The organism is Desulforhopalus glucosivorans, from assembly GCF_054397165.1.
The window spans coordinates 5,389,043-5,446,713 of record NZ_AP044854.1; the positions used below are offsets into that span (position 1 = coordinate 5,389,043).

Consider the following 57,671-nt stretch of genomic DNA (forward strand, 5'->3'; position numbering starts at 1 on the left):
GTGACACTTGTTCCGGTTTCAGGCTCGATGGCAACGCATGATTGCCGGTCTGTCGGTATAAGTGCTACTGGTGCTCCCCCATCCTCAAGGAAAGCAACCATGGGGACATTGTTTTCCGTCCACCAGTGATCACTGGACAGTGTTACTTTTCGAACCCGGTAATTGGAGTTTTCGGCAATGAGCCGTACTCTGTCAATATTGGTTGTTTTCTGTCCGCTGTCATCAGTGCTATCCTTAAAAGCACCTGGCGCGCCAAGTTTTTTCAAAACAAGTCTGCAGGCATTCGTTACACTGTCGGCAAAAGGGTCAATGGTTGCAAAGGTAGTGCCCAGAATGGTACTTTCCATCCTGGCCAATGAGTTGTGCAAGATATCATTTTTAGTCTTTCGCCGGCGCAGAAGCCTATCTTGCCAATTTTTATTACTTTCCTTCATAGATGTTCCCATTCTCAGGTATTGATGAGCTCGTAATAGGTTCCTTTCAGAGCCATCAACTCTTCGTGGCTGCCTTGTTCAGCGACGACTCCTTTATCGAGAACGATGATGGTCTTGCAGTCCCGGATTGTGCTGAGTCTGTGAGCTACAATCAATGTAGAGCAACCGCGCCTACGGACTGCCTTGTCGATTTCGACTTCTGTTGTTGGATCTAGCGCACTGGTAGCCTCATCAAGGATAAGAAAAGAGGGGTTGATCGCCAATGCTCTTGCTATCTCCAGGCGCTGGGCCTGACCACCACTGAAGTTTGCTCCATTTTCATCCACACGGCTGTAATAACTTCCGGCTCTCTTGACAATTTCACTGTGAATCTGTGCATCTGCACCTGCATCTAATACGTGTTGCTGTGGAATAGTAGTATCCCACATGGTAATGTTGTCCATTACAGAGCCCTGGAAAAGGAAAACGTCCTGGTCCACCATAGCCATGGAACTGGCCAGCGTGAGAGGGTCGATTTCCCACCTTGTCTTGCCATCGAAAAGGATATCGCCACTCCAGGGTTGGTAGGCCCCTGAAATAAGCTTTGCAATGGTTGATTTACCAGATCCCGAACCACCCACCAGAGCCACTCTATCTCCTGGGGCGAGGATCAGGTTGAAGTCTTTTATTATGGGGTCGAGTACCTTACTGTAGCCAAAAGTAAGGTTTTTTAATTCAACTTGTCCCGTTAGTCGCTCAAGATGCAGCTGTTGTCCTGCTAACTGTTTATCGCTGTCACCAGTGGTGTAATTAAACACATCATCCAGCCGTTCCAAATCCGCTTCAACTTCCTGTAATTGAGAACCAAAATTGACAATAGAGCTAAAAGGGCTGGCAAAAAGTGTAGCCAAGGTCTGGTAAGCCATCAGCATTCCGATGGTCAGATCTCCAGCGAGGATCCTCATTCCTCCTACAATAAGGATCGCGGTACTGTTCAGTGAGTTCAAAAAGGTGGGTACTGTGGTCACGAATGCTGAAGAAACGTCCAAACGCTGCTGGGAATTAACCAATTTAGCCTGATAACCCGCCCATGATGCAAAAAAGTCGTTTTCTGAGCCACTCGCTTTCAGGGTTTCGATCAGTTGAAGTCCAGCCATACTGGTGCCAATCAATTTGCCGTTTTCCTGTTTGATGGTCATGTTTAGAACCACCCTTCGTCGACTTACCAATCTGAGCATGACAAGGTTGGTTATCATGATTGAAAGGGAAAGAAAAGTGAGAGGCACATCATAGACGAACATCACAAAGAGATACAGGAAAACTGTCGCTGCACTGATGAGATTGGTGGCAAGCTGGTTTGAAAGGAGGTCCGCGACTTTGTCGTTGAGGGTCACCCTGTTTGCGATTTCTCCGGGATATCGTTGGGTGAAAAACTCGATAGGCAGGTTCAGAACATGGAGAAGGAATTTACCTGAAGATGAAACGGCAAAAAAGAGGTTTGTTTTAAGTAGAGCAAATTGTTGGAACAGGCCGAGACTCACTTGTAAGCTCAGTGCAATCGTCATAAGAATGAGGAGTGGGGAAAGCCATTGGCTCATGTTGTTGCCAAGAATTTGATCGAGAAAGGCCTGTTGAAATCCACTGGTCATTAAGCCGGGAATCAAAAGTAAAAAGCCGGAAAGAAAAGCAAAAAGCAGTGAAGATGTTGCCCCTTTTAACCTCGTTTTAAGGCCGTTGACGGTACTTTTGGGTGCCCCCTGTTTAATAAAGTCATCCTTTGGTGTGAACGTGAGGGTTATACCGGTGAAGGAAGCCTCAAATTCATCTCTTGTAACGGTTGTTTCTCCAGAAGCAGGATCATTGATGTAAAAGGTATCCCCACTCCTTCCACAATAGACGATAAAATGGTTAAAATTCCAAAATATTATAGAAGGTTTCGGATGTTTCTCAAGATCATCAACCTCGTTAATACGAAAGGCTCTACACTGCAGGCCATATTGTTCCGCTGCCAGCATCAGATACTTAGCATTGGATCCATCCCGTGAAACACCGCACTGGATGCGCATTTTTTCAAGAGGTTCATATCGACCATGGTAGGCGAGTACCATGGCTAGCGCAGCCGCACCACATTCAACGGCCTCCATTTGAATGATGACCGGGACTCGCTTTCGGGTTTCAGAAAAAAACATATATCCGCATGAGTTAAATTTGCTGGGTAATCTCAAATTCACGTTGGCCGATGCCAAGAAAATATCTTCGGAAAATTTCCACAACCAGATTTATGGGCTTTTCTGTCCTGGTAATCACTGAGCCTGTAATCAAGGTACCCTGTTTGATTTTCAAAGGAGGCCCCTTGGAAGAGGTCCATTTGTAACCGCTATATGTGTTTGAGCTTGTGAGGAGCGACACTTCAACTTTATATGGAGAACCACCGGTCGAGTTTATGACAACGGTACTGAGAGAGGCGTTGAGCAGAGTCTGGTCAATCTCTGCCTGAGAGACAGGGTAGGGGCTGCTGGTCATCACCAATCCTTTAATAGATCCATAATCTTCAGCCTTTAAAAAAGTTGGAGTTACCTGGGCATCCATCCCGTACTGGACGCCTTTTCCTTCAATGGTTGAAAAGTAGAGAACAGCTTTTAATCCTTTTTCTGTGCTCTCGGATAATGTGATAACGGCTTGGTTTGCGCTGACGAGATCGCCCTGGTAGGCGAGGATTTCCTGAACGTATCCTTGGCTGTAACTTGTAATAAAACTTTGTGACATCAGGTCTTTAATCTGGGTACCTGTGTGGTAAATCTGTTCTTTGATGTTCTCCATCCTGGAAAAGTGATCTTTGCGCTGGGTAAAGACGGTGTCTTGCTTTTGTGCGTCATAGTTGAGTTGGTTATTGCGCATATTACTTAGATTATTCAATAGATTCGTATAATCTTGTCGTTGTTGCTGAAGGCTGTAATCGGAAATGATCCCCATATTTTTGACACCTTCAGCATTACTCAGAAAGCCTTCATACCATGTGAAGATCTGTTCGAGTTCACCGACCTGTTCTTTGCTGCTTGAGATTTGAGCATCATAGTAACCCTTTATAACGTCGAGGTATTTTTCATCCATTGCCTTAATCTCTTCGTATTCTTTGTGGAGCAAAATTATTTTGTTTTTTATCTCGACAATGTCATTTATCTGTTCCGGAAGGTCAATTCTCCCGATAATCTGTCCATATTGCACATAGTCTCCAACTTCGACCGCCATGGCGTTAACAATACCTGTTCCCGTGCTGTACACACTATGAACTCGATCACCACTGACGATGACTCCTATACCGCTTTGGGGGTATTTCAAAGAACCTAAAAAGCCCCAAAGGACAATGACGAGTGTGAAAAGTCCCAATGCAAGAAGGCTTAACCATCCCGCCGAGGGAATGAGTTTTACTGTTGTGTCCAGTTGTTCTGGCGAGGACAGTTTCTGGAGTGCTTTTTTACGGAAAAGTTTGTCTGAACTCATAATAGTATTGTAGATATGGCATTGGTTACTTAGCGCATCTTGAATGGGGAACGTGTAGCATTCAGCATGCCTAAATCATTTAATAATTGCAGTGTTGCCTTGGAAATACAGGCCACTTGGTATAGGGGGTATAATACCGGTGCAATCGAAAATGGCGTGGACGAGTTTAAAAATCTTTTCTTTTTATCATTGTATTTTATTTAATATATAAAATACAATGATAAAAAAAGAATTACTTAGTCCAATAAATGGTTAGCTCAATTGAATGTGAAAAAGGTGTAAATGCTGAACTATTAGTAAAATACTTAAGGTTAATGGGCGCCAACTTATGTCTAAAAAAACTCTATCTGTTGTTATCGGTTGTACTTCTTTGCTTGTTGCTTGTTCGCCCTATTCGGTTCCTCCTAAGGAAGATTTCAGAAGCTCACCTGTTTCTATTTCTATAGCGCATCAAAAGAGTGCAGCCTACAGTAGGCTACTTGAGGATTGTTCTCGGGAAATTGAAATCCAGTTGATGGATTATGGTTCTGTTTATACGCAAGGCGAAGGTTTAGTAACATCTGAGAGTGTTAAGAGACAGGCGATGCGCGAAATCTTGAGAGCGTCAGATAACTTTCAGGGATTCAAACCAGACAACAGTGAAGCATTCTATGAAAGTGCACAAAAATCATTTAACAGAGTACAACTCGATACACACCATCCGTTTGTTCTAATGGATGCGGTGGCTCTCGCGATACAGTTTAACCGTGATATTCAGAAGAGCTACATGCAGTATCAGCAGTCACTTGGAAATCTTGATGTTACAAGTGGTGCATTTGACCCGAGCATTACTGCAGAATACAGCTATACCCCATCATATTTATCTTCTGATGGTGAATCTGTTAGTGAAACGGAAGCGTCCTTTTATACTGTCGGGGTGGAAAAACTGTCCAGGTTTGGTTTACAAACCAACGCGTTCTTTTCACTAAACGGTAATCAATCTGACAATTTGAGTAATGATTCTGAAGTGGGTAAGGGGCAGCTCGGTCTCACCTTTACTATGCCTGTATTGAAGCAGTCTGGTGTTGTCTCTGTCGGTGCTGAGGAACAGGCAAATATTCTTTTGGTTGAGGCGTCAGTGGCCAGTATTGTAAATCAGATCAACTCAACATTGAATACTGTAGCTGGAGATTACTGGAACTATGTTGCTGCTTTTCAACAACTTCTTCTTAGCATCGATGCGGAATTGCGAAGTGGACGGATTCTTCGTGATACCAAGGTCCTTGTGGAAAACTCCTTTCAGGCCAATTCAGACTTAAGCTCCCTCAGGGCGAATTTGGCCAATCAACTTTCGGCGCGCAGAGTTAATGAACAAAAACTCATTGAAGCTCGCAATCAAGTGGCTATCTCAATAGGATTCCCGGTCAAAATGGCAAAAATGCTGCCCGCTCCAACTTCTCGTTTTGCTGGCCTCGATATTCAAACGGCATGCAGTATAAGAGAAAATGAGAAGAAAATTCTCGATATAGCTTTCGAAAACAGACAGGATTTGAAGGCGGCAGATTTATCTGTGCAACAGTCACAAATCCTCCAAAAAAAATACAAACAGGATTTGTTACCAGGACTTAACCTCATTGCTGGTGCGACGCAAACAGGCTTTACACCAAATGATACCTTTGGGGATATGTTTGATTCTCCCAGTGATGGCGAATTTGCGGTTAATGCTGGTATTCAAATGGCTTTTCCTGTGTATAACCAAGTGGCACTTGGGCAATTCAGAAGTCAAATCGGTAAGACGAGAGAGCAGCAACTTGAATATATTGCAGTCAAAGAAACTATTACCAGTGATATTAATAATGCTGTGGCGGCATTATTTAACGCTGTTGATGTTTTGCAGCTATCAATATATGGGGAAGGGCAATATATGAAGGCAACAGACGATGAAATAAAAAAATATAAACTCGGTATGAGCTCTATTATCGATGTTTTGAATACTACTGATCAGCTAAACGCCATTCGACAAAACACTGTTACGGCAAAATTCAGTTTGGCTACAGCCATTGCCAGTCTGAGATTTGGGAGTGCCACCTTTTTTGATGATGCCGTAGGGGGATCGACTGTGAGTGAAGCTGAATTAATGACCCCGTTTCCTGCTGTTTATTTGGATAATTTCACTGCAACAGAAAAATGTGAACCGGCGATGAGTGATTGAGTGGAATTCTAAAATTGAATGAAGAAGAAGTGTCAGATTTAATGAGTTCCCGTTATACAAAGGCAGTTATACTGCCTGACAGTCACCTTGGGCAATGGAAAAGGGTTTACGGGATATTCGTGTATCCAAGGTAACTGGAGTGAAAAACCATGGCAAATACATTGTACGTAGAGGGAACTGAACCCCGGAGTGGTAAATCGGCTATCATCCTTGGTCTGATGGAGCTTCTCACAAGAAATATCAAGAAAGTGGCTTTTTAAAAGCCATTAATTGAAGTGGAGCATTCCAGAGCGGGTAAAATCAGGCGGGACAACACGATCAATCTTGTCAAGCATCAATATTATCTATGTGTTTATTATCATGAGATTTTTGCCTACACTACCGACGAAGCAAGTCAACTAACTCATTGCCCTGGGTAAGAATGCTGAGCTGTATGATGGGATAAATACTGTTGCGATGACAGCGATACAGGCGTATGCCGAAAATGAACAGCAATAAAGCGTGATTTAATTCGGAACCAACTGAGAGTGCGCTAAATCCAGCTTGTGTCAGTGGTCAATAAGGTGGACAAAGTTTTCTTGATCTAACAACCACAAATTCAAGAACTGTAGTTGTTAGATCAAATATGAACTACCTTACTTCTTCAAACTCGGCGTCTACTACATCTTCCTCTTCTTTCTTCTGTTTTGCTCCAGTTCCATCGCCCTCAGTAGCGGTGGCGTTAGCATTGGACGCCTGAGCTTTATTCAGCAACTTCGTTAGCTTATGAGATGCCTGCGTTAAAGCCTCAACTGCCGATTTAATAGCCTCAAGATCATCACCATCTTTTACCTTCCTAACATTTTCGATCTCAATTATTACATTACTCTTCACTGTATCATCAATGCCTTCTTCCAGGTCTTTGAGACTTTTTTCAGCAATATGAACAAGGTTATCTGCAGAATTTCGTGTTTCGATTAACTCTCTGCGTCTTTTATCTTCTTCGGCATGGAGTTCCGCATCATTGGTCATCCTCTCTATCTCTTCCTTGGTCAAGCCAGAAGAGGCTGTGATCTTGATTGATTGTTCTTTACCAGTCCCCATATCTTTAGCAGCAACACTGAGAATTCCATTGGCGTCCAGGTCAAAGGTCACCTCAATTTGAGGTGTTCCACGAGGAGCAGGGTGAATGTCGGTCAACTCAAAACGGCCAATGGTTTTGTTATCCTGGGCTATTTCACGTTCACCTTGTAACACATGAATGGATACAGCCGGCTGATTGTCTGCTGCAGTCGAGAAAATTTGACTTTTCTTGGTTGGTACTGTCGTGTTCTTTTCAATCAATTTTGTAGTTACTCCACCAAGTGTCTCAATACCAAGACTAAGTGGCGTAACATCAAGTAACAGAACATCTTTCACATCACCCTGGAGTACACCAGCTTGAATCGCAGCACCAATTGCAACAACTTCATCGGGGTTAACCCCCTTGTGAGGTTCTTTGCCAAAAATTTCTTTTACCTTTTCCTGCACCTTCGGCATACGGCTCATACCACCGACCAATATGACCTCATCAATATCAGAAGGAGAAAGGTTGGCATCTTTAAGGGCAGTCTTGCAGGGCCCTACAGTGCGCTCAATCAAGTCTTCCACCAGACTTTCCAGCTTGGCACGGCTCAATTTAAGATTGAGGTGTTTGGGGCCGGTTGCGTCCGCTGTTATAAACGGTAGATTGATGTCTGTTTCCTTGGTGGAGGATAACTCCATTTTGGCTTTTTCCGCTTCTTCTTTTAATCTTTGAAGAGCCATCTTGTCTGACCTGAGATCAATACCCTGCAACCGTTTGAATTCTTCGGCCAGCCAATTAACAATTCGCATGTCAAAGTCTTCACCACCGAGAAATGTATCGCCGTTGGTTGATTTCACTTCAAAAACACCATCTCCGATTTCCAGGATGGAAACATCAAAGGTACCTCCACCAAGATCAAAGACAGCAATTTTTTCCTCACCCTGCTTGTCGAGTCCATAAGCAAGTGATGCGGCTGTTGGTTCGTTAATGATTCGCAAGATGTTAAGTCCTGCAATCTTACCTGCATCTTTTGTAGCTTGCCGCTGGGAGTCGTTGAAATATGCAGGAACAGTGACAATAGCATCTGTAACTTCCTCTCCTAAGTACTCTTCAACAGTCTGCTTCATCTTTGTTAAAATCATTGCCGAAATTTCTGCGGGGCGATACACTTTGCCATCAACATCCACAGATACGCTACCGTTTGTACCTTCGACAATTTTAAACGGACTGACCTCGATTGAACGTTTTACCTCTGCGTCGGTAAACTTTCGCCCGATGAGTCGTTTTATCGCATAGAGTGTGCGTGTTGGGTTGGTTACGGCCTGCCGCTTGGCTACCTGGCCAACGAGTCTCTCTTCATTATCAGTAAAGGCAACAATTGATGGGGTCGTTCTGTTTCCTTCTACGTTAGTTACTACTTTTGGTTCGCCCCCCTCCATAATCGCCACACATGAGTTTGTGGTACCTAGGTCTATTCCGATAATTTTACTCATTACTTTTCTCCTCAAACGTTATGTTGGTTACTCAAACTATGGTGCTGGTAACCTCTGCTTAATGCCTGTTTTCCCCTGATTTGTGAAAAGATTGATACCGTTGTAAAAACATCCCCTCCCAATGTACTTAACGACATACTGGGAGATTGTACTTATGAGGGAAAGCTTTGCATTTTATTTTTGCCCCATTGGCTTATCTCTTGTTAAAATAGGCATTCAATATAACATGTCAAATAAATAAATTACTAAAAATAAAAAACCATAATAGTAATATTAAGGATAGTGGAGAAGCTATGTAGATAGATCGGAATGTGTTATTTATGTATTTTAAATATATGAAAACGTATACTTAAAGTCTCGTTATGTGGGTGTGAGTGATGCGTTGCTCACAGTATGAAAAAATACTGAAATATTATAAGATGCACGCTATGAAATCCTTGAAGTATTGTTGTCCTCTGTGAAATTACATTTGTTGTGGTGTGGCCTAAAGTAACTTTTAATGTTGTTTGATAACTCACGAAGGTTCTCTCTAATGGAAACGAAAAAGGTACATTTACTGGAGCATCAGAAGATCGACTCGGTCGTTATGAGATGGCATAAGGAGGTACACTATCCATCGATATTCAGGTCAAACTTCTCCGAGCCATTCAGGAGCGTGCAATCGAACGGGTAGGAAGTTCAAAAATCATCGCGACCGATGTACATATCATTGCCGCTACAAAATAGGATCTTTATGGCCTGATCAAAAATAATTTATTCAGAGATGACCTCTACTACCGCTTGAAAGTATTTCAACTCAGCCTTCTACTATTGCGCGAACGGCAGACTGACATCCTGCACTTGGCTGACAGTCTCATTGAGAAGTTCAACAAGCTGCATAGTTGTTATATGTACGTAGTCTCTTGGTGTATTGTGCCTGTGGAGATATGGAGAACAGAATCAAAGAACAGCAATTTTTCCTTCTTCTCTCCAGTATTGCTTATGAGATTTTAGAAAGCATGCGTCGCCTCTGTTTAAGGTCCACAGAATTTGCTCGTAGCCCTCTCATGAAATATGCAGGCTAACCTGTTCGTTTTAATACCCTATTGCCATCCTCTTAAGTGAGGCAGTTTTGATAGCAACACTTTCCACGAAAACACCTCAAATTTAAATAACCAATACATGAAGGTTAATTGAGTTCAAAAAACGGTGTACCATCATACAATTATCTTGAGTCTTCTTTTTCAACCATATCTCTAACTAACTATTGCAGAATCTGGAATATTCCACTACATTTGGTGTGATAATAAACCGTTGATAAACCATTAGTTAACTTGGTTTCACCACTCACTATCACTAATCCTATGAAAATTTTATCCTGGTATTTCAAGGTAAGTCTTCTGTATAGAATACTGGCAGGACTTATCCTCGGTGCTGCTGTTGGTCTGGCCTTTGGTCAGGAGGTCGCCATTATAAGCCCTGTAGGTGATATTTTTGTAAAATTGCTCAAAATGATTGTTATGCCTGTGGTTATCTCAACCCTTATTGTAGGGGCCGGCTCAATCCATCCTGCGCAACTCGGACGTGTTGGCCTTAAAGCGCTGGGCATCTACATAATAACCACAGCTTTTGCAGTGGGTATCGGTTTATTCGTTGGTAATCTTTTCAGACCAGGACGAGGAATGGAGCTGAAGGAATCAGCTTCAGAGGCAATAAACCAGCCAGCTATGGAGCCGTTGTCCTTAGTGGACACACTCGTAAACATGGTTCCTGTAAATCCTTTTAATGCTATCACGACCGGACAGATTCTCCCAACCATCTTCTTCTGTCTTTTGTTCGGAATAGGGATAGCTTACCTGAAGCAAAGTGAGAATGAGCGAATAAACAATGCAGGGCATGTTATTTACGGCTTTTTTGAAGGTTTTGCCGAAGTGATGTACCTGATGGTTAACTGGATTCTTCAGTATGCTCCTATTGGGGTTTTTGCGCTTATTGCAGTTGTTTTCGGAAACCAGGGAGCTGAGGCATTTGGACCTCTTGGAATGACAACGCTGGCTGTTTACTTCGCCTTCTTCCTCCATATCATACTGGTTTATGGTGGCATGTTGTTGATCGTCAAATTGAGCCCTGTGAAATTCTTCAAAAAAGCAAAAGAAGCAATGCTTACAGCCTTTGTTACCAGATCCAGTAGCGGTACTCTGCCCGTAAGTATGGATATTGCGGAAAACGAAATGGGTGTAGACAAAGGGGTTTACTCTTTCTCACTGCCTTTAGGTGCAACTATTAATATGGACGGGACGGCTATCTATCAAGGAGTCTGCGCTATCTTTGTCGGTTTTGCCATAGACTCTCCACTGGCTTTTAATCAGCAGATGACAATTATTGCGACTGCTGTCCTTGCTTCAATTGGAACAGCTGGAGTTCCGGGTGCCGGTGCAATTATGCTGATGATGGTTCTCAACTCTGTAGGATTGAGTGTTGAACCTGGTACCAAGGTAGCAATGGCATATGCGATGATATTTGGGATTGATGCGTTGCTCGATATGGGTAGAACCATAACGAATGTTACTGGAGATCTTACCGTTACATGTCTTGTGGCAAAAAGTGAGAACCAGATAGACATGTCCAAGTGGGATTGAATTATAATTAGTGGGCAGCCCAGGGATTGTCTCAGCAGTATTTTCATAATTTAGATACTACGATTCCAGTGCAAACTTGCAGAACATTATCCATGTAAGAACTTACAAAAATATCTCTAGACAAAGGAAGGGACGCTATGGGGAGAAAAGATATAGTATTGCTCGTATTTACTGTTTGTGCCAACCTGTTTTTTATTATTCCAGGCAGTGTGGTTAGCTCTGGGAAAAGTGCTGAGTCAGGGAGATTTACCGGTACCTGGGTAGCCAATGGCTCAAAAGATGTTTTGTCCTTTGATGAAAGCCGGGAGACAGCAATCTTCAAATTATCCGGACATGTTAATTTGAAAAACCAAGTTGGAAAAGAATCCGACTATTGGTCAGAATGTATAGGACTTGCCGACACAGCGACAGGTAGTGAACTACGCTGTGTCTGGAGAAGTCTGAATGGGCAGGAAATTTATCTCACACTTGAGGGTGATCAGCTCTCCGAAGGAAATAATGTGACAGGGACGATTGTTGGTGGGAATAAAGCGGCAAAAGGAATAAGTGGATCCGTTATGTTCCAATGGTCCTCAATGTCTGCTCACTCTATTAACAATAAAAATAATATAGGCGGTTATGCTAATGAACTGAGTGGCAGTTATCAACTGCCATAAAGAATTTTAGTTTAGTGTTTTACCCCTTAAAAGCTGTAATAAAAAACATGAAATCAGGAAATGGATTCGAAATCGTACTCTTATAGCTAGCACCAGATAGCGACCGTAGTGAGACCTTCGAAGCATTTGTCCGGTCTTTCTTACCATTTATGGGTGAGCAATTTAATAAAAGGAGATGAGCAATGTGGATCGTGGAATTGCTGGTTGTATTGTTTTTTATCTGGCTTGGTGCGAGGCTGGGAAGCATAGGAATTGGTTTTGCTGGAGGGTTTGGTGTACTGGTACTTGGTTTTGTTTTTGGCCTGGAGCCTGGTTCCATTCCGACAGATGTCATCCTAATCATAATGGGAGTTATTGCAGCAATAGCAGCGATGCAAGAAGCAGGAGGGCTCGACTACCTGGTACAAATTGCGGAAAAAATATTAAAAAGTAATCCAAAATACATTACCTTCCTTGCACCTGTTGTTACCTATTTCATGACCCTGTTTGCAGGTACCGGCCATACAGCATTTTCTACCCTGCCGGTGATCGCAGAAGTGGCAAAACGTGAAGGTGTTCGCCCTTCAAGACCTCTTTCCATTGCAACCGTTGCATCGCAGATAGCAATTACAGCCTCACCAATATCAGCAGCAGTAGTCTTTTTCTCAGGGGAGTTGGAGAAGGTTGGTGTTGATTATGTTCAACTGCTTATGATTACCATACCCAGCAGTTTTCTTGCGGTGATGGTTGGTGCAGTTGTTGCCAATTTTATGGGTAAAGATCTTAAAGATGATCCAATTTATCAGGATCGTTTGAGCAAGGGGTTGGTTTCTTTAGCTCCGGAAGAAAAGGGAGAACATCAGTTACCACCCGAAGCAAAGCGATCAGTTATGATTTTTGCCGTGGCAATTGTCTGTGTCGTTTTTTATGCCACTGCCATCAGTGATACAGTTGGCCTTATCAAGGAGCCGGTCCTTGCTCGGGATCATGCAATTATTTCATTTATGCTAGCTGCAGCGACCTTGATCACATTCTTTTGTAAAGTTGAGTCGAAAAACATTCTCAATGCACCGACGTTCAAATCCGGAATGAGTGCATGTATCTGTGTGCTTGGTGTTGCCTGGCTGGGTACTACATTTGTGACTGCACATCTTGAAGAAATCAATGTTTTTGCCGGTAACCTGCTGACGTCAAAACCTTGGATGTTGGCAGTTATTTTGTTCTTTGCCTCGATGCTGCTCTACTCGCAAGCGGCAACGGCAAAAGCACTCATGCCTGCAGCTCTTGCTCTCGGAGTTAGTCCGACGGCAGCAATAGCAGCCTTTGCTGCAGTGAGTGCCCTGTTTGTTCTGCCGACATATCCATCCTTACTGGCTGCAGTTGAATTTGATGACACAGGATCGACTCGTATTGGAAAATATGTATTTGATCATCCCTTTCTGATTCCAGGTACGGTGACTATAGCAGCCGCAGTCATATTTGGTTTTGTATTTGGGGCGCTCATTCTTTAAATCGAACCCATAGAGGTAATGTTATGAAAATTGAACAAAGTATAATAAATAAAGCAGCAAAAGCGTCCGGAATTGACGCTGATGATCTCTCAGCCTTTTTAGCAGAAGGTGAACAGTGCACCTATAAACCGAACGAGTGGCTTTTTCAGGAATCAACTCCTCGGAAGTGGGCAGGCATCATTTTAGAAGGTGATGTGGAGTTAGTCCGTGGATTGCACGGGGCATCACGGCATGTCGGTACAATGATTGCCGGTGCTCTGATTAGTGAAGGTGCCTTTCTTGAAGGCGATTCTCACAGTAATGGTGGGTACACCAGAAATGGTGCAACTATCTGGCAAATTTCTGCAGAAAAAATTGAGTTATATCGCGAGAGCCATCCTGAATTATTTTACCGCATAGTGTCACGAGTTGCGGTCGGTATTAATAGACGATTGCGGGTACTCTCCAAGGAGTTGTACCGCAGTCGTACCAATTCAAATGTTACCGTAAGCGGTTTTCGTCTTGAGCACGATTCTCTTGGACAGAGAGAACTCTCGGATCATGTATATTATGGGGTCCAAACCCAGCGAGCCATGGAGAACTTCCCGATATCAGGTGTTTATATTAGTAATTTTGATCATTTGATTGAAGGGCTTGCTATGGTAAAGAAAGCAGCAGCCCTGACAAACAATGAACTGGGTACTCTTGATGATGGTAAAAGTGATGCAATATGCAAAGCCTGTGACGAACTCCTTGAGGGAAAACTACACGACCACTTCACTGTAGATATGTTCCAGGGCGGTGCTGGAACCTCTACGAACATGAATGCCAACGAGGTTATTGCGAACCGCGGTCTTGAATTGATGGGCTTTAACAAAGGAGAGTACGAACATCTTCATCCAAACGATCATGTTAACTGTTCCCAGTCAACCAATGACGCCTACCCCACAGCAATCAAGCTGTCTGTTCTCTTGTCGAACCGAAATCTTGTGCGGGCGATGGAAGAGTTGAAAGAGGCTCTTGAGAAAAAGGCTGATGAGTTCTCTGATGTTTTAAAAATGGGCCGTACGGAAAATCAGGATGCTGTACCAATGACACTCGGACAGGAATTCAGTGCTTACTCAGTAATGATCGATAGTGCAATAAAAGCACTGGAGAGGGCTACGTATGAGTTTCTTGACATAAATATGGGAGCTACTGCGATTGGAACAGGTATAAACAGTCCTGGAGGTTATGCGAATCTGGTAACGAAGAAGCTTTCTGAAGTTTCTGGGTTCGAGCTACGGAGGGCCAAGAACCTTGTGGAGGCTACTCAAAATGCTGGTATCTTTGTGGGGATGTCCACAACGCTTAAAAGAGCTGCTGTTCAGATTTCAAAAATATGCAATGATTTAAGGTGGATGTCTTCGGGTCCTCGATGTGGACTCAACGAAATTAATTTGCCGGCAATGCAGCCTGGTTCATCGATTATGCCTGGTAAAGTTAACCCTGTTATTCCTGAGCTTGTAAATCAGGTCTGCTATCAGGTAATGGGATACGATGCAGTTGTATCCATGGCAGCTGAGGCAAGCGAATTTGAGTTGTGCATGGCAGAACCAATCATTGCATATGACCTCTTGCACGGGATGATGATTCTTAAAAATGCCTGTGTTACGTTGGCATCCCGCTGCATTGTTGACATCCAGGCCAATCGAGATGTTTGTCGTAGTTATGTGGAAAACAGTATTGGTCTTGTCACAGCGCTTGTCCCAATTATCGGTTATGAGCAATCAGCATTAATAGCTAAGGAAGCTCTCAAAACCGGCGGTGGTGTCTACGAGTTGGTACTTCAAAAAGGGCTTCTATCCAAAGATGATCTTGATGAAATACTGAAGCCTGAGAACATGACTGACCCAAGAGAAATACCAGCTAAATAGCCTTGGCACTAATGGTCCTTTTCTCAGAGGAGAAGGACCATTCCAATCTTCCGATACTGCCTATCCTATGAGTTCAAAATGGATCCTGTATTACTGCTCACCTTTCTTTTATCCTCTGCAAAGTCCGAGTAATACAGGTCTTTTGGCAACAGCAAACATCTGAGAAGATGTGTAGCTCATTTGGGCAACGATTTTTGTTCCCTTTGCATGCACTGCAGATGTTAGTTCTGTCAACTATTGAATGGAATGCTCGGCATCTAATAAAACCATGTAACCTTGATGATGATCGCTGGCGGAAAACCATCTCTGCCCATGTATTCAAGTGTGTCGGAACGTACCTTTCTACTCTTCACTTCAATGATTTTAGATATCCATGTGAAAGCAGGCTGAAAAAATATTACTGTCTTCCTCTCTTCTATAACTGCAATGATCAGCCATTTGAATAACCAGAAAGATTCCAAGACCTCCTATGGGACGAGACTCCACATCCTCTTCAAGCGCAGGTGAATCGTTTGCCAAGGGGTTGAAGGGCGCACCCCAGTCTTGCACACAAATGCAGAGCATCTCATCAGCTGCTTCTCCAACACTTTGCTTTGAGCAGCTGATATTAACAGATGTCTTAGGCGCTGGGCGGGAGTGATTGACAATGTTGAGGAAAATCTCTTCCACCACCAGCTCAAGTTTTGCCAAGAGCAACTCAGGTGCCATGAGATCCTTAGCCTGACGGTGGACAAAGGATTTCACAGGTGCGAGGTTATCAAAGTCCGCATTAATACTGAGGTGCCCATCGGTTTCTTGCATTAGGCTCCGAAAGCCTCTTCAGCTGTGGCGGTTACGGTGAACATGGTGCCCAGACCTGATACTTGAAAGACCTCCTGTACCATGCCACTTAGACCACAAAACTGCATGGTGCAGCCTGCCTTTTTAGCTTTTTTAGCTGAGGAGAGAATACTTCGGAGCCCTGCGGAGCTGATGTATTCAAGCTCGGCAAGATCTACCACAACCATTTTTTCACCACCTTCTATAACCTGTATAAAGTCCTTTTCAAAGGCAGGAGCAGTTACGGCATCCATGCGGCCGTTTACCTGTAACAGGGTTCCAGTTCCTTTTTTCTGGCACAGAATATTCATTTTTATTTCCTTATGATTTATTGTTGTTGCCAAGGTATTGCATGGCAAGCATAGTTATGTCGTCTGATTGTTCGGCTCCACCTGTAAACTCTTTTAGAGCATCTTCAACAGTAGCGATGATCTGTTTGGCAGATTTTCCCTTACACCCGTTCATTACCTCCACTAATCGTTCTTCGGAATAGAGTTCCTGGTTACTGTCCATAGCCTCGGTGACTCCGTCTGTATAGATGAACAGGGTGTCTCCTGGCGATATTGTCATGGATTTTGTGGTGTAGCTGGTGTCTTCCATTACGCCCGCAACCAGTTCATTCAGCGGTGGAATCCACTCAGCATCTTTGCCCTTGGCCATGAGCAGAGGCGGGTTGTGCCCAGCACTGGCATAACGAACCTCTCCAGTGGTGATATCCATAACCGCCAGAAAGAGTGTTACAAACATACAGGATTCATTATCCTCAGCAAGATCATTGTTCACCTTGGCTAAGACCTCGCCAGGATCGAGAGTTCGTTCAGCCACCACCTTGAGCAATGTTTTGGTCACAGCCATAAAAAAAGCAGCAGGTACACCTTTGCCTGAAACGTCGCCTACGAGAAAACAAAAGTTCTTTTCATCTACAAAGAAAAAATCATACAGGTCACCTCCAACTTCTTTTGCGGGTTCGATAGATGCGTGGATATCGAATTCTTTACGCTCTGGGAAGGCTGGAAAGAGTTTTGGCAGGATACCCATTTGTATATCATGGGCAATGCGCAACTCCGACTCAATGCGCTCCTTGGCGGCAGTGGTCTCTGTAAGATTGGAGATGTAGCTGTTGATACTGTCTCGCATGGTTTGGAAGGCATTGGTGAGTTCACCCACTTCATCCTTTGAGGTGGTTTCGGGTAGCTCAGCTTCAAGGTTGCCAGATGCCATATCGTTGGCAGATTCAGTGAGTTTCCGAAGAGGATGGGTTATTCGGGTTGCGAGATAGGTGATGAGCAGTACCAGTACAATAAAGCCGAGAAGTCCCAGCGTTGCCACCTCTCTGTTTAGCCGCGAGACGTCGGCCATGATCTCCTTTTTGGGAAAGACTACGCCGATGGACCATTGCTGCTCCGAGAGCGGGGAGAAGTAGAGGAAACTGTCCCCTGTAAGTGGCATATCTTGCAACTCCACTACACCGGATTCTCCTGCCACCATCCTGCGGCCAACTTCACGTAACTGCTGACGCTCCAAGCTTTCAGCCGCAGTAAAGATTGTCTCATTCATGACAAGGTTGGTATTTGGGTGAGCGATGAAGGTGCCATAACGGGAAAGCATGAAAACGTAGCCGGATTCCTGACTGCTGAGGCCTGCGATGAGCTCCTGCACCCAGCTAAGCGAAATATCTGCAGTCACGACACCCTTAAGCGCCTTATGTACCTTATGCTCCTCCTGTATCCGGTAGAAAGGAACAGCATAGGTGGTCATCAGTTCATAGTCTCCGGCATTGTCGTAATATGGTTCAGTCCAGATCGGATGCTGAAGTTCGCTTGGAAGTTGGTACCAGTCCATGAAAAAATACTGATAATCTTCTCCGCCTAGCCGGGAAAAAATGATGTCGTTGCCGGAACGGTAATGATACGGCGCATAGTATTTACTGTCACTTTGAAACCCATATGGTTCAAAGGCAATTGCTGACCCATAAATCTCGGGATTGTCGATTAACACTCGGTGGCCCAGCTCGTTGACCTGTCTTGTTGTCAATCCTCCGTCTTCCAGGGAAAAAGAGATGGTATTCATCACTTTCTGTACAGCTTTGAAAACGCCGGAAATGTTCTGGGCCGTCGAAGCTGCAAGCAGTGTACCCCGTTCTTCGGCTAACGAGACGATCATCTCCCGCGAGACCGAGTAATTGTATCCGACGATGGCCGTCAGGATCAATGTGGCAGCGAGTAGTGTCAGGGATGCCAGTCGAAAACCTATGCCGTTGAGTACCTTGCCATTGAATCTCTGTAATAAATAACCAGAAAATAGGGAATTCTTTTTGATATTATATGGCTGCATAGAGCACCAGGTAGTAATAGGTCTTCGAGATTCTTATCCATGGGTATTGTTTTGTGTGCGAGGGGCGTCTCATTGTCTGGGCTCTTTGTAGAAATCGTTATAGGGAATATTGGTAGTTATGACACCGGTACGTAAGAGTTCAATTTTGGTGCTGTCAAAGTCAACAGGGTTTAGAACTGTTGTCAGTTGGGACTGTTTTCCGACCTGGATGATGTCTTGCATACGTGCCAGCATCCAGGTCTGGTGGGCTTTGTTTGCCCGGACTCTTTGCTCTTTCATAATGTTAAGGAGGGTCTCGACTGTCTCCTTAGGGTGATCGAAGGCGTATTCCCACCCTCGAACAGATGCGCGAACCAGAGCTGCAGCGGTATCAGGTGAATTTTTCAGGGTGGATTCAAGGCAGTAAATACCGTCTTCGGGTTGATTAAGATTCAGGTCACTGAATAGGAAGGTTGTCATCTCCTCCGGGTTTAAGCCATAGGCGATGAGTTGATGATATTCGTTGTACCACATGGCAAGGGTCGCATCGAGTCCGCCGCGCATGAAAAGTTCAAAAGACGGGGATTGGCGAACAAAGGTTACATGCAAGTTTTCCCTGAGGAAAAGGGATTCGGGTTGCAGCTGGAAGGTAGTACCCCAGGTGCCAATCCTGGCTCCTTCCAAATCACTGATGGTTTTTATGCCGGAATCTTTACGTGCCACGAGCATAAGGGCGGAACGGTGCACGATTTGAGCTATATTGACGAGTGGCGCACCTTTTGACCACCGCTCCATAGCTGTGGAGAGAAAGGTGGTACCAAATTCCGCTTGACCTGAGATTACCCTATCGATAGAGTCGCTGTCGGCATCACCGTGGAGAATTTCCACATTGAGACCATTATCAGTATAAAAGCCTTTTTCCTTTGCCATGTAATATCCAGCGAACTGGGTTTGTGGATACCATTGCAGGGCCAGTCGGACAGTTTTAACCTCAACGGCGCTGGCATCACTGGCAAAGAAGAAGGACAGCAGTAGTAGCAGAAAGGATAATGTTCTGGCAGAGCTGTGTTTTTGTATAGTTGGGTGATGTGTGTTCATATGTTTGTTTATGGCTAAACGTCCAGTTATCCAGGGAAATCTTTAATGTAGGCCTTCATCTTCTTGCCCCTGACAGCCCTTCGAGGCTCCTCTTCTTCGATGGAGAAGGTCACGTTCATAAGGCCGTGATTGACTAACTGTTTCTGGACCTCCTGGATAATCTGACGATTAACAGCATCCGGATTGACGTCTTTTAAATATTGTACCCGCATAACCAGTGTCTCCGGATTGGGCTGGATGAATTGGAAGATAGAGACACCTTCGATATCACAAACTGCATTGAGAAAGACGATGGGAGAAAGGCGGACTCTTCCTTTTTCGCCGTTAAACGACGGCATGTCGTCGGTTCTGCCTAGAATATCTACGTAAGGGAAGGGTAATCCACAGTCGCACGGGGTGTCATGGAGGATGACGCAGTCATCCACATGATAGCGGATTATTGGTTGCACCGCGTTCATCAGATTGGTGACGAGGATGGCATCGGACATGGTGCCGGTTGGTACAGGATTACCATTACTGTCAATGGGTTCTACGATGATCCAGTCGGAATTAAGGTGCATGTGCCCGTGGTCGCAGAGGATGGAAACCTCACCGCCCTCGGTGCTGCAGAAGACGTTGCCCACCGGGCAGGAAAATCGGTCTTCGATTAAGAGTCGCGTCTCATCTGTGAGCTGTTCCGCGCTACACAGGATGATCTTTGGTGCAATATTCAGTCTGCCTTCCTGCTGTTCACCAGCAAGGACTCGCAGGAATGAGGGATAGCCGGTGATGACTTCAGGCTGGAAGTCGTTGAGGCGTGCCACCATATCTTCAACCGGTTGACCGATGGACAGCAACAGCATGGTTCCGGTTATGCCTTCTTTCTCCAGTGCTGTCCTGCGTTTTTCAAAAGCGGTGAAGGCGGCGTGGTGGCCGCCTGTTGCCAATACGCTTGCAAATTTTACCTTGTTATCCAGTATTTCCGGAAAATTCTTAAGCAAGGGGCTCTTGTAGAGGCGGTCCATGAGGAGTGCGCCATTGATATTGACATGGCGACTGTCACGCAGCATCCGCAGCGGTTCGCCGGTGGTGCCTGATGTTGTGGATACACTGTATTTGTCCATAAACAGGTGACCCAATGTTCCCATATCGCGGATAAAGCTCACTAATGCCTCTTCGGAAAAATCGGGATCAGTGACCCAATCCTGCATCCGAGCGGTTAACTCCTGCTTGCTGACGGGCGGTAACTCGGAAAGAGAAGGGTTGTCTCTAAGGTGTGCGTATTTTTCCTGATAGAAAGCGGAATGTTTACGGGCATGATCCACGATGGCGGCTAAGCGTTCCTTTTGGAGTGCACCAATGGCTTCTCGAGAAAGAGAGTTGGCATCATGTACTAAGCTGAGTGCTTCCTGGGGGGTGATAGTTTTCATCTATATCCTCATCTGTATCTATCTGTATAGTTTTGTTTGCAGTGATGGTTACAATAGTTGCTATTCTTACGTAATATCAAACGTGAGTGTATAGTTGTTAAAGCCAATGGCTTGGGAGTGCTGTATCTCGCAGGTTTTTCCAAGCAACCTGGTAAGTTCTGCATTACCTGTGAGGGTGGAATGTTTGCCCTTATCACGCATGGTTAGGATGATGTTGTCTTCAAATACAGCCAGCGTTATATCCACGTAGCCGATCTCCTCTTGGCCGAATAGGTGTTTAAGGCAGACAGCCGTGGTCTCCCCAATTGTCTTTTGAACGGTAACTGGAATTCCGTACTTATTTTCAAGGGAGCCCAGAAACTCATCCAGCATCTGGAGTGTCTCTTCGAAGTTATCTCCTCGAGAGGTCGTTTCCATGCCTGGTCCCTTTGGAAGTTGCTCCTTGTCGAGCAGGAGTGGAGATGTATATTTCTGCGGGTTCTTTTGTGTTAAAAACAGGTAAGAAACTACGATCATGAGAATCGTCACTATTTCTGCCAGAGAAAATGCGATCCAGACACCGGAAATGTTCATAACCGATGATAAGACAAGGGCGATGGGGACCACCGCCGCTCCCTGCACTATGGCAATAGCTGTGGATAGTTTGGTACGACCAATGGTCATGTAATAGTACATGGAAAGAAATGTGGTACTGGTCCCGATGAGGCTAAGGGAAAAAATACGGATGGCGGGGATGCCGAGAGCGATGTCCGCCGTGTCACGGACGCCAAAGATCTCCAGAATCTGGGCGGGGAAAATTTCTAACAACAGTGTTGCCGCGATGCTGGCAATCATAAGGGTGATGAAGGCACGCCTGACAATGAAACGAACCCCTGTGTAATCTTTTTCTCCATAGAGCACACCGACGATGGGTGTCATCGCCTGGGCCGCACCGGATATGAACATGGAGACAAAGGAGAGGCAGGATATACAGACAGAAAAGGCCACCATCCCGGATTTGTCTGCCACAGCCAAAACGATATGGTTGATGGAGAGTATTTTGAATGTGATCAGGATGGAACCCATGGCGGCAGGAAAACCGGTTTTTACGATGGTACCGAGTTGACTCAGTAATTCGGACATGTGGGTGAGGGCGCCTGGGACAAAATGCAAGGTTCTTGTTTTGCTAAAAACATATGGCAACAGGCAGAGCGCGCCGATGAAGTATCCGGATACTGTTGCAAGAGATGAGCCGGCAATCCCCATATTGAATGGTCCCATGTAAACAAGATCAAGGGCTAAGTTAACAAGGTTTGCGACAATCAAAACAGTGGAGGCGAGTTTTACCTGTCCATCCACGCGGAGGCAGTAGGCCAGTCCAGGTACAATGACGATAAGTGGCGTGCCATACATGAGGACGTGCACGTAGGATTTCACCAGAGGGCGTAGGGATGGTTCCCGGGTTAATAGCTGGTTTATCTGGTCGATGAATGTCACCTGGCAGGCCAGGAGCAATAGGCTGATAAGGGCCAGAAAAAACAATACGGTGGTAAAGACGCTGTTTGCATAGTCTGGATCCCGCCTGCCCTTGGCGATGGAAATAAGAGTTGCTGCGCCCAGACCTAGACAGACCGCCACTGTGTTGTAGGACATTATCAGGGGCATGACGAGGTTGACGGCGGCCAGCGCGTCGGCGCCAAGCATATTGCCGACGATGATGCTGTCCACCACAATAGACATGGTGAGGGTCATGGCCATGAGGATGGTAGGAACAAAGAATTCCCAGTATTTACTGTCAAGCAGGGCGCTGTTTCGTGTTGCTGTTGTATTGGTGTCGTTCATATCAGTATCTTTCAGTCTAACCCCGATGAGAGGGATGAGTACCTTGCTGGTAAAATTAGCGTTACGATTTAAATTTCATTTCCTGAGTAAGGTACTAATCCCGGAGAATAGAAAATAAGCCGGGATAAGTACTTTCACCAAATTCATGTAAAAAAAACCAACATGAATTTCTAAAGTACTAAACAGCAACAAAGAGACGTTCCGCCTGGTCCGTTTTCATGTTTGCCAGTTGAAGCAGAGCCAGGCCCAGCTGTGGGTGACGCATGGTCAGCGATCGTACGTCTTCCAGGGTCAACTGGTATGCGTAACTGTCGTCCAAAGATTCAACCGAATTGATGGCATTCCCATCTTGAAGGACTGCTTCCTCACCCATACAGGAACCAGGCCCACCCACACGGACGGTCCCTACCCAGCCGTTGATATTGTGTCGATAGGTTTCGACCATTCCCTCCAAGACAACACGTATGCCATCCACGGGATTTTTTTCCTGTTGGAGCAAGGTGCCTTCAGCGAAATATTCTGGTCGTATGCGGGATGCTATGTCGAGAAGTGCCTTGTCGCTCAGGCTTGCAAAACCGGGGATACTGCTCAGCTTTTCGGTACGATCCTGCAGGGCGTGGTTTACAAAGAGACGCAGATCTTCCGGCTGGGGTTTCTTCCAGGTAAAACCACATCTGGCAAGCAGTTCAGCTGATCTCTCCACCCGGGTGATGGTGCCGGTTTGGGAGGGCGCAGACAACCAGTCCTGCCAGCCAAGGTGGAGCAAGATGCGTTCAATATACTCGTCAAATCCTGGACAGCCTGCATGACCTGCAAAAAACTCAATGAAATCATTAAAATCCATACGTTCCACACGCAGGCCAACAAGCGGATCTGAAAGTGCCTCCGAAAGAGATAGCAATTGAGGGTTATGAATGTGGAAGGTCTGACCCAAAAGTCCGGGACGGCTCATCAGGGTGATGATAGCCTGTGCCGACTGGTCCACATAGGAGAGATTGCGTACATCCATAAAATCCGGAGCAGCGCCAAGATTAACGTAGGCGCGGATCTGCTGGTAGAAGGCATTATCTTCCACGTTGCGCTGGAAGATACCGGTTTCTGAGTCACAGGCGATGTTGCCCGCGCGGTAGACGTTAACCGGAAAGCCTTCGCTGCGCAGTTTTTCCAAAATAACTTCTGCCTGCAATTTAGAGCGTATGTAGTTATTGCCCGACTGTTGCCCCATATCCACATCAAATTCAGTGAACAGGGCTCGGGTTCGACCTTCAATCAGGCCTGCCCCAATGGAGGTGGTGGAGATGTGATGCATGGTTTTGGGCATGCCCTTTCTGGCGAAGTCCGCCAAATTTTCCACACTGGTGATGTTGGCGTTTACAAATGTGTCCCAGTCACCATAATGGCTGGTGAGCGCTGCTGAGTGCAGGATGGTGTCAACTTCAGCTTCAAGTTTGTCATAGACCGCTTTATCCATGGCAAAACCCGGAACCGAGAGATCGCCTGTCAAAACTTCGATACGGCCAGCACCGTCGAGGCCAAGATCAGTCCCGAAACGATCAAGGTAGTGGTCTGCGAGTCGCATGTAGGCAGCCTCATTATCCTTGGCGCGGACAATGGCGGTTAACTTGGCTTCGGTGTTTTTCAGTAGTTCTCGGACAAGATAGATGCCGAGGGTTCCGGTACCGCCTGTGAGCAGCACGTGGTTAATCTTTTGGGTGGTATCGGTATCAAGGGCGATATCCATGGCACAGGCCCTGTCGTAACCTTCCAGTTGCGCGGCAAAGGCATCATCTTCACCGGGGGGTGTTGCCAACTCTTTGAGGCGGAGGAGGCGGGCAGAACGGCCTATCTCCGCTTCCTGGAAATGGCTTGCCTGGTCCGCAATGGTGGTGTGGGCAAAGAGGTCAGAGGCTGAAATGTCGAAGGTCTCGCTCAGATCGGCAAGCAGAGAGATGGCACTCAGGGAGTCACCGCCGATATCGTAGAAGGAGTCGAACAGACCAAATCCTCTGTGACCGAGAACGTTTTCCCATGCCTGCACTATACGGGCTTCCTTTGGGGTTCGAGGTTCCAGGGGACCAGCTGAGGATGTTGTGATCTCAGGACGCGGCAGTTTTCCGCGATCGGTCTTGCCATTTGGATTAAGTGGCATCTTGTCGAGCTGGACGAAGTGGGCGGGAACCATGTAGTCCGGTAGGCTCTTTTTGAGGGACGTCTTAATTGTGTCCATTTTAAGTTCGGTAGTGGCCGTACAATATGCTGCCAGTACCTTGTTGCCGCTGGGCTCTTCCAAGGGGATGATGACACAGTCGAGTACGTCGTCCATCTCCTTGATCCGAGATTCAATCTCGCCCGGTTCAACCCGGTAGCCACGGATTTTTACCTGGAAGTCCATGCGTCCGATGAAGTCGACTGTGCCGTCATCGAGCCACTTTCCCTTGTCCCCCGTACGGAACATACGCTCGCCTGGTCGGAAGGGATCTTCCACAAAGTGTTTATCTGTCAGCTCCTGGCGATTGAGGTAACCGCGACCCACCTGGGTGCCGGATACGCAGATTTCGCCGGGAACACCGATGGGGCAGAGCCGCCCCCTGGAGTCTAGGATGTAAATATTCGTATTTGCAACGGGAAAACCCACCGGGGGTTTGGGCATGAGGTCTTGCACATCGTAGCTGAGACAGGCCATGGTGGTTTCACTGGGCCCGTATTCGTTGGTGAGGCGAAAATCCCCTAGACGATATGACTTGAGGCGGTCGCCACCAACAACGAGATATTTAAGAGAGGACATGTCACACATCTGCATGAACTGCTCGGCAAACTGGGTCGGAAAATGGGCGTTGGTGATACAGTTTTCCACAAAATATGCATCAAGATCCTTTGGAGAGAGACGCATGTCTTCTGCGATGACGTAGAGGGTCGATCCTGAGGTTAGCGGTGCAAAAACCTGGGCTACGGAGACGTCGAAGCTAAAGGCGGCGAAGGCAGCACAACCCGATTCAGGTGTCATCCTGTGATGGCTGGCGTACCAGTCAATGAAGTTAACCATGGAGTGGTGTTCGATGAGAACACCCTTAGGCTTGCCAGTTGAACCTGAAGTGAAAATACAGTAGGCGAGGGAGTCGCCACCTATGGCAAGACCCGGGTCACTGTCATCTAAAGGCAGATCTCCGTTGATGGTGATACCAGTACAATCAAAATCGATACCATCCAGTTGTGCTTTGGTTCCGACAACACAGGGCGCACCCGTGTCTCCAAGGATAAATGCCACCCTGTCAGCTGGATAATGGGTGTCTAGTCCTACGTAGGCAGCACCTGCTTTTAAGGCGGCCAGCATGCCCACCACAGGCCATGTGGATCGATCTGCCACTACGGCGACAATGCTATCTTTTGTGGCTCCGGCCTGAGAGATAGCACGGGCGGTGCGGTTTGCAAGTCTCACCAGTTCAGCGTAGGTCAGACTGCCGTTCTCAGCGGTTACCGCGATATGGTTCGGTCGTTCTTTTGCATGTGCGTCAATGGCCTGACACACCGTTGGCCACTGCGGTGGAGGAGTCGGGCTCGGATTAAACTGTTGGAGCAGGGCTATACGTTCTTCAGTGCCAAGCACCTTGATGGCATCAATGGCAACATCTGGGTCGCCTGCAACGGTTGCAAGGATGGAACAGAGATGACCGGTCAGGCGGGCAATGGTCTCGCGCCGATAGAGAGAGGTGCGGTAGTCAAGCTCGAGGACGAGACCATTGTCGTCTTCTTCCACGGCAATGGAGATGTCGAATTTGGCGGTGCCTGAACCCAGGGTGCCGATTTCAGCGTTGAGGTCGCCCAGGTCAAAACGGTTGCTTGCGCCAATGTTGCGCATGACGAAGTTGATGTCAAAGAGAGGATGTCGCCCCGGCCCACGATTGGCACCGAGATGTTCGTATAGGCTCGATATTGGATACTCCCCATGTTCGTGGATTGCCAGTAGCTGCTTCCTCGTTTCTTCAAGCAAGCTGGCAAAACTTTTAGTACCTTCGGGGCGGATACGCGTTGGCAGGGTGCGCACAAACATACCTATGATTCCGGCGGTACCTGCACGGTCGCGTCCGCTCATGCTGGTACCGATACAAATATCTTCACTGTCCGACCAGCGTCCGGCCAGGATGCCGATGGCCGCCATGAAAATCTGGTGCAGGGTGGTTCCATGGGCTCTTGCAAGCTGTCGTAGTGCAACTGTGGTCTCGGTGCCAAGCTGGTGGCGGTAGTGAGCGCCTGCAAAATCCTGATGTCCTGGCCGGATGAAATCTGTTGGCAGTTCTGATTCCGGTGGGGCCTCAAATAGCTGGTGCCAGAAGGGCTGGTGCCGCGCAGTGATCTCTTCAACCCGGTCTGCTTCCCATGTCGCCACGTCTTTTTGCTGGATGGGTAGCGGTTCGAGGGTTTCTCCACTATAGAGGGCGAATAACTCCCGCAGGTATATACCGGTGGACACGCCGTCAAAGACAATGTGATGGAAGTCAAGGAGCAGCCAGTGGCGACCATCCGTATGGGCCACCAGTTTGGCATGCATCAGGGGTGCTCTCTCGAGGTCAAAGGGCCTTGAAAAGCCTGCTGCAAACTCGGCCGGATCGTCACTGTCCGTCTGACTAAAATCGAGTTTAAGATGGGAGCTTTCGTTGATATACTGCATACATCTGCCGTCCTTAATGGCAAAAGATGTACGTAGCGCTTCGTTTCGATCAAGGAGTGTCAGCAAGGCGCTGGAGAGACGCTTGTGATCAAGTGGTCCATTAAAGGCGATGCATAGCGGTATATTGTATGCTGTGCCGATGCCCTTCATTCGACTGAGAAGATACAACTGTTGCTGGGATACTGTTGCTGGATAAGCTTCTGCCGGTTCAGCGGGGAGAATTGTTTCTCCAGAGATCTTACCGCTTTTAAATCGGGCAGCCATCAGCCGTGGCGTTGGGCATTCGAAAATAGTGGCAAGCTCAATCTTGTAATCCAGCTTTTTTTCCACAGTGACTTGCAGCGCCACCGCCTGGAGAGAATCACCACCACTGGTGAAAAAGTTTGCCTCTACACTGATCTTGTCCTGGCCAAGAACCCTGGCCCAGGCATCGCACAAATCCTGTTCGATACTTGTGTCAGGAGCGACGTATTCCTCTGTTTTTTCCAAAGTCGCCTTGGGTTCAGGCAACTTCTTCCGATCGATCTTGCCGCTGGGATTGATGGGCATGGCATCGAGATGGATCATGTGTGCTGGAATCATAAACGGTGGCACCTTGCCGTCGAGTCCAGCTGTTACAGCTTCCGGTTCGATATCGCCGCAGATGTAGCCGCATAAGTAGACGTGGCCGGCCTTGTCTTTGAAATCGCTCACAGCGGCCTCTGTGACGCCTTGAATTGAGAGTATCGCGTTCTCAATTTCTCCAAGTTCAATACGAAAGCCACGCAGCTTCACCTGTCTGTCCATGCGACCCAAATGAAGGATGTTGCCCTCGGGTGTCCAGCAGGCAAGGTCGCCGGTTCTGTACATGGTCTCGCCGGGGGTAAAAGGATCGGCCACGAAGCACTCCGCAGTTTTCTCCTCAAGATTATGGTATCCCCGCGCCACGCCAGGCCCCCCGATACAAAGCTCCCCGCCATAGCCCGGAGGCTGGGGGTGACCGTGCTTGTCTACAATGTACATACGGAAATTGGGAAGAGGCCTGCCGATGGGAATGTTGTCCGTAAGTCCTGTGACCGTGTGCTGGGTTGCATAGATAGCGCATTCGGTGGGACCGTACGCATTGAGGAGCCGGTAGTTTCTTCGGGTGAAGATACGCATCTTCTCTCCCCCGATAACGAGGGTGTGCAGGGATTTGTTATCCATGAAATCCATGAACTGTTCGCCGAGTTGGGTGGTTAAAAACGACCAGCTCATACCATGTTGCTCGTAGTAATCATTGAGGTGACTGAGAGAAAGGCGGATTTCTTCCGGGATGATGTGCAGCTCTGCACCGCTCATGAGGGCGATGAAAACTTCGAGCAGGCTGGCGTCAAAGGAAAAGCTTGCGTGCTTGGAAATCTTATCATCCGGGGTTATTCCATGATCTCTAATACTTGCGTTAATAGTGTTACAGATGGCCCGGTGTTCTTGCAATACACCCTTGGGATTACCGGTGGAGCCGGAGGTGTAGATAGCGACACACAAGTCGCTTGGAACATTACGGTTTTCAATCGGAGAGTCATCAGAATCATAGATGGCGGGATCATCGAGGTTAACCACAAGGGCATTACCAAAATCCTTCTCCGCAATAAAGCGTGATTGGGTGAGAATGAGCGGGGCGGCGATGTCGCCGAGCATAAATTGGATACGGGAGTCCGGATATTCGGCATCGATAGGCATGAAGGCGCTACCGCTCTTAAGGATGGCGAGTTGGGCGACTATGATGTCGATGGACCTGTCTGCCAACAGGCCAACCACCTTACCCGGTCCCGATCCGTGATTCATAAGTGTTCGCGCCATACTGTTGGAGCGTTTATCAAGTTCTGCGTAGGAGAGTTTTTCTCCTCGGTGGACAACTGCAATGTGGCCTGGGAATCGGCGTGTTACATCAGCTATAGACTGGTGCAGGGTGGTCTCCACCTCCCAGTTTGCATCGGTTTCGTTAAAATCTTGGATTAGTTTCTGACGTTCGGCTATGGATAAGAAATCGATTTCACTGACCTTGGCCTCAGGAGAGGCTATCCCCTCCATTATTGCCTGTTCGAGGTGCTCGACGAGCTCCTCAATTCGCCACTTTTCGTACATTTCCGTGTTATAAACGACAAGGAGATCAATGGTGGTATCGTTTACCTGGGATCGGTGTGGATAGGTCAGGTATCCTGCAAGGGAAATCAGAGATTCACTAAGATGGTGGACGGCGGCTTCGGTGTTATCGTTATAGGGCGAACGAACCATTTCGACGAGTGTCATGGAGACGAGATCGGGCGCTTCGCCAAACTGTTGGCGAAGATCACTCATCAGTTTATCGTATGGATACCGCTGATGAGTCAAGGTGTCACGCACGCACTGGCTGGCATTGTTCACTAATTCGTTAAAGGTGGCCTCCGGGTCTACCTGGAGCCGCATGGGGGCGGTGCTTACGAACATACCCACAGATTTATACAATTTTCTAGGGGAGCGATTAGCGGTGCCCGTACCTATCACAATATCTTCACGTTGCAGGGTTCGGGCCAGGACGAGGTACATTCCGGCGAGGACAACGCGAAAAACGGACACCTTCTTATCCGTGCAAAACTGAAGAATAGTTTTTGCGTTTTTGATACTGAAACGGTGGTTGTGGCTGGTTGTGGCTATTGACTCGGGAACGGGCTTACCTGAGAGATCGAGCGGGTCGGGTAACGTTTTGAATACATTCTCCCAGTAGCTCTTGTCTTCTTTATACTGGGGTGATGAGAAATATTTTTGTTCGGAATCATAGGCTGTCTGAAGGGGGGGGGCTTCTGGGAACTCGATGGTTTCACCATTTTCAAGCGCTCCGTATGCTTCAACAATTCGGCGGAAAATCATATCACTGGAGGTGCCGTCAGCCAGAATATGATGATACACACTAAACACATAGGCTGTTTGGTCACCAACATCGGCTATCCCTATTCGGTATGGGAGGGTATCGAGCATTGGGACTGAAGTTTCTGCTTGTTTCTGTGCCCAGGTGAGATATCCCTGTTCACCGTCCCGCGAGAAATCAAGTATTTCAATTTCAGGCTGAAGGTTTTCGTCAATGCGTTTGAACACTTCACCATTTTCTTCGGAGAAGACAACATGCAGTCCAACCGTTTGTTCAATTACCAGCTGTAGTGCTTTTTGTAATCTCTTGATATCAACCAGTGTGATTCGAAGAGATATAGGAACGTTCCACATGGAAGAGGTGGGGTGCAGCTGTTGGGTGAGATATATCCGTCTTTCCGCGTGAGTGAGAGGAATGCTTTTATTTTGTGTCATTCTATAACCTTGATAGTGTGAAAGTAGTCATCGCCTGGTCAACCCAGTACATATACTATCAAAGAACAAACCCTAAAGTAAAATGTATCCTTTGTTTAATAATTGTAATAACGATATATTAGTGACTTGGGTCTGAAGAAAAACCTGCATGGCCTCAGTCTGTCTGTGTGATAATGGAATCATCTTGGTTTGTTTCAGGATGCAGTCAGGTAAGGGGGAAGGATATGGAGTACAACAAGTCGAAATGAATCGGGATAAGTGCCTCGAAGGTCTCACTACGTTCACTATCTGGCGGTAAGACTAAACGTACGATTTCAACATCAATTCCTGGGTTTCTTACTTTGTGTGATTGGATTTTAGGAGTAAGGCACTAACCCCGATGAACGGGATAAGTGCCTTGGTGGCAACAATCAACTTCACGATTTTAAATATTGTTCCTGAGTTTCTTGTTTTTTAAACAGAAGTTCAGGAGTAAGGCACTAATCAACCTCGTATGCGTGGAGGGATTCATCAAGGAGGCGGCCCCATTTTTTGTTGTATGGGTGGACGACTGTCACATCCTGTTCCCCACGTTTGAGAGGGTAACCTTTATTTGCCCACTCAAAGATTGAACCGCGCAGGTTTAATACAGCGGTGTAACCTTCCTTTTGCAGATCTTTGGCAAAACCTGCAGAGCGAAGTCCAACAGAGCAATAGACAACGATTGTGCTGTCTCTTGGTACGTTGATGTTTTTTATATCGGTTATGTTGATGGCTCCTGGAAGATGACTTATCCTATACTCTTCTTTCGGCCGAACGTCGATTATGGAAATCTCTTGTTCGATTTTCAACTGATTGTAGAGGGAATCGGTTGTAATTGAGTCAATGGATGGATATAGCTTATCTATCTGGCTGTTAATGGATGTCCAATCGTATTTTTGCCAGAAGAAACCACAAAGTAAAAGAATCAGCAGCAGAAAAAGTATATTTTTAAAGAATGTAGCCATGGTGAGTGCCTGTTTGAAGTATTTCCAGAGTGTTCATGCATTACCTACATTGTAGAGGGTGTATGCAAAATTACAATAGAGAGGTTATCTCGATGATTCAGGTACTAGGGGCTGGTCGTAATTGTCTGTTGACTGTAGGCATTGTTGTCTTGTTGCTCTTGATGTCGGGTTGTGCCATGAAGAATCAACGTGTCGGCCAAGACAAAAGAGTTACCCTTGCAGGGAAGACAACCGCCGCTGAAACCTATAAAAATGGTCCATTAACGGTGAATTATGAGTATAAGCGAGTAGGAGATACACTGACTATCTCCGGGAGTGTAGGGTTTCCCCGGAGTGTTGATTCCCTGGATGTTCGAATATTCTTCCTGGATGCTGAAGGATTGGTCATCGGCAAATCACTGGTTTACAGCTCCGGGTATCGCTCACTTGCAGGAAGAGGATCAGCTAGAACCTTCAGACGAAATGTTGATATTCCTGATGGAACCGTGAGTTTTTCTTTTGATGAGACGAGTAGAGACCGGACAAGTCGGCGTTAAGTATTACTCTTGTGCGCCGTTATTTCATACTCTCGTGCTCGAAGAATCTCTTTGTTTGTTCTGGTTCCGCTGGGATCTCTATATGGTACGCCGCGACTTGTTGTCATCAGAAAAAGATCTCTGTCAGGGATAGCTCGTGATACAAGGGACCCATCTTGCAGGGCAATGGTTCCTCCACGCTCTCTACCAAATGGGTCTGTTTCTCCAATGTAAAAGCCCGCCTCTGTAAATCCTGAGCGTACCGGAATAGCGGCACAGTATGTAAGCAACGCTCCATCATCTCTGAGAAGTGGTTTGAGTTTCTTGAAAAAATCAACTGTCCACAGTTCACTGTTTCTCTGGGTTGAAAAGGCATCCAGCCAGATCAGATCAAATTGCGCATCAAGTTGTTGCACCGTGTGTCTGGCGTCACCCCAGTTAAGTTGAATGGAACAGCCGTTTTCCTGCCAGTATCCTATTGTAACAAGAGTTTCCAGGCAATTATTCCAGTCGAAATATTCGTTTTCTTCCCGCAGTTCTAAGGCAGCCTTGGCTACCACCGTGCTATCCATCTCCAGAGCTGTGATATGGAGCTCTTTGCCAAGTTTCATGGCCTCATCACATGAAAGTAGACTGTTGTATCCCAGACCAAAGCAGATATCGAGTAAATGGACAGGTCCCTGTTGCAGTCGTTGCCACAGATTACCTGGACGCAAATATTTTTTTTCTGCTTCCGAGCGAGCACCGGCAAGGGTGTGATAGTGCTCTTTGATTGTGTTGTTATAAAAGGTGACTGAACCATCGTCAGTTGTAACGGTCATCTCGGAAGTTTCATTTAAATGCGCGGCTCGCACTGGGCTTGAAGCATCCCGAAGGGCACTGCCCTGGGTTATTCCCCTGGCCCTCATCTGTTTGGCGAGATGCTTTCGAAACTGGCCCTTTGACATGGTCCAATGGGGAGCGAGGAGCATGTCAGCCACTGTGTCAGTCGTAAGACGAATAAGGGGGATGTGCGCTGGGATATGGGGAAGGATCTCTATGAGAAGATCACTATACTCATGTTCCAGATAGAGTGGGAACGGCTCCTTTGCGTATTGTCGTGCAAGTTCGGTATTTTTTATAATATGGAGATTATGCAGCTTGATGGCATCAATGGGAAGTTTGCAGACTGTTTGTATGGTCTCTTTCATGTCCCTTGCTGTTTCACCGGGCAGACCAAGAATGAGATGAACTGCAACAGAAAGACCAATTTTATGAAGCTCTATTATGGCATCATGACTGCTTTGCCAGTTATGTCCACGATTGACCCTTTCCAGGCTATGGTCGTGACAGGTCTGGACACCAAGTTCCACCCAGACATCGACCTTTTTGTTGAGTGTTTGAAAGTAGTCAAGAACATCTGGTCGTAAACAGTCAGGTCGGGTGCCAAAAGCGATGGCTCGTACTCCCTCGGTTTCAAGGATGAGCTCAACCTGCTCTTGAATAGTGGTAAGTGAGGCAAAGGTGCTGGTGTAGGTCTGCAGGTAGGCCATGAAAGCAGAGCCCTTATATCTCCGCCTGGCAAATCGAACACCCTTATATAGCTGTTCTTGAATATCATCACTTCTGCCAAGTTGCACTGCACGGACCCCATCTTCGGGGCAAAAGGTGCAGCCCCCGGACCCGTCAGCCTGTCTGTGCGGACATTTTCCACCAGTGTCTATGGGCACCCGATATAGAATTTCTTCGTATCGTTGTTTCAGGTAATCGCGGTACTCATAGATATCTAGTTTGGAGCTCATGGTTATATCGGGTGGAGTGAGAATGACGTGGTTGTGTTGATATATAGATGTGGGGATAGTAATCCTCTACTGAGACAATGTAAAGGCAGGATTGGGGTTTATAGCCCCTCTTGATTTAGTCCCTGATTTTGTGAGTGAACTGCAGAAATTTTTGTGGAATAGTTGACATCTTCTTTTGGATAGGGCAAATTTATCTATAGGTGGAGCTGTACTGATAGGGTTTGCCTATCGACTTTTCATAAACATCCACAAAGGGAGGCATTATGAAAAAAGAAGTAAAAAAAATACTGGCTAGCTTGGGGGTTGCTGGTTTGATCAGTGCGGGCGGAGTGACATTGCCAGGACATGCCGCGGGAAGTGGCTGAGGCGCAAAACCCAGCGCAGGTAGCGCTGACACGAACAAATCTGCCGGGGCCAGTGGCTGAGGAGCGAAAAAATCCGACGCCGTGAGCGCAGGTCAGGAGCAAGCAGAAAAAGCAGGTGAGGCAGTAGAAGACGCAAAGAAGACCGTAGAGGAAACAAAGAGCAAGGCCGAAGAAGTGTTGCCAAAGAAAAAGGCGGCTAAGAGCGGCTGAGGCGGTTGATTTGAGCGTGCAGTTTGCACGCTATAACGGTTACAGGCCGGAACTCTTTAATGGGGGTTCCGGTACTGTTGTGTTCTTCATGACGAAACCTTGTCCCCAGGCATATTTTGACAAACGAGTTGCAAACCATATATCCCTTGAGTTTTCCTTTACTTCCTAAAGGGTTACCCTGTGTCGATCCAGAACAACTTCCCACATATCTAAAGAGAAATCCTCAGTTGTGGCTTGATCACCCGTATCTGCACGATCTCGCAAGCATAGAGCTTGCTGTAAACGTCGCTTGCCAGGGTGAAGCTCGCCTGCCGCAAAATATTAGTGAAAGAATGGTGCATCCGGGGCTTGATTTACTTGAGGTTTCCTGGCTCGGCTTGGTGGGTCATATCAGTGGACTTTCTGAGAAAATTGTTCCGGGTAAGGATTTTGTGATCGTCGTACCGGGTAAGGATAACTCTGGGGTGCAGGTACGTAGTGCGAGTAATTATGAACTATTGGCACTAAAAATTGTTTCAGAAAATATTGATAGTAAGGCAGCAGCTCAAGAGGCGCAGGTCAGTCTTGGCTTAATAGATAATATTCTTTACGCTGCCTCCGAAAAAGGTCTGATACTTTGCCCCCCATCAAAAATAGTTCGAGCACAAGATTTTTGCGAGAGAGATATTGCTACAAAAGAACTCTGCTCCAGTCCTTCATTCACACTGCAGTGGCATGTTACTCAAGCCTGTGATCTTCATTGCAGGCACTGTTATGATCGAAGCGATCGCGTTACCATGTCAGTGGAGCAGGGACTGCATGTTCTTGACGATCTATATAATTTTTGCACCAACCATAATGTTTACGGTCAAGTAACCTTTACAGGGGGGAATCCTCTACTCTATCCTCATTTTCTGGTCCTTTACAAAGAGGCGGTTGAACGTGGCTTTCTCACCGGTGTACTTGGTAACCCCATGGAGAGATCCTATATCGAGGAGATGGTGGCGATACAAAAGCCCGAATTTTATCAGGTCAGTTTGGAGGGACTGCAGGAACATAATGATTATATGCGCGGGGCAGGTCACTATGCAAAAGTGCTGGGCTTTCTAGAGTTACTAAAAGAGCTGGATGTCTTTAGTATGGTTATGTTGACACTCACGAAAGCTAATATAGAACAGGTGCTGCCGCTAGCGGACATATTGAAGAATAAAACTGATCTTTTTACCTACAATCGTCTTGCAATGGTGGGTGAGGGGGCAGCACTGGCTTCAGTGGCACCCGATCAATACCGGGATTTTCTTGCAGCGTATAGTGATGCAGCAAAGGATAATAACGTTCTGCACTTAAAAGATAATTTGTGTAATTTACAGCTCTTTAATGAGGGGATGCCTGTACAGGGAGGTTGTGCCGGGGTTGGTTGTGGGGCAGCGTTTAATTTTGTATCTCTTCTTCCCGATGGGGAGGTTCATGCGTGTCGAAAACTACCCTCTCTTTTAGGAAATATATATGAAGAGTGCCTGGATGATATTTACCAGTCTTCTCTTTCAGAAAAATATAGAATGGGAAGTTCTGCCTGTTCAGAGTGTGAGATACGCCCAGCTTGTGGCGGTTGTCCCGCCGTCAGTAACGGTTTTGGTCTGGATATCTTTAGCGATCTTGATCCATATTGTTTTAAAAACAATTTGTCATAAAAGTGGGGGGAGGAAGGTCAATCAGGAGAAGGGTACAATACCTATCTCCTGATATGTAAGAGGGGTTATTTGTAGTTTTTATAGAGTGCCTGGGTTCCCAGGTTTTCCCCGCCGGCTTCAGCTACCTGGTCGTAGAGAGATTTTGCAAGGGCCAACCCTTTAGTAGAAAGGCCGATCTCTTTACTCGAGTCAAGCGCAATGGTCATGTCTTTGATGAAATGTTTTACATAGAAACCGGGATCAAAGTCATCGTTAATCATTCTCGGAGCAAGGTTTGAAAGTGACCAGCTACCAGCAGCTCCCGACTCAATGGATTGAAGTACTGTGGCAGGATCAAGCCCCGCCTTCTCAGCATAGCGGATGGACTCACACACTCCCATCATGGTGGAGGCAATGGCGATCTGGTTAGCCATTTTGCAATGTTGTCCACTTCCTGCAGGCCCTTGATACACAATGTTTTGTCCCATAAGAGAAAATAGTGGCATAACAGCGTCAAAGGTCTCTTTATCACCACCTACCATTATGGATAATGTTCCGTTTTTAGCGCCAATGTCGCCGCCGGAAACCGGCGCATCAAGAGATGAAACACCTCTTTTCTGTGCTTGTTCATAGACCTGGGCTGCAAGTTGTGGGCTTGAGGTGGTCATGTCGATGACGATGTTACCAGGGCTGCAGTTGGCAAGAATTCCATTTTCACTTAAGTATACTTCTTCGACGTCGTGGGGGTAGCCAACGATAGTGATAGTGATATCTGCTGCTGCGGCTATCTTGCCGGGAGTCTCTTCCCAGATGGCACCTTTTTCAAGAAGTGGCTCTGCTGTTGCTTTGGTTCTTGTGTAAATATGGGCCTTATAGCCTGCTTCCATCAAATGGGAGACCATGCTTTTTCCCATTACTCCAATGCCGATAAAACCGATTACTGTCTGCTGCGTATCTGTTGCCATAGCGTTGTGTCCCGTGGTTATTGTTGTGGTAATCGTGTTATAAAAGTAACTTTTCTCTGAGCCACTTGCAAAAGTGTCTTTGCCCCCAATATCTTCGTTTTGTTCAAAATGTTATCCTCGGAATATTGACTATATGCCTGTGGTAAAATTTTTCACAGGCCTTGATCTTGGACGAAAATCCTATTTTTGTAAAAGGCTCGTCTGAATGTACAAAAGTAGATTGGGAATTGCGATGATAATTGAAGGATAGCACCATCAATATATTTATTTCTGGTGTAATAGGTGAGGGTAGAGAGGAGGTTTTCAAAAGAGATATAGTCGATCTTGCTACTGTAAGAGGTGGTAACAAGATCGACTTGTTTGACTACCCACCAAGGTAGGCTTTTTTTACATCGGGATTTCCTAAAAGCTCTTCAGAGCTTCCTTCAGCAACAATCTTTCCTGTATCAAGGACGTAGCCCCGGTGAGCAAGTTGCAAGGCAAGGTTTGCATTCTGTTCGATAAGCAGAATGGTTAAACCTTCTTCATTTAATCTCTTTAAGGTTCTGAACATTTCGTATTTGAGAACAGGTGCAAGGCCCATTGAGGGTTCGTCTAAAAGGAGGAAGGTGCAGCCGGTCATCAGAGCCCTGCCCACGGCAAGCATCTGTTGCTCTCCTCCGGATAGAGATTCACTCCGCTGGGATTGTCTTTCTTTAAGGCGTGGGAAAAGGGTGAAAATTCGCTCAAATTCGGGGACGAAATCAATGTTCTTATCCCTTGAATAAGTGGCTAGTACCAGGTTTTCCATAACAGTAAGGTTTCCAAAAATATGCCTTCCTTCCGGGACAAGGGCACATTTCAGATCAGACACAAGACTTGACGCAGGGGTGTCCAGGATCGACTTTCCATTAATTTTTATATCACCGGAAATAACCTTTGGGGCTTCAGGAGGAGGAAGTCTGGTAACCGAGTAGAGGCTTGTTGTTTTCCCGGCCCCGTTTGCGCCGATGAGTGTGACAATTTCACCTTCCTCAACATGAAAACTGATGCCATGGAGGGCCTGAATATTACCGTATTTAACTATGAGATTTTCAACTGAAAGCAACATTATATGTTTTCATCCCCCAAGTAGGCTGTAATTACTGCTGGATTTTTTTGGACGTCCGCTGCTGGTCCCTCTGCGATGGTTTGCCCAAAATCAATAACCTTGAGTTCATCACATAGCTCCATCATCACATCCATATGATGCTCAATGATCCAGATGGTGACATCAAAGCTGTCATAGATCCAGCGGATCAGCCGAATCAGTTCAAGCATATCCACCGTGTTAAGCCCCGCTGCAGGTTCATCTAAGAGAAGCAGGCTGGGTTTTTCAGAAAGGGCGCGAACAATTTCGAGTTTTCTCTGGAGACCGTAGGGAAGGTTGGTTGGCACCTCATCGACAAATTTGTCAAGCTCAAACACTTCAAGCAGTTCCCGGGCGTCACGGTCAATGCGGTCCTCGTTTTCCAGATAGGTTTTGGTACGCATCAGGGCATGGAAAAATCCATATCCAAGGCTGCCATGCTGGGCCACCTTAATATTGTCGAGCACAGTCATCTGGTTCCACAGCCTGATGTTTTGAAAGGTACGGGCAACACCCAGCGCTGTAACTTTATGGGGTTTAAGGCCTGCTGTAGGATGGCCGTTGATAAAGATCTCCCCTTCTGTCGGCTGATAAAAACCACTCACAAGGTTAAAAATAGTGGTCTTACCAGCACCGTTTGGGCCAATGAGTCCTGCCATTTGATTATTGCCAAGGGAGACGTTGAAATCTGAAATGGCTGTGAGGCCACCAAACCTCTGGGTAAGATTTCGAATCTCAAGTATTGGGGCTGTTGTAGAGTTATCTTTTTGCATAATTACTTAAACCTATAAAAACGCCTGAGTTTTGGGAATATATCAGAAAGTTCACGGTTACCCATTATTCCCTCAGGCCGGAACTGCATCAAAATGATCAGCAGTAGTGGAATGACAATCCATTTAATGATTTGCAAGGGGCGGAGTAATTCCAGAAGAATAGTAAAAAGAATGGCAGAGAGTACAGCTCCGGAAAGTGATGCCATACCGCCGAGATAGACCATGACGAGAACCTCGGTTGACTTGAGAATATTAAAACTTCCGGGGTTAACGTAGCCGATGATGTAGGCAAAGAGTCCGCCTGCAACACCTGCAAGCCCCGATGAGAGCATAAAAGTTATGGTCTTTACCTTGTTGGTGTTAACACTCATGATTTCAGCAGCAACTTCATCCTGGCAGATTGCAGAAACACCTTTGCCAAAGGTAGATGAGTTATAACGTCTGAGTGCCCAGACAGTTCCGACGGTAAAGATAAAAACCCAAATAACCATCCAGGGAAGATCGACGGTATCGTTCATGGCATTGACAACCTTCTTCATCCCCATAAAGCCACGGGAGCCACCAATGACACCCAGGTTTTCTATGAGTGAAATAATAATATAGTTTGCTGCAATGGTAATAATAGCCAGATAATCCCCCCGGGTTTTATAAGATGGCAGGGCGACGAGAAGACCTGCAATCGCAGCTGCAACTCCCCCTGCGATAATGATGAGAGGGAAGAAATATAGAGCAAGATCCGGGTTTAAAAGAGGTGCGCCGAAGACCTTGTCTTTTGAAAAAAGTAATACTCCAAGTATTGAGGAAACATATGCTCCTACACACATGAATCCTGCATGACCACAGGAGAACTCTCCCATGTTGCCATTCACAAGATTGAGGCTGGTGGAAAGGATTATATTAACACCCATAAACATCAGCACAGACAGGGTGTAGAGCCCAATGGCTTCATCGTAGGCGAGGTAGGTGATGAGGCCGCCAAGAGCGATCAAAAAGAGCTGAACAGAGTAACGTCTAAGTAGTGATTTCATTGCGTCTGTTCTCCCTTAGATCTTAGTGGTCTTGGCAATTCCAAACAGACCTGTGGGTTTGATGGAAAGGATGACCAGAAGAACGGTAAATGCAATGAGATCCCTATAGGTGGAAGGAAACACGGCCACCACAAGAATTTCTACAGCCCCTAAGAGAAAGCCGCCGAGAAAGGCTCCCCGTATATCTCCAATTCCCCCAACGACGGCAGCGATAAAGGCCTTCCAGCCGATGAGCGCTCCCATATATGGTTCAAGAATCGGGTAACTCATGGCAAAGAGCAAGCCTGCAAGACCTGCAAAAGCGGAACCCAGGGCAAAGGTGATCACAATGATGCCGTCAATTGGGATCCCCATAAGGGGAACGGCAAATTTGTCATAGGAGATGGCCCGCATGGCCATGCCCACCTTGGTCCTCGTCACGATCCACTGAAGGATGAAAAAGGAGAGAAAAGCGGTAACAATGACGGCTACTTTAAGGTTGGTAAATGTCACTCCGCCAATATTGTACACGTGTGTTGTAATAAGTTCGGGAAATGCTTTTCTGCTCGCCCCTAGAATTGCAAGATTTGCATGTTCTAAAATAAGGCCACACATAAGGGCAGTAATCACAACATAGAGCCTGTGGGCACCTTTTCTCCTGAGAGGCCGGTAGGCAATACGCTCAAGGGATAGCCCCACAAGGGACGTGAGCATCATGGTGATTGGAATGGTAAGAGCAAGGACTACCCAGCCCGGTAAACCAAAAAAGGAGAGTAGAATGGTTGCGGTGAAAAAGGAGAGGTATGCCCCAACCATAAAAACATCGCCATGGGCAAAGTTTATAAGGGTAAGCACTCCGTACACCATGGTGTAACCGAGGGCAATGAGCGCATAAAAACTTCCCCATTGCAGAGCATTTATAATATTTTGAATGATAATTTCTAACATGAAACGCCTCTGGTCAGTCGTTTTACCTGGTGAGAGTAGAGTCCGGTGCTGGCTCGGTAGTCGGTTTACATTAACCGGACCAGCTGATCAGCTGTATTGTATGGCCCAATACCCCAGATAAGTGCCCGGAGTATTGGGGTAAGATCTTGGTAATGCCTTTATTCAGGACATACCGATTCAGTGAATTCGAAGGTGCCTTCATCGCTGATTTTAACAACAACAGCACATTTAACCGGGTCACCCTGTTCGTCAAACTTCATGGATCCCGTGATACCTGCAAATGAAGGGATTTCAGACATTGCTTCCCGTACAGCCTTACGATCTTTCCTGAGTTTTCCTTTTAGACCGCCGGTGTTCTGGATAGCTTCTAAAACGATACGTGTTGCATCCCAGGTGAGAGCCGCGACGTCATCCGGGGTTTCACCATATTTCTCGGTATACCGGTCAATGAACTCCTTGGTTGATCCGGTGGCACCAGCTGCCGCATAGTGGGTAGAGAAATAGAGGCCCTTACAATCATCACCGCAAAGGGTCATCAGCTCAGAAGAGCCCCAGGCATCTGAACCCATAAACTGACCTTGGTAGTCAAGCTGACGAGCCTGCTTCACGATGAGTGCAACCTGGTTGTAATTGTCTGGCAGGAAGATGAAATCCGGTTCCGCTCTGATGATTTTTGTGAGCTGGGCAGAAAAATCCTGATCTTTTGTTCCATGACTTTCAAATGCGACAACGGTACCTGCGCCCATTTTCTTTTCGAACTCTTCCCTGAAGATCTCTCCAAGTCCTTTGGAGTAATCGTTTGAGAGGTCATAGAGAACAGCTGCAGTTTTTGCTTCAAAGGTCTTAACAGCAAAGTTTACAGCTACAGGGCCCTGAAAGGGATCGAGGAAGGCTGCGCGGAAGACCCATGGACGGTCAAGGGTGGTGTCGGGATTTGTTGACCATGGCGAGACCATAACGGTTCCATTGTCATCTGCTACCTGTCCTGCTGGCACGGCCTGCTTACTGGAGTTTGGCCCGATCATGGCAAGGACCTCATCTTTTTCGATGAGCTTGAGTGCTGTGGTAACGGCAGATTCAGCTTTAGCTTCGTTGTCTTCATAGACAAATTCGAGCATATATTTTTTGCCACCTACTTCAAGGCCGCCTGCACCATTAATATCTTCTTTAAGCATTTCCGCAGAAAGCTTTGATGATTCCCCAACTTTAGGGATATCTCCAGTCATTGGAATGTTAAAACCAATTTTAACAGTATCTGCTGCAAGCGCGCTGGTCGCCAAAAGGGTGGAGCAGGACAGCAGTGTGGCTAATACATGTTTTTTCATTTCATCCTCCGTTGAATTAAGGCCTTTTCAGGCCCTTCGTTTCTACCCGTACCGGGAATCTGGTGACCACATTCCGATGGTACGCATCTTTGTCCTGGCCTCCGTTTTTCGGGGGGCCATAGTGTGTGAACGGAGTTGTATGAGCAAGCTGTATGCCATGGCACACATATAATCAGAGGTGTTAGGACTTCTGTGGGGTGTTGCCTTGGAGGGGATGGTAAGAGAAAGACGCGGGGCCAGTGGGTTACATTGTCACTTGCGTGGGCTCTGGTGTGTTGTGATTACATGTGGCAACTTAAATGGAGCGATATTTGGAGGACTTATAGGCGAGGGGGGATGAAGAGGTGTCACAAAAATGTGAAGACCTTGTCTCTAGTCTGCAATTATGTAGCGAAATGACACAAAAGTGCAATTTAGCAGCAACCCCCGGACGGTTTTTTACCTGTGAATTTCTGGTACCAGCTATTTATTATGTATGCAGCACAACCACAACCATCATCAGGGTTTACAAAGATAGCTCCCACAGGGCAGTTTGTTGAACATGCACCACATTCCATGCAGCCGTTGTGATCGTTGATGACGGCTTTTCCTTCCTCAAATGTAAACACTCTATGCGGGCACACCTGAACGCAGTTGCCGCAACCGATACATTGATCAACATCGAGGCGAAGAATCGCGGTGTTGTCGAGATAGCGTAAATTTTTCATGATAGTTGCCTGTTAGGTAAATGGACTGATGATCCAGATGATCAGGGCTAAGGCTGTCGCTGCAACTTGAAATACAAGTCCGCTGCGCATTTCTTTTTCAACCCCTGAAAGTGAGGTGAATACGGTTGACCCCGTAAAATTCATAGCAAGGTAGGAAGAGCAGCCTAGTATCCAGAGAATAATTGCAAGGCTGTCAAACATCGATGGAGTGGTAAAGAGCGCGCCAGTAAATAAAACTCCTGCTATACCACCTGTGATTACGCCTTTTATCCAGAACTGTCTTGCGGGGATCCAGGGTAGAAAAAGCGGAGCTGCAACGGCTCCGGAAAGGATTGCAACAAGCGTTGCAAGGGTTAATCCTGTGCCTCGTGTTAATGCCTGGTCAATGGTATAGAAGTCACTCGAAATTCCGGAAATTATAAAGCAGAAAAGAGTTATGTATGAGAGTTGTTTCCACAAGATACAAATTTCAAGGGGAATAAGCACTGCGCGTTCAGCTATAGTAAAGGTGGCAGCTCGCATCTCTTCTGTGGCTTTACCAGATTCTAGAAATTTCTTGATGTCTGTGGCTCTTATGGGGCCAAATTCACCTCTGAAACCACAGAGCTTTTTGAGCTTGTGCAGTGCCACTCCGTTTGCTGAGAGTTGCGGGAGGATCAGTTTTTTGTGTGTGACAATAGATTCGAGTTGTGCCTGTTGTACCTGGAAAGCGACCTCTTCTGCTGAAAATGTACCCTTACCCCCGGCGCACCAGACGTTGATGCCTCTGGTATCGACGACTAAAATCCAGCAGTTTAAACCAGGGAGTTCTTTTCTGAGAGCATCAAAGCTGAGTTTGTAATTAGCGGTAACCAATACTGGCGAGTTGTTGTCCGGTGCTCCAACGCAATAGAGACCGGGAGTTACCTTGTAATTGTTCCGGTAAAACCCGGTTCTGGCACCCACGGTACCAAGAACATCTTTTACATCAAGAGTTGTGGCAACCCTTGGAACAGGACCTGCCGGAGTTTCAATAAAATCAGCGACAAAGTCGAGTATTCGGTATCCAGACTTCTCATATCCACCAGACCGTGGATCTGTCTTTGGTCCTCAGCAGGCGCCCTCTGTCACCTCTGGCGGTGGAGCAAGAGAGGTGACTGGGGAGAGTTCAGGCTCATCAGAGGGCGGAAACGGTGTGATAGTCTGTTGCGGTAGTGGCTTCAATGTATTCTCAGTTGTGGTTTAAAAGACTATACAAAGGATCTCACAATCGATCTTATAGTTGTAATTTGGAAAGTCCAGTTTCCAGATCAGTTAACAGGTCGTTGCAATCCTCAAGACCTATGTTGAGGCGAACAATGGGTTTGCCATCGTATCTACATGGAGTCGACCTTGTGATCTTGCCAGCTGTAATGAGACTTTTATATCCTCCCCAGCTAAAGCCTAGATGAAACAGTTTCAGGGAGTCAATAAAAGTACCAAGCTGTTCTTCACTATAATCACCTTTGAACGTAAAGCTGAAAAGTCCAGATGACCCTTTGAAATCTCTTTTCCAAATGTGATGCTCGGGGTGACTGGCGAGTGCCGGATGCATAACGTGGTCAACCACGCTTTGTGTTTCCAGCCATTTGGCTATTGTTAGAGCCGATTGTTCATGTTGGCGGAGTCGAGGTCCAAGGGAGTGAAGACCACGCAGGGAGAGATAGCAATCTTCCGCGGGGGTGTATATCTCCATGACCTTGTAGAAGGTGTTAAAGAGGGCTGCATATGTATCACACACGGTAACCGCGCCCGCCAGGACATCAGAGTAACCTGAAATATATTTGGTTACAGAGTGAAGGGAGATATCTACGCCAAGCTCAAGGGGCTTGAGGAATAACGGCGTTGCCCAGGTGTTATCCAGAACCGTTGCAATGTTTTTCTGCCGTGCTATCTCAGTTATGGCTGGTATGTCCTGTAGTTCAAAAGTGATGGAACCGGGGGATTCGAGCAGCATTAGGACTGTGTTGTCCTGAATATACTGTTCAATATCTGCTCCTGCATTTGGTGGAATGAGGCTATATTCTATACCAAATTTCTTGAGTATTATTTTACAAAAATCCTGACCTGGACCATAGGCATTGTCACTGACCAGGATGTGATCGCCGCTCTTGCAAAAGGCCATGAGGGTTGCCTGGATTGCTGCAATACCCGAAGGAAAAATTCGGGTGAGAGCACCGCCTTCAAATTCGCGGAGTGCCTCCTCAAATTGTCTTTGGGTGGGAAGCCGGTCTGTACCGTAGGTTATTCCCTGATATTCCCCTCGATGTATCTTCACCATATCCGCGTAAGAATCAAAAATTACCGTTGAGCCTTTGTATAGAGGAGGGTTGACGGTGGTGGCTGTACTGTTATCACGCAGCCGCCAGGTGGAACCATTTAATTGAGTTTCATCGTGCATGGGAAAACCCTGTTCTGTGAAGATTATTGTTTGTTGTCTACTTGTGAGGCAATGGTAACGAGTGTGGTATAGATTTTAAGGGATCCGTTAATGCCATCATCTGCCAGTTGCTTGAGGTCCGCATGGAGGAGTTCCAGGGTCTTCTCTGAATAGGTTTGCAGTTCTCCTTCGGCATAGCTTTTGAAAGACACCAGCTGTGTGGCAGCCTCATCGTCTGTGAGTGGTCGAGTTTTACCCTTAAATTGAGGGTGATTGTTAAGCATCTCTTCCTGCCATTTCATCTGTATCTTGAGGATATCTTCAAGATGTTTGGATGTATTGGTTTTTGGGATAAGTCCCTGGATGATTGCATACTTCTTGGTCATCAGGTTATCGCTGTTTGTTTCTGCTGTTTTGAGGTCGTTCAGATAACTTGAAAGGGTCTCCTCTGACCATAGGCAGAACTGTGCTTTACGGTGGACTTTGAAGGCGTCCGGGTTTTGCTGGCAGTTTCCGGAACCATCGCCAGGGACCGCGAGGAACATTTTTAGTTCAGATTCTACAATTTGAGCGATTAATTCATTGGTTGGTTTCATATGGTTTTATGTATGGTAATTGTGGAGTAAAGATCTATTGAACAACCGTAAGACGGGCGCCAAGTTTTTCATCACCAATTTTACTATGGATTTCTCCTGCATGCTCGAGGAGAAAGTCACTTGAGCTGGTTGTCAGGTTTTGACTGTGTAAAGTCTCTATGAGTAGAGCCACAATCTCTTCGATATACTGTGTTCGTGATTTGCTCTCCTGAGAATGTAGTAACAGGTCGATCTTTTGTTGTATATCCTTTCCAAGGATTGGGAGTAAGCCAACCGCTCGGTGCCGCCATTTATAAAAAGGTGTGAATGTTCGGTTAAGCAAAAAGGTCAGTGAAAGGACGTCATTGCAAAATTCAGTCAGAGCAAATTCTGCCCCAAAACGTTCCTGCCTTTCGCTGGATCGCACAAAGTTATACTGGCCACTCTGGGCAATTGTGATACAGCGTGAGGCAATTTTTTTAAGCCGCACATCTTCGGGGTAGTAGGAGGCGATGGCCTCTCTCCAGCGGCTAAACTCTCCCAGAGGGTCTGTGAAAACCTTGCCATTAACTGCTGAGGCAAAGCAGTGCTCTGGAACGGCCAGCCATTCATCATTACTTGCTGGTGGTGTTCCAAGACCAGTTACTCTTGCGTAAAAAGTACGTATGGGCGTCACGCCCACTCGCCACTCTTCTCCGGGGCTTGCAGTTCGAGGTCCAAATCCGTTGTGGACCTGGGGCAGAAGGGTGTATGCCTTGTGCAGCTTTTCACCGAAGAGTTTGAAGTCGTCATCAGTAAGCCACAGACAAAAAGCAGGTCCCCAGTCGTGGTCGCGGGAGATTGCATCATCAAAGCCCAGGCATTCGGAGCCCGCTCCCACAAGTCCTGCTGCAATGCGGTTGCTGTATTCTGAAAAGTCCTTCTCTATAAGTGGTCTGCCAAACTGTTCAAAAAATTCTTCCGCAAGCTCAAGTCCCTGCATGGTTTCCTCAGATTATGTGATGAGTATTGTTAGTGCCTTACTCCTGAAGCCCTGTCATAAAAAACAGGTAGCGTAGACTCCGAGAAACTGAAATGAGGTCTATTCATTGTTTCGAGTAATTCACAAGGCTCTTATCCCGTTCATCGGGGTTAGATTAAGCCGCTTGTTTGCTACTGTGGAGATACGATTATTATCACTGATATGGTTTTGGTCAAAAAAGATCCCGTCCAAATCTAAAAAAATAGTCTGGAGTTCCAGGTGGTCAACAGTTGGAGTGATAGGACATTTTTATAACGCCCCCCTGTTACTTTTTATAAAAAACTTATGTACTCAGCAGTGAAACAAGTTGTGTATCCGCCCAGCTTGTAAGGTGCATGTCCTGAATAAAACCGCAATGACCGCCGTAGGGAACAGAGTGGATGTTGAGCATGGGAATATTGGCGCGGGCAATTTCTCTTAGCTCCGAGGCCCTTGTGATGGGATCGTCTTCTGCATTGATGATATGGGTGGGTATTGTGAGCTGCTTTAAATCATTTACGTGCAGTTTGTATGTGGCAAAATATTCAGGAGTTGTTTTGCTTTTTGTGTGACGTGGAACAAAATAATCATGCATCTGTCGTAACGTTCGTAGACGTACAAGGGCTGTCTTGTCATCCATTTCAGGAAAGACAGTCATCTTTTTTCGTAATGACTTCTTCCACTTTCTGATGAAATAGTAGTGGTATATTTTGTGGTTCTGCTCCATGTTTTCCGTGGTTGTCATGGGATTGATAAGCGGGCTTATTGCAATTATCTTTGTGAGAGATAGACCGTGTTCTGGAGCTTTAAGGCCAACTCGGAGAGCAAAGTTGCCGCCAAGAGAAAAGCCGCAAAGATGTGACCGTTCGTGGGGGAATAGGGTGTTTATCTGTTGGATGCCATTCAGGACTTCATCCAGCCTGCTTGAGTTAAAAGGCTTAGGGTTAAGGTGATGGCTATTGCCATGGTCCCTTAGGTTGAGTCGGAAAACACTAAAGCCCGCGTTATGTAGTGTGCTTGCAGCAGAGAGTATATAACTGGAATCTGAAGATCCCTCCCAACCATGTATAAGAGTCACAAGCCCTTTGTGCTTGTCGCTGCCTTGGTTGAAAAATCCAAGAAGCCGCACTGGTCGTGCTGTATTACCACACTCGAGGATGAATTCCTCTTCTTGTTCTTTAAGAGTGGCAGCCCTCCGCCCGGCAAGGTACTTGCCTAACCTGAGACTGGTCAAGGTTGTTTGTACGTGTCCATTACGGATGATTACGGGTGGTTTGAATGATCGGGTCATTGTTGCATTTTACCTGAAATTCTTACGGGTTAACGTGTTACGGTTTCACTAGCGCTACACTAACCATTAGTGCCCTATTTAAAAATGGTTGTCACTAAAAACAATACGTCAGTTGACCGGGGCTAGCCGATTATTAGTGTTGTTGTAGATGGCTTAGAGGCATAAGATGAAAATGATTAAGCCTAAAATCGAGAAAATTACTCTCTGAGGGGTTGGTGATTAATGAACAGCATATCGTATATACAGGCGGGTTGGCTGATTGATGGTACGGGTGGGCCGGTACAGGATGGTGTTGTACTAAAGATTGAGGCAGGACATATTAGCGCAATTCTTGCCAGCTCTGATCTAGTTGATATCGATCCCGCACTGGTGACAGATCTGTCACACTGTACCATTTTTCCACCTCTGGTTGATAGTCATCTCCATCTATTTATGTCCGGGACAACAGATATGGGAGTACGAGACCGGCAGTTAGTTGCCGACTGCAATGAGTTGTCTTCAGCAATCTCAAGACATTTACATGACCTGCTTTCCCATGGAGTCTTAGGAGTTCGTGATGGTGGAGATCGTGGTGGATGCGCTCTTAAATGTAAGGGCTCTGAGGTGGATCACCCGGAGGTAACAATTAAAGCTGCGGGAAGGGCGTATCATAAAGAAGGCCGATATGGTGGGCTGATAGGTCGCCCTGTTCCGGAGGGTAAGAGTCTTGCGGAAATGTACCTTGAAGATGAGCCGGAAGGTGACCTCGTAAAGGTAGTAAACTCCGGGTTGAACAGTCTTACAACCTTTGGTAAGGAGACGCTTCCCCAATTCACAGAAGATGAGCTAAGAGAACTGGTGGAAGTGGCTGAGAAAAGAAATCAGAAGGTTATGGTTCACGCAAATGGCAGAGAGCCTGTACGGCGGGGAGTTGCTGCTGGTTGTCATTCCATAGAACACGGATTTTTCATGGGAGAGGAGAATCTCAAGCTCATGGCGCGGATGGGAACGTATTGGGTGCCAACTGTTTTTACAATGAAAGCCTATGGACTAAATATTGGCGCTACGAGAGGAAGTGCAGATAAAGAGGTTATTACTAAAATGGTTGAGCATCAACTCAATCAGTTGCGACGTGGCCGCTCCTTAGGAGTTCATGTTGCCTTAGGAACCGATGCAGGAAGTCTTGGGGTACTGCATGGTGAGTCGATGGTGGAAGAGATGAAGCTTTTTAAAAAGGCAGGATTTACCCTGCCTGAAATAATACATTGCGCTACAGTTGCGGGGGCTGACTTGCTCGGTATTAAAAGTTTGTCGGGAATTGTTGAGGGTGCTCGAGCCTCTTTTTTGGTGAGTCGCGGCGCTCCTTCACAGTTACCTCGTAAAATGCTCTATCTTGAATCAATATATGTTGATGGTTTTCCGAGTCGTTATTATCGGAAAAATCCTATAAAACACATAGGTGAATAGGGGGAGAATTTGGCTCTGATTTCTTGTATATCTTGTGTCGAATGAAGAAATAGTGTTATCTGTGCAAGTTACGTTGAATTTTAAGTTAGATTTTATGTAATAATCGGTTGAGCAAAACTAAGACTGCTAATGGTGAGAACTTTCATCGTTTTCCCTACGTACACATAGAGCTGTTTTTGTTGTAAACGAAGTTGTTTCAGTTAGCAAATCGTGAAATTGAACTCTATTATGGAAACGAATCTTTCTGAAATATTTATAGAAAAATGTCGAAAATCTGGTCGGTTACGATGAGAAACTGCTCACTTTTTACCAAAAAAACAAAGTGTGCAATTTTAATTGTAAATGTCTTCCTTTTGTTAATTGGCAGTCTGCTTCAGTTGCAGTATCAGATCTATGAGCATAAAAAAGATTTTGCATTTACCATCAATAATGTCATAAAAAAAGATATATCAGATAAACTCTCCACCACCAAAGGTATTCTCGCGACACTTGTGAGTTACTATCAGGCAAGCGCTGATCACTCGCCGGCTTCCTTTGCCCATTTCTCCGGCGATCTTATACACAAGTATCCTTTCTTAACAGCCATAGGTTTTGCAAAACTCATCACAGATTCTGAAAGGGAATCTTTTGAAGAGTCTATGCAAAAATCTGGTGTAAACGATTTTCGTATTAACAGGTTTGATGTTAAGAGTGCGGATTTTGTTCAGGCAGAAAACCACCAACAGTATGCTCCCATTGTGCGCGTTGAACCATCTGATAATAATACGAGCCAATTTTACGGGTATGATCTGCTCAATAGTGTCTATTTCAGTCAAAGTATTCGTAGGTCAATAGAAACTTCAAAGATTGTTTCGGTCTATAATTTTTTTAAAGCAGTTGATTTGCAATCCTACTACTTTCTCAAGGCCACCTATACAGGGGAATCAATTCCTGACACACAATCCCAACGTTTAGAAAAAGCGAGTGGCGTCTATATCATAAACGTCAATATTAATATGTTACTGCTGCCAATTAAGGAGCAGTTTTCAAACTGGAATATTGAGGTGTCTGAGGATCGTAACTTCCTCGGTGATGATGGAACAAATTTTCTGCGGTTGAATCATTACGAGGCTGTGACGGGAATTAAAGATCTTTACCTTCATGTACAGCAGCCGCTGAAGCTCAAAGATTTTAATCTGTTTATGCCGCTTATCCTTATGATGTCGATGGTTGCCTTGCAGGTAATGGCTATTTTGCTTTGGCGCAAAGATCTTCTGATCCGAAGAGAGCTCAACTATCAGGCAAAGCATGACGATTTGACAAAGCTTCCGAATCGTACGTTTTTAAGAGACAAATTAGATAACACGTTAGAGCAGTTGAAGTCTTCGCCACAAGGGGAAGAGAGTATTGCCATTGTTTTTGTTGATCTAGATCATTTCAAAGAGGTGAATGACTCCTATGGGCATCAGTTCGGAGATAAGGTACTCATTGAAATAGCTCGTCGATTTCAGGAGACACTCAGGAAAACCGATACTATTTGTCGCCTTGGCGGGGATGAGTTTATTGTTTTACTCGATACAGTGGGGGATAACGATTTAATTGTGACCACCATTGAGCGAATCATGGGCAGCATGACGGAGCCGATCGTGTTTGATTCGCGCAAGGTCTATTTGAGTGCAAGCTTTGGCGTCGCAACCTTTCCACAGGACGGAGAGCACGTTAGTGATTTGTTGAAAAATGCTGATACTGCAATGTATAAGGCAAAGAAAAATGGCCGTAACAGATATTGTTTTTACAGTGTGGAGATGACGGAGAAGGCTATTGAGCGCTTGACTCTTGAGACCAAACTACGTCAGGCAATCAAAGACGAGGCCTTTGATGTCTATTATCAGCCTCAAATTGATGGTGTGACGGGCGATATTGTAGGGTTGGAGGCATTGATACGGTGGCATGATGGAGATGGATTTGTTTCTCCTGATAAGTTTATTCCCATAGCAGAAGAGACGGGGCTTGTGGTGCCATTGGATCTTCTCGTGATGGAAAAGGCCATCGGTCAGTTTGGCAAGTGGTACGAGGCCGGGTTTAAGCCTGGTGTTCTTGCTCTGAACTTATCGACACGACAATTACAACACCCAGATTTTATAGATATATTAGACGGGCATCTTGAAAAGAGTGGTTGCAGACCTGAGTGGTTGGAACTGGAGATCACAGAGGGGCACATAATGAGTGATCCGGAGGCCGCAATTATATTCTTGCAAAAGCTGGCAGAGAAAAATATCAGACTGACGGTGGATGATTTTGGAACGGGATATTCATCTCTGAGTTATTTGAAAAAGCTGCCCTTAAATAAATTGAAAATTGATCGTACCTTTGTCCAGGATCTTCCTGAAAATGAAGATGATGTTACCTTAATCATCACAATCATTGCCCTTGCGCTCAATCTTAACCTGGGAATTATTGCAGAAGGTGTGGAGACTGAGGAGCAGAGAGCTTTACTCGTTAAACTTGGTTGTGCAAATCTGCAGGGCTTTTACTACAGTCCAGCTCGTAAAGCTGAAGAAATTGAAGGATTTTTACAATGCAATCCTTTTAGCAACGATTTGAAGAATTAACCCTATCTCCAACTATATAAATATTACCACGGCTCGTGGCTGTTCTGTTGTCTTTCCCTTCTCTGGCATATCCCTCCTCTTAATTGAGTTTTTATCACTTGTGTTAAGGTCGGGAGATTGTAACAATAAAATGGTTATATATTGTGATTGTCATGTATAATTAAGTAGAGATACGAAATTCTTCCCCTAATCGCTAACTTTTATACAATATAAACGATGCTTCATAAATACCCCAAAGATCTGGTTTTTGAGTTACTCGAATTGTGGCGACAGGATGACAATGACCACGAGGGTAAGAGGTATCAGAGATTACCGGATATTGAAGTGTTGGAGGAACTGGTTTCCACCTGCTATCAGGTGAGCCAGATGCAGGAGGAGGCGAGGGGCTTACGCTTTCGCCTTATGCTGTGTGAACCCGAGGATATCGATGAGGATGGAAGGGGGGAGCGTGCGGGGCTATTTAGCCTGCCATTTTCTGCCCCTCGCCCCTATAATGAGTATGAACTGACAAAGTTAGGGCCATCAACCGATTATAATAATGCACTGATTGGAATTCGGTATAGCCGAAAGGAAGGCCTTCAGATTTGGGGGTTGATTCACTCCGGTTCAAAGTGGGTGCATATAATCCATGGAGGAAGCCAGCAGGCAACACCGCTACCGGCAGCTCTTGGTATTAATGTGATTGGTTCCGGACGGGTTATTGTTTGCAGGGGGCTTGAGATCCTTGCACAGCTCAGTGGTGGGAATATTATAACCCCCACGGTTAATGTCTTTAAATCCGAGTGGATGAAACATCGCTTTGAAGCTGTACGGGATTCCCTTTTTGCTTTTCACCGGGAGAATCCGAGGAATATTAATGATGATTGGGCACAAATAGACAGTACATTTATTTCCGACCTGTATCTTCAATTCTTTAAACATGTCATCAGCACGGTTCGGCGTTCAGGCCATGGGGGGACGATCATCTCCTTTCCTGAAGGTATGGATGAGCTTTTGGCCCATGACAATCCTTATATTGATTTGAAATACAGGTTTGCAGATGATGCCAAGAGAAATCAGCTGAGGGATATTGTTCTGGAAATTATGGAGGTCTTAGGTAAGCACTGCGGTAGTTTATATGGGCCTGATTATATAGCCGGCTGGAAGGATTATGTCGGTCTGCAGGTGGATGAACTTGCCGCACTTGATGAGCGAATCTTTAAATTTGCACGGTTTATGGCGCGACTGACAGGTGTGGATGGTGCAGTGGTTACCACAGAAAACTTGGAAATCATTGGTTTCGGCGGCATTATCCAGGGGACCATGGAGATGAGTGGCAGTGTAGCGAGAGCCATTGATCCTGAAGGCTTGAGACGTGAGGTTGAAAAGGTTGAGAGCGTTGGCACCAGGCATAGATCCTTTTACTACCTGTGCAACCGGACCAAAAATGTTCTTGGGATCGTGGTCTCGCAGGATTCAAAGACAAGGGTGGTCACCTGGAACAAAGATATGGTGACCTGTTGGGATGTGATTCCCATTGACTTCACCTAACCACAAAAAAGGGTCCTTGGGCCTATGCCTCTTATCTATCGTACCGGGATAAATAGATATCAGAGAGAGTCAAAAATGCGGTAATAATTAAGGGGCCGTATATGATTCCAAGAATACCATAAACGCTCAATCCTCCAATGATAGAGAGAAAGACCAGAAGGGTTGGCATTTCCACCTGATCTCCAACCATCTTCGGTTTTACAATATATTCGATGGTAAACGAGAGGATGAGGTAGAAGACAAAGAGGAATATACCTGCACTTGTCCGCCCGGTTATGATGAGAAAACCTGCAGTGGGGATCATGACAAGACCGATGCCGAAAATAGGCAGGAAGGCAAGGATTGACATGATACTTCCCCACAACAGTGGGGAGTTGAGCCCAAGAACAGAAAAGACAGCTCCGCCCAATATTCCCTGGATCATTCCACAGATACCGTTACCCTTAAGAATTGCGTTGGCAATTTCCTGAAACCGCTCTATGAGCAGGTGGTTTTCATGCTCAGGAAGAGGGGAGAGCCGGATCATATGGGCGATGAGCTTTGGTTGATCAATGAGCATGAAAAAGATAACCAGAATCATGATAAAAAAGAGAAACAGGAATTGTAAAAAGTTTGCTGCCCAGCCACTTGCCTGATTATAGAGCAGTAAACCACCCTTTTTTACCAGGTAGGAAAAGGTGTCAGTAACCTGAGATGGGTTGAAGGTAAAGCCAACTTCTTGTAATTGTTCCTGGAGTTTGAATATGAGCGGACTCTCCTGGAGGAAGGTCTGTAATTTGAGCCCAACCCTGCTGTCGCGCCCCCAGCTGTAGAGGTTAAGCGCCTCGTCTGTTAAAGAGAGAATAAAGAAGATTAAAGGGATGATGACAATTGCTATGATAAGCAGACAGGTGAGTACTGAGGCAAGAGCGTTGGGGGTTCTGCTGCTGATCTTTATATAAATAGGGCGAAAAAGATTGGTGAGCAAAAACGCAAGGACAAGAACGGACCAGAAGGGCCAGAGTATTTTGCCAAAAAAGAAGATGGAAATACCAAATACAACGAGAAAATATTTAGCACCTTCTGGGACTTTGGGTCGGTCGTTCAGTTGAATCGGTTGTTTGGTCATTCGTGCTGGTCTTTCAAGATTTAGTTTGTCTCTGGCTGAGAAATTGAGTTGCAATTGAACCTGTAGCTGATGTACTTTGCTCTCTTACATCTTATTGTTATACAGTTGTAGTACTTTAAAACTGTTGAAAAGTATATAACGTTCCATTGATTAAGCAAAGAGAAATAAGTGTTGTTGAGGAGAGAAAGAGAATGTGGGAAGACCTTGATGTTACATTGGAAAAAGTCGACGCTGGCAATCTGAAAGAAAAGCCGTCAGCGGATAATCTTGGCTTTGGCCAACACTTTACAGATCACATGTTCCTTATGAAATGGTCCAAGCAGGATGGTTGGCATGATGCGAAGATCTGTCCATATCAGGATTTTAAGCTCGATCCTGCTTCCATGGTTTTTCACTATGGACAGGCTATTTTTGAGGGATTAAAGGCGTATAAGGGAGACAATAATCAGTTGTACCTTTTTCGCCCTTCCGACAACTTTGAGAGAATGAACACTTCGGCTCTCAGGATGTGTATGCCACGCATTCCTGTGGATAAGGTGCTGAAATCACTTAAAGCACTTGTTTATTTGGAAAAAGATTGGGTGCCAGATGTTGAAGGTGCCAGTCTCTATATCAGGCCGACCATGATTGCGGTGGACCCTTATCTTGGGGTTCGTCCATCAGAGACCTATTATTTTTTCATTATTCTTTCCCCTGTTGGTGCGTATTATGCTGAAGGTTGTAATCCAACCAAGATATATGTAAGCGATGAGTATGTGCGCGCAGTTAAAGGTGGGGTCGGGCATGTGAAAACTGCTGGGAACTACGCTGCCTCTTTACATATGTCAGAAATTGCAAAAAAAGAAGGCTATACACAGGTGCTCTGGCTTGATGCCTGTGAGCACAAATATATTGAAGAGGTGGGTACGTCCAATATCTTTTTTAAGATTGGAGATGAGCTTGTGACTCCGCCCCTTAAAGGATCTATTCTTGGCGGCCTGACACGTGATTCCGTTATTACGCTTGCAAGGAGTTGGGGCGTTGATGTGGTTGAGCGAAAAATTTCCATAGATGAAGTGATTGATGCAAATAAAGACGGAAGTCTAAAGGAAATTTTTGGTACTGGTACGGCGGCTGTAATTTCACCCGTGGGAGAACTGTTCTATAAAGGTGAGAGTACCATTGTCAATAATGGTGAAACCGGAGAACTTTCTGCAAGACTATTTACTGAACTCCAGGCAATTCAAAATGGACACCAGGATGACCCCCATAAGTGGGTTGTTCGTGTTGGTTGAAAATAATTGCAAATAACGCATTTTTGCGGACTTGGGCTTATTGCCTAAGTCCGCCTTTTCCCCCCTGATTTTTTTTTAATTCACGCCCTTGATTTTTAAAAATCAACCCCTATATTTTTGGCCTAGTTTGGTCTAGCTACCCAATTATTGGGTAAAAATAAGTTGGGAATCCATATTGATATGGAGAGACCCTTTTTTTAATGAATATTAATTGTAGTAGGAGGAAGTAATGAAAATTCGTCCATTGAACGATCGTCTTTTGGTTAAAAGACTTGCTGAAGAAGAAAAAACTGCTGGTGGTATCATCATCCCTGATAGTGCTAAAGAGAAGCCAGCTGAGGGCGAAGTCGTAGCAGTTGGTCCTGGTAAAGTTGCTGATAACGGTGAAAGAGTTGCTTTGCAGGTTGCAGCTGGTGATAAGGTTCTTTTTTCCAAGTACGGTGGCACCGATGTAAAACTTGACGGTGAAGATTACCTCATCATGCGTGAAGATGACATCCTCGGAATTATTGAGTAATAGCGTTATCAGACACTGATTAACGTTTATATTTATAGATAAAATTCATCTCGTTAAATAGGGAGAATAGAATAATGGCTGGTAAAGAAATTAAGTACGGCGTAAAAGCTCGTGAGTCTATCCTTGCAGGTGTTAACACCCTCGCTGATGCAGTTAAAGTTACCTTAGGTCCTAAGGGACGTAACGTTCTCATCGAAAAGTCTTTTGGCGCACCTACCATCACCAAAGATGGTGTTTCTGTTGCTAAAGAGATCGAGATTGCAGACAAGTTCGAGAACATGGGCGCGCAGATGGTAAAAGAAGTTGCTTCTAAGACCTCTGATGTAGCTGGTGATGGTACTACCACTGCAACCGTTCTTGCTCAGGCTATCTACACTGAAGGTGTAAAGCTTGTTGCAGCTGGTGGTAACCCAATGGAAATCAAGCGCGGTATCGACAAAGGTGTTGAGGTTGTGATTTCTGAGCTTGCAAAAATTGCAACCCCTACCAAAGAGCAGAAAGAAATTGCTCAGGTTGGTACTATCTCTGCGAACAGTGATGAGACCATTGGTAACATCATTGCTGAAGCTATGGATAAGGTTGGTAAAGAAGGTGTTATCACCGTTGAAGAAGCAAAATCAATGGATACCAGCCTTGATGTTGTTGAAGGTATGCAGTTTGACCGTGGTTACCTCTCTCCATACTTTGTGACTGATCCTGATCGTATGGAAGTTGCGATGGACGATCCATACATTCTTCTTGTTGAAAAGAAAGTTTCCAACATGAAAGACCTTCTCCCGGTTCTTGAGTCTGTTGCCAAGATGGGTAAAGGCCTGTTCATCATCGCTGAAGATGTTGATGGCGAAGCACTTGCTACCCTCGTTGTGAATAAGCT

Annotated in this window: 41 protein-coding genes and 1 pseudogene (2 of these 42 running past the window's edge); 15 read left to right on the forward strand and 27 right to left on the reverse strand. The window is 45.9% G+C overall.

Features of this window, described 5'->3' with window-relative positions; translation table 11 throughout:
• The 3 genes in view from ACX6CI_RS23020 to ACX6CI_RS23030 are tightly spaced (at most 14 nt apart) and all read right to left on the reverse strand, a layout consistent with a single transcriptional unit that may run on beyond the window.
• Positions 1–434 carry the 5' portion of an NHLP bacteriocin export ABC transporter permease/ATPase subunit gene (locus tag ACX6CI_RS23020; protein WP_458775996.1) on the reverse strand. The gene continues 1,792 nt to the left of window position 1, outside the view, so 434 of the gene's 2,226 nt are visible here — the first part of the coding sequence; it begins with the start codon at positions 432–434; the stop codon falls past the left edge of the window.
• Positions 435–448: 14 nt separating this feature from the next.
• Positions 449–2,602 (reverse strand): NHLP family bacteriocin export ABC transporter peptidase/permease/ATPase subunit, encoded by a 2,154-nt coding sequence (locus tag ACX6CI_RS23025; RefSeq protein WP_458775997.1) that lies wholly within the window; start codon positions 2,600–2,602, stop codon positions 449–451.
• Positions 2,603–2,615: 13 nt separating this feature from the next.
• Entirely contained in the window at positions 2,616–3,914 is a 1,299-nt protein-coding gene (locus tag ACX6CI_RS23030; RefSeq protein ID WP_458775998.1) for an NHLP bacteriocin system secretion protein, read from the reverse strand.
• A gap of 328 nt (positions 3,915–4,242) precedes the next feature.
• Between ACX6CI_RS23030 and ACX6CI_RS23035 the strand changes: the two genes are divergently transcribed.
• On the forward strand, positions 4,243–6,105 hold the full coding sequence (locus ACX6CI_RS23035; protein WP_458775999.1) for a TolC family protein: 1,863 nt from the start codon (positions 4,243–4,245) through the stop codon (positions 6,103–6,105).
• A gap of 630 nt (positions 6,106–6,735) precedes the next feature.
• On the opposite strand, the gene dnaK is transcribed toward ACX6CI_RS23035, so the two are convergent.
• A complete protein-coding gene (gene dnaK, locus ACX6CI_RS23040; protein ID WP_458776000.1) occupies positions 6,736–8,643 on the reverse strand; it encodes a molecular chaperone DnaK in 1,908 nt (635 codons plus the stop codon).
• A gap of 615 nt (positions 8,644–9,258) precedes the next feature.
• Here dnaK and ACX6CI_RS23045 point away from each other — a divergent pair.
• The 5 genes from ACX6CI_RS23045 to aspA all read left to right on the forward strand — a co-directional run bounded on the left by ACX6CI_RS23045 (position 9,259) and on the right by aspA (position 15,302).
• Positions 9,259–9,369, forward strand: coding sequence for a sigma 54-interacting transcriptional regulator (locus tag ACX6CI_RS23045; protein ID WP_458778507.1), 111 nt, complete (start codon positions 9,259–9,261; stop codon positions 9,367–9,369).
• Positions 9,370–9,986: 617 nt separating this feature from the next.
• Positions 9,987–11,261, forward strand: a complete 1,275-nt coding sequence (locus ACX6CI_RS23050) for a dicarboxylate/amino acid:cation symporter (protein WP_458776001.1) — start codon at positions 9,987–9,989, stop codon at positions 11,259–11,261.
• Positions 11,262–11,398: 137 nt separating this feature from the next.
• Entirely contained in the window at positions 11,399–11,917 is a 519-nt protein-coding gene (locus ACX6CI_RS23055) for a hypothetical protein (RefSeq protein ID WP_458776002.1), read from the forward strand.
• Positions 11,918–12,099: 182 nt separating this feature from the next.
• Positions 12,100–13,407, forward strand: coding sequence for an anaerobic C4-dicarboxylate transporter (locus tag ACX6CI_RS23060; protein ID WP_458776003.1), 1,308 nt, complete (start codon positions 12,100–12,102; stop codon positions 13,405–13,407).
• 23 nt (positions 13,408–13,430) lie between these two features.
• Positions 13,431–15,302 carry an aspartate ammonia-lyase gene (gene aspA / locus ACX6CI_RS23065; RefSeq protein WP_458776004.1) on the forward strand — a complete coding sequence of 624 codons (1,872 nt, stop codon included), beginning with the start codon at positions 13,431–13,433 and terminating at the stop codon, positions 15,300–15,302.
• A gap of 363 nt (positions 15,303–15,665) precedes the next feature.
• Here the strand turns inward: aspA and ACX6CI_RS23070 are convergent, their stop codons facing one another.
• The 9 genes and pseudogenes from ACX6CI_RS23070 to ACX6CI_RS23110 all read right to left on the reverse strand — a co-directional run bounded on the left by ACX6CI_RS23070 (position 15,666) and on the right by ACX6CI_RS23110 (position 31,714).
• The gene (locus ACX6CI_RS23070; RefSeq protein ID WP_458776005.1) at positions 15,666–16,103 is read right to left on the reverse strand and encodes an ATP-binding protein; all 438 of its coding nucleotides are present in this window, start codon (positions 16,101–16,103) and stop codon (positions 15,666–15,668) included.
• Positions 16,103–16,432, reverse strand: a complete 330-nt coding sequence (locus ACX6CI_RS23075; protein ID WP_458776006.1) for an STAS domain-containing protein — start codon at positions 16,430–16,432, stop codon at positions 16,103–16,105. Before ACX6CI_RS23075 ends, ACX6CI_RS23070 begins: the two co-directional genes overlap by 1 nt.
• A gap of 10 nt (positions 16,433–16,442) precedes the next feature.
• On the reverse strand, positions 16,443–18,455 hold the full coding sequence (locus tag ACX6CI_RS23080; protein ID WP_458776007.1) for a SpoIIE family protein phosphatase: 2,013 nt from the start codon (positions 18,453–18,455) through the stop codon (positions 16,443–16,445).
• Between the two features lie 69 nt (positions 18,456–18,524).
• Positions 18,525–19,532: an ABC transporter substrate-binding protein gene (locus tag ACX6CI_RS23085; protein WP_458776008.1), complete on the reverse strand. Its 1,008-nt coding sequence runs from the start codon at positions 19,530–19,532 to the stop codon at positions 18,525–18,527.
• 26 nt (positions 19,533–19,558) lie between these two features.
• On the reverse strand, positions 19,559–20,941 hold the full coding sequence (locus tag ACX6CI_RS23090; protein WP_458776009.1) for a phenylacetate--CoA ligase family protein: 1,383 nt from the start codon (positions 20,939–20,941) through the stop codon (positions 19,559–19,561).
• 66 nt (positions 20,942–21,007) lie between these two features.
• Positions 21,008–22,762 carry an MATE family efflux transporter gene (locus ACX6CI_RS23095; RefSeq protein WP_458776010.1) on the reverse strand — a complete coding sequence of 585 codons (1,755 nt, stop codon included), beginning with the start codon at positions 22,760–22,762 and terminating at the stop codon, positions 21,008–21,010.
• A 178-nt stretch (positions 22,763–22,940) separates the two neighbouring features.
• Complete coding sequence (locus ACX6CI_RS23100; protein WP_458778508.1) at positions 22,941–27,866, reverse strand: amino acid adenylation domain-containing protein; 4,926 nt, start codon at positions 27,864–27,866, stop codon at positions 22,941–22,943.
• A gap of 99 nt (positions 27,867–27,965) precedes the next feature.
• A pseudogene (locus ACX6CI_RS23105) lies at positions 27,966–30,728 on the reverse strand (non-ribosomal peptide synthetase); the annotation flags it as partial.
• Between the two features lie 479 nt (positions 30,729–31,207).
• Entirely contained in the window at positions 31,208–31,714 is a 507-nt protein-coding gene (locus tag ACX6CI_RS23110) for a rhodanese-like domain-containing protein (RefSeq protein ID WP_458776011.1), read from the reverse strand.
• 62 nt (positions 31,715–31,776) lie between these two features.
• On the opposite strand from ACX6CI_RS23110, the gene ACX6CI_RS23115 reads away from it, so the two are divergent.
• Positions 31,777–32,250: a hypothetical protein gene (locus ACX6CI_RS23115; protein WP_458776012.1), complete on the forward strand. Its 474-nt coding sequence runs from the start codon at positions 31,777–31,779 to the stop codon at positions 32,248–32,250.
• On the opposite strand, the gene ACX6CI_RS23120 is transcribed toward ACX6CI_RS23115, so the two are convergent.
• On the reverse strand, positions 32,247–34,010 hold the full coding sequence (locus tag ACX6CI_RS23120; RefSeq protein ID WP_458776013.1) for a TIGR01212 family radical SAM protein: 1,764 nt from the start codon (positions 34,008–34,010) through the stop codon (positions 32,247–32,249). The two genes, ACX6CI_RS23115 and ACX6CI_RS23120, sit on opposite strands and share 4 nt — an antisense overlap.
• Before the next feature lie 260 nt (positions 34,011–34,270).
• Between ACX6CI_RS23120 and sbtA the strand changes: the two genes are divergently transcribed.
• Together sbtA and sbtM are read left to right on the forward strand one after the other, a co-directional pair.
• A complete protein-coding gene (sbtA, locus tag ACX6CI_RS23125; protein WP_458778509.1) occupies positions 34,271–34,585 on the forward strand; it encodes an SbtA family thio(seleno)oxazole RiPP natural product precursor in 315 nt (104 codons plus the stop codon).
• A 146-nt stretch (positions 34,586–34,731) separates the two neighbouring features.
• Positions 34,732–36,255 (forward strand): thio(seleno)oxazole modification radical SAM maturase SbtM, encoded by a 1,524-nt coding sequence (gene sbtM, locus ACX6CI_RS23130; protein ID WP_458776014.1) that lies wholly within the window; start codon positions 34,732–34,734, stop codon positions 36,253–36,255.
• 65 nt (positions 36,256–36,320) lie between these two features.
• Here sbtM and ACX6CI_RS23135 read toward each other — a convergent pair whose 3' ends face one another.
• From ACX6CI_RS23135 to ACX6CI_RS23190, 12 genes are all read right to left on the reverse strand, one after another.
• The gene (locus tag ACX6CI_RS23135) at positions 36,321–37,199 is read right to left on the reverse strand and encodes an NAD(P)-dependent oxidoreductase (RefSeq protein ID WP_458776015.1); all 879 of its coding nucleotides are present in this window, start codon (positions 37,197–37,199) and stop codon (positions 36,321–36,323) included.
• 364 nt (positions 37,200–37,563) lie between these two features.
• On the reverse strand, positions 37,564–38,289 hold the full coding sequence (locus tag ACX6CI_RS23140; protein ID WP_458776016.1) for an ABC transporter ATP-binding protein: 726 nt from the start codon (positions 38,287–38,289) through the stop codon (positions 37,564–37,566).
• Positions 38,289–39,080: an ABC transporter ATP-binding protein gene (locus tag ACX6CI_RS23145; RefSeq protein WP_458776017.1), complete on the reverse strand. Its 792-nt coding sequence runs from the start codon at positions 39,078–39,080 to the stop codon at positions 38,289–38,291. The genes ACX6CI_RS23140 and ACX6CI_RS23145 overlap by 1 nt, the downstream gene beginning before the upstream one ends.
• A gap of 2 nt (positions 39,081–39,082) precedes the next feature.
• Positions 39,083–40,108: a branched-chain amino acid ABC transporter permease gene (locus ACX6CI_RS23150; RefSeq protein ID WP_458776018.1), complete on the reverse strand. Its 1,026-nt coding sequence runs from the start codon at positions 40,106–40,108 to the stop codon at positions 39,083–39,085.
• Positions 40,109–40,123: 15 nt separating this feature from the next.
• Positions 40,124–41,035: a branched-chain amino acid ABC transporter permease gene (locus ACX6CI_RS23155; protein WP_458776019.1), complete on the reverse strand. Its 912-nt coding sequence runs from the start codon at positions 41,033–41,035 to the stop codon at positions 40,124–40,126.
• 158 nt (positions 41,036–41,193) lie between these two features.
• Positions 41,194–42,360, reverse strand: coding sequence for an ABC transporter substrate-binding protein (locus tag ACX6CI_RS23160; protein WP_458776020.1), 1,167 nt, complete (start codon positions 42,358–42,360; stop codon positions 41,194–41,196).
• Positions 42,361–42,773: 413 nt separating this feature from the next.
• The gene (gene hgcB / locus ACX6CI_RS23165) at positions 42,774–43,067 is read right to left on the reverse strand and encodes a mercury methylation ferredoxin HgcB (RefSeq protein ID WP_458776021.1); all 294 of its coding nucleotides are present in this window, start codon (positions 43,065–43,067) and stop codon (positions 42,774–42,776) included.
• Positions 43,068–43,079: 12 nt separating this feature from the next.
• A complete protein-coding gene (gene hgcA / locus ACX6CI_RS23170) occupies positions 43,080–44,270 on the reverse strand; it encodes a mercury methylation corrinoid protein HgcA (protein ID WP_458776022.1) in 1,191 nt (396 codons plus the stop codon).
• Positions 44,271–44,322: 52 nt separating this feature from the next.
• Positions 44,323–45,486 carry a cystathionine beta-lyase gene (gene metC / locus ACX6CI_RS23175; RefSeq protein WP_458776023.1) on the reverse strand — a complete coding sequence of 388 codons (1,164 nt, stop codon included), beginning with the start codon at positions 45,484–45,486 and terminating at the stop codon, positions 44,323–44,325.
• Between the two features lie 23 nt (positions 45,487–45,509).
• On the reverse strand, positions 45,510–46,061 hold the full coding sequence (locus tag ACX6CI_RS23180) for a DUF4125 family protein (protein ID WP_458776024.1): 552 nt from the start codon (positions 46,059–46,061) through the stop codon (positions 45,510–45,512).
• Between the two features lie 34 nt (positions 46,062–46,095).
• A complete protein-coding gene (locus tag ACX6CI_RS23185) occupies positions 46,096–47,022 on the reverse strand; it encodes a DUF4037 domain-containing protein (protein ID WP_458776025.1) in 927 nt (308 codons plus the stop codon).
• A 322-nt stretch (positions 47,023–47,344) separates the two neighbouring features.
• Positions 47,345–48,331, reverse strand: coding sequence for a YheT family hydrolase (locus tag ACX6CI_RS23190; RefSeq protein ID WP_458776026.1), 987 nt, complete (start codon positions 48,329–48,331; stop codon positions 47,345–47,347).
• Positions 48,332–48,553: 222 nt separating this feature from the next.
• On the opposite strand from ACX6CI_RS23190, the gene ACX6CI_RS23195 reads away from it, so the two are divergent.
• The 3 genes from ACX6CI_RS23195 to ACX6CI_RS23205 all read left to right on the forward strand — a co-directional run bounded on the left by ACX6CI_RS23195 (position 48,554) and on the right by ACX6CI_RS23205 (position 53,898).
• Complete coding sequence (locus ACX6CI_RS23195) at positions 48,554–49,777, forward strand: amidohydrolase family protein (protein WP_458776027.1); 1,224 nt, start codon at positions 48,554–48,556, stop codon at positions 49,775–49,777.
• Between the two features lie 263 nt (positions 49,778–50,040).
• On the forward strand, positions 50,041–52,368 hold the full coding sequence (locus tag ACX6CI_RS23200; protein WP_458776028.1) for a putative bifunctional diguanylate cyclase/phosphodiesterase: 2,328 nt from the start codon (positions 50,041–50,043) through the stop codon (positions 52,366–52,368).
• A 216-nt stretch (positions 52,369–52,584) separates the two neighbouring features.
• Positions 52,585–53,898: a putative sensor domain DACNV-containing protein gene (locus ACX6CI_RS23205; RefSeq protein ID WP_458776029.1), complete on the forward strand. Its 1,314-nt coding sequence runs from the start codon at positions 52,585–52,587 to the stop codon at positions 53,896–53,898.
• Between the two features lie 31 nt (positions 53,899–53,929).
• Here the strand turns inward: ACX6CI_RS23205 and ACX6CI_RS23210 are convergent, their stop codons facing one another.
• Entirely contained in the window at positions 53,930–55,006 is a 1,077-nt protein-coding gene (locus tag ACX6CI_RS23210) for an AI-2E family transporter (protein WP_458776030.1), read from the reverse strand.
• 191 nt (positions 55,007–55,197) lie between these two features.
• Here ACX6CI_RS23210 and ACX6CI_RS23215 point away from each other — a divergent pair, with 191 nt between their 5' ends.
• The 3 genes from ACX6CI_RS23215 to groL form a co-directional block, all read left to right on the forward strand.
• Entirely contained in the window at positions 55,198–56,280 is a 1,083-nt protein-coding gene (locus ACX6CI_RS23215; RefSeq protein WP_458776031.1) for a branched-chain amino acid aminotransferase, read from the forward strand.
• A 229-nt stretch (positions 56,281–56,509) separates the two neighbouring features.
• Entirely contained in the window at positions 56,510–56,797 is a 288-nt protein-coding gene (gene groES / locus ACX6CI_RS23220) for a co-chaperone GroES (RefSeq protein WP_458776032.1), read from the forward strand.
• 74 nt (positions 56,798–56,871) lie between these two features.
• Positions 56,872–57,671 carry the start of a chaperonin GroEL gene (groL, locus tag ACX6CI_RS23225; protein WP_458776033.1) on the forward strand. Its footprint extends 859 nt past the window's final position, so 800 of the gene's 1,659 nt are visible here — the first part of the coding sequence; it begins with the start codon at positions 56,872–56,874; the stop codon falls past the right edge of the window.

Bases quoted from the DNA above. Each gene is read 5' to 3' on its own strand.
- ACX6CI_RS23190 (WP_458776026.1), bottom strand. From the start codon at position 48,331: ATGACCCGATCATTCAAACCACCCGTAATCATCCGTAATGGACACGTA.
- aspA (WP_458776004.1), top strand. From the start codon at position 13,431: ATGAAAATTGAACAAAGTATAATAAATAAAGCAGCAAAAGCGTCCGGA.
- ACX6CI_RS23060 (WP_458776003.1), top strand. From the start codon at position 12,100: ATGTGGATCGTGGAATTGCTGGTTGTATTGTTTTTTATCTGGCTTGGT.
- ACX6CI_RS23030 (WP_458775998.1), bottom strand. From the start codon at position 3,914: ATGAGTTCAGACAAACTTTTCCGTAAAAAAGCACTCCAGAAACTGTCC.
- ACX6CI_RS23210 (WP_458776030.1), bottom strand. From the start codon at position 55,006: ATGACCAAACAACCGATTCAACTGAACGACCGACCCAAAGTCCCAGAA.
- ACX6CI_RS23050 (WP_458776001.1), top strand. From the start codon at position 9,987: ATGAAAATTTTATCCTGGTATTTCAAGGTAAGTCTTCTGTATAGAATA.
- ACX6CI_RS23070 (WP_458776005.1), bottom strand. From the start codon at position 16,103: ATGCAAGAAACCGATGGGCACCTCAGTATTAATGCGGACTTTGATAAC.
- ACX6CI_RS23090 (WP_458776009.1), bottom strand. From the start codon at position 20,941: ATGAAAACTATCACCCCCCAGGAAGCACTCAGCTTAGTACATGATGCC.
- ACX6CI_RS23185 (WP_458776025.1), bottom strand. From the start codon at position 47,022: ATGCAGGGACTTGAGCTTGCGGAAGAATTTTTTGAACAGTTTGGCAGA.
- ACX6CI_RS23095 (WP_458776010.1), bottom strand. From the start codon at position 22,762: ATGAACGACACCAATACAACAGCAACACGAAACAGCGCCCTGCTTGAC.
- ACX6CI_RS23145 (WP_458776017.1), bottom strand. From the start codon at position 39,080: ATGCAAAAAGATAACTCTACAACAGCCCCAATACTTGAGATTCGAAAT.
- ACX6CI_RS23115 (WP_458776012.1), top strand. From the start codon at position 31,777: ATGCAAAATTACAATAGAGAGGTTATCTCGATGATTCAGGTACTAGGG.
- ACX6CI_RS23160 (WP_458776020.1), bottom strand. From the start codon at position 42,360: ATGAAAAAACATGTATTAGCCACACTGCTGTCCTGCTCCACCCTTTTG.
- metC (WP_458776023.1), bottom strand. From the start codon at position 45,486: ATGCACGATGAAACTCAATTAAATGGTTCCACCTGGCGGCTGCGTGAT.
- ACX6CI_RS23055 (WP_458776002.1), top strand. From the start codon at position 11,399: ATGGGGAGAAAAGATATAGTATTGCTCGTATTTACTGTTTGTGCCAAC.
- groES (WP_458776032.1), top strand. From the start codon at position 56,510: ATGAAAATTCGTCCATTGAACGATCGTCTTTTGGTTAAAAGACTTGCT.
- dnaK (WP_458776000.1), bottom strand. From the start codon at position 8,643: ATGAGTAAAATTATCGGAATAGACCTAGGTACCACAAACTCATGTGTG.
- hgcB (WP_458776021.1), bottom strand. From the start codon at position 43,067: ATGAAAAATTTACGCTATCTCGACAACACCGCGATTCTTCGCCTCGAT.
- ACX6CI_RS23085 (WP_458776008.1), bottom strand. From the start codon at position 19,532: ATGAACACACATCACCCAACTATACAAAAACACAGCTCTGCCAGAACA.
- ACX6CI_RS23215 (WP_458776031.1), top strand. From the start codon at position 55,198: ATGTGGGAAGACCTTGATGTTACATTGGAAAAAGTCGACGCTGGCAAT.
- ACX6CI_RS23155 (WP_458776019.1), bottom strand. From the start codon at position 41,035: ATGTTAGAAATTATCATTCAAAATATTATAAATGCTCTGCAATGGGGA.
- ACX6CI_RS23150 (WP_458776018.1), bottom strand. From the start codon at position 40,108: ATGAAATCACTACTTAGACGTTACTCTGTTCAGCTCTTTTTGATCGCT.
- ACX6CI_RS23140 (WP_458776016.1), bottom strand. From the start codon at position 38,289: ATGTTGCTTTCAGTTGAAAATCTCATAGTTAAATACGGTAATATTCAG.
- ACX6CI_RS23110 (WP_458776011.1), bottom strand. From the start codon at position 31,714: ATGGCTACATTCTTTAAAAATATACTTTTTCTGCTGCTGATTCTTTTA.
- ACX6CI_RS23205 (WP_458776029.1), top strand. From the start codon at position 52,585: ATGCTTCATAAATACCCCAAAGATCTGGTTTTTGAGTTACTCGAATTG.
- ACX6CI_RS23180 (WP_458776024.1), bottom strand. From the start codon at position 46,061: ATGAAACCAACCAATGAATTAATCGCTCAAATTGTAGAATCTGAACTA.
- ACX6CI_RS23035 (WP_458775999.1), top strand. From the start codon at position 4,243: ATGTCTAAAAAAACTCTATCTGTTGTTATCGGTTGTACTTCTTTGCTT.
- ACX6CI_RS23195 (WP_458776027.1), top strand. From the start codon at position 48,554: ATGAACAGCATATCGTATATACAGGCGGGTTGGCTGATTGATGGTACG.
- ACX6CI_RS23080 (WP_458776007.1), bottom strand. From the start codon at position 18,455: ATGCAGCCATATAATATCAAAAAGAATTCCCTATTTTCTGGTTATTTA.
- ACX6CI_RS23025 (WP_458775997.1), bottom strand. From the start codon at position 2,602: ATGTTTTTTTCTGAAACCCGAAAGCGAGTCCCGGTCATCATTCAAATG.
- ACX6CI_RS23120 (WP_458776013.1), bottom strand. From the start codon at position 34,010: ATGAGCTCCAAACTAGATATCTATGAGTACCGCGATTACCTGAAACAA.
- ACX6CI_RS23200 (WP_458776028.1), top strand. From the start codon at position 50,041: ATGTCGAAAATCTGGTCGGTTACGATGAGAAACTGCTCACTTTTTACC.
- ACX6CI_RS23135 (WP_458776015.1), bottom strand. From the start codon at position 37,199: ATGGCAACAGATACGCAGCAGACAGTAATCGGTTTTATCGGCATTGGA.
- ACX6CI_RS23075 (WP_458776006.1), bottom strand. From the start codon at position 16,432: ATGAATATTCTGTGCCAGAAAAAAGGAACTGGAACCCTGTTACAGGTA.